This is a genomic window from Betaproteobacteria bacterium, from assembly GCA_009377585.1.
GTDB lineage: Bacteria > Pseudomonadota > Gammaproteobacteria > Burkholderiales > WYBJ01 > WYBJ01.
In genome coordinates, this window is record WHTS01000048.1 from 1 (window position 1) to 42,527 (window position 42,527).

Here is a 42,527-nt window from a genome sequence, read left to right on the forward strand (position 1 = left end):
CATCGCCAGGGACCGCACAGCCGCACCCATCTCGCAAGCCCGGTAAGCGTCGCGGCGGCCGCGGTGAGCGGTTGCATCACCGACCCGCGCAAGCTGCTCGATCGGCATTAGGAGCCATCCCATGGAGAAACTCAGCGTGGTCACCGGCATCGCGGCGCCGATGCCGATGCCGAACATCAATACGGACGCCATCTCGCCCATGGCGGCGGGCCGCTCCACCTCGGCCGACCTCGGCAAGCTGCTCTTCGCCAACTGGCGCTACGGTCTCGACGGCGCGGAGCTGCCCGAGTTCGCTGCGTCGTGCAGGGCCCCGAAGGTTGGACGAGCGGGTTCAGCGTGCCGGCCGAGCGGCGCGCGGCGCTGCTCGAAGGCCTGGACGAGATCGACGTGATCCTGCGCATGGAGCCGGCGATCGACACGTTCCAGCAGGCCGATCGCGTGCGCCGGCCGTGGATCTACCTTTCGCGCTACGGGTCTGACCTTGGGTCCGACAGCGGTTGAAACGGACGCCGGCTGCAATGAACCTTCTGGGAGTAAGACATGACAGATCAACTGACACCGGCGACCAAACTGACCACCAAAGCCAAGACTCCGTTCCCGGGGTCGTCGCCGAATACGACGCAGCCCGCAAGGCGTTGCTCGCCGAAGAGATCGAATTCCGTCGCCACATGACTCGCCTGTGGGCGAGCAGCGCCGCGCTCTGCCGCCGGGGCCTGTGATCAGCAAAGACGATCGGTTCAAGGATGAACAGGCGTTCGAGGTTGGACTGCCGGAACTCTTCGGCGACAAAGACACGCTTGTCACCTACTGCTGGATGTACGGACCGCCACGCGAACGGCCTTGCCCGATGTGCACGAGCTGGCTCGGATCGGTCAACGGCAACGCCGCTGATATTAAGCAGCGCGTGGCGCTAATGATTCTCGGGCGCTCCACCCTGGAGCGCCAGTACGCATTCGCGCAAGAACGAGGCTGGCGCGACTTGAATTTCGTGCAGACGATTGGTGACGACTATGCGAACGATCTCGGTATCCTGATGCCGGATGGACGCGGAGCTGATTGTCGTTCCAGGGCATCAGAGGTCGAAGGGCAGGTAACCGAAGTATTGCCGCCCGACATAGACCGCAAGTTCAACGGCGCCTCCGGCTCGATAGCGGTCTGTTCCGGATCATGTCTAGAGTCGCATGTCGACCAGTCCCGATTCCGGAACCCGTTGACAGGACCCGTCGAGGTCAAAGTCTTGCAAACGAGCCAACTCACCCCACGTCGGGTGCCGCTGAGCGGCCAGGCGCGGTCGCTGCCGCAAATGAGCTGGGTGCGTGATTGCCAAGACTCGACCTCGTCACTTCCCATCACATAGACCGATGGCACCATCCGCGCTAAGGCGGGCTTACCAGCTACCGATATTTTCCATTGACGCCCAAGGCTCCTGCGGCGCAAGACGCTCGCCTTTCTGCAGGAGCTCGATGGAAATATCGTCCGGTGTGTGGACAAAGGCCATGTGGCCGTCGCGCGGGGGGCGGTTGATGGTGACGCCGTTATCCATCAGCGTTTGGCACATTTCGTAAATGTTGTCGACCTCGAACGCGAGGTGGCCGAAATTGCGCCCACTCATATACTCCTCCGGGTCCCAGTTGTAGGTAAGTTCGAGCGTCGGCGCGCGCACCGATTTTGCGACGTCGACGTCGTCCCTTGCCGCCAGGTGCAGATTGGTAAAGCGGCCCTTTTCGCTATCCCTGCGGCGCACTTCGCTCAGACCCAGCATTTCGAAGAATTTGAGCGATTGCCCGAGGTTGGAAACGCGTACCATGGTATGGAGATATCGCATGCCTGTCTTACCCGTAAAATGAGCACCAGACGCCAGAATTATGCTTTGACCAAGAAACAGTTGGAAGGCCGCACAGCCCTTGTGACGGGCGCATCACAGGGTATCGGACGCGCGATAGCACTGGCGTTTGCACGCAATGGTGCAAACATCGTCGTGACGGCGCGCAGCGAGGACAAGCTTCGGGCCCTGGCTGCCGAGGCTGAGGCGATGGGCGTCCGTGCGCTTGCCGCACCAGCAGACCTTGGCGTCGAAAGCGAGATCAACGCCGCCGCCGGTGCCGCAATCGCAAAATTCGGCGGAGTCGACATCGGTCAACAATGCCGGCATCATCCACCCGCGCATCCCGGTCGCCGAATTCGACCCGCAGCTTTTCCGTGATGTGCTGAATGTGAACATGACCGGCGCGTTCCTGATTACGAAGGCGCTGCTGCCGGGAATGATTGAGCGCGGCTACGGCAAGATCATCAACATTTCATCCCTCGGCGGGCGAAAGGGTGCGGCCGGCCGCAGCGCGTACCGCATCACGAAGGCCGGGCTCATCAGCTTCACCGAGTCGCTGGCAGCGGAGGTCAAGCAGTACGGGATTGACGTGAACGCCATCTGCCCGGGCGCGGTGGACACGGAGGGTTACCGAGAGGCGTTCAACGCGACTGGCGTCGCTCGGAACCCGAAGATCGCGACACCGGAGAACATAGCGGACGTTGCGGTTTTCCTGGCCAGCGACCGCAGCACGGCCATCACAGGAACTGCAATCGACGCTTTCGGAGCAACGAACCCGCTGTTCGGCTAGTGCCCGTGGGCCGGCCGCCCCTCAAGCCCACCGTCCGGGTCGTGGCCGTTCAGCAGTCCCAGATAAACCGGCAGAATGTTCTCCTGGTAGGCACGCTCCAGCCGCTCGATCGGGTGGATCAGGTGGGGACAGCAAATTCGAACCACCTTTCCCGCGCGACCACCGCGGAGCGGGCGATGTACCAAGGCCATGTGCGCCGACCGCAGTCCCCGCTGCAAATACTTGATTCGGTCGGAATCCCTTCAGTTTATTCGGTGGGCCCAGGCAGGCGCCACCAGGCCATCGGCTGACGCAAATCGAGCCAATGTGCTGTGACGCCGCTGCGTCATGCTATCGTCGAACCATGAAACACTTTTACGGCTGGCGCGTGGTGTTCGCTGGCGGCACGCTGCAGTTTTTTCAAAGCATGCTGCTGAATCAGGCATTCGGCGCGTATCTCGCCGCGCTGGTGCAGGACACTGGCTGGAGCAAGACGGCATTGTCGGGCGCCGCGGCGCTCAAATCCACCGAATCCGCCCTGATGGGCCCCGTTCTGGGCTGGCTGGTCGACCGCTTCGGCTCGCAGCGCATTGTTCGCGCTGGCGTGATGCTTTTCGGCATCGGCTTTATGCTGCTGAGCCAGACCGATACGCTGGCGACGTTCTATGCCGCGTTCGTCGTGCTTGCACTGGGCGCCAGCATGTGCAGCAACATGGTGGTGAGCGTCGCCATCATCCAGTGGTTCCAGAGACGGCGGGCTCGCGCACTGTCGTCGTCCCAGTTCGGCGCCGCGGTGGGTGGGCTGTTCGTAGTTGCGGTTGCGTGGGTCATCCAGACTTACGGCTGGCGTGCCGCCGCTTTCGGTTCCGGCGTGATCCTCATCGTTTTCGGCTGGCCGCTTGCGAGCATGGTACGCAGCCGCCCCGAAGACGTAGGCCAGCGCATCGACGGCTTGCCGCCGGCGGCCGCACCCGCAAGCCCCAGCTCCACCTCTGTAGACCCAGCGCCGCCGGCGCGGCGCGCAAGGCCCGCCGACGGAAACTACACGGCCCGCCAGGCATTACGTACCCGATCCTTCTGGTTCCTGTCGCTCGGCCACGCCTGCTCGCTCTTCGTGGTGACGGCGATCAACGTGCACGCCATCGTCCACATCAAGGAAGGTCTCGGCTACTCGCTGGCACTGGCGTCGCTTTACATCACCCTTGCGACCGCAGGGCAGTTCGTCGGCGTCGTTTGCGGTTGGGTCATTCCGGAACACGTCGAAAAGCGCAAAGTCACCGCATTCACCATGCTGCTGCACGCGACCGGCATGCTGACGCTAACCTATGCCGCCGGGCCGGTCATCCTGGTGCTGTCTGCGTTGGTGCACGGTGTCGGCTGGGGACTGCGCGGACCGTTCATTTCCGCGATGCGGGCCGATTACTTCGGCCGCAACTCGATCGGCATGATTCTCGGCCTGTCGTCGATGATCATGGTCATCGGCCAGATCGGCGGGCCCCTCATCGCTGGCGCGTTCGCCGACTGGCTGGGCAACTATCGCGCGGGCTTCACGCTGATCGCCGGTCTTGCCGCAGTCGGTTCGCTGTTCTTCTGGATGGCCAAGCGGCCGGTGTGATGCCGCGATCAGCAGGGGATTCGGAGTCGGTTGAGCCGGGGCGAGCGAGCGGTAGCGCCGCCGCGACGGATTCCAGTGCGCTCGACAGGCTGGACGGTACGCGCTGTAGCGCTATTCGATCGGCTTTCCATCCTGGAACACCCCGCCCGCGGGGCCGCCGGGTGGCAACCTCACGCCCCACAGCACGCTGTCCGCGCCCTGCTGCAGCGAGCGCGGCGCGCTGGATCCGCCCATATCGCTGCGGACCCATCCGGGGCTTATCGCGTTCACCAGGATTCCTTGCGGCGCGAGTTGCTTTGCGAACACCTTGGCCAAAGCGTTGAGCGTAGCCTTGCTTTGCCCATAACCCCCGGGGGCCTCCTCGGCCAAGTGCTCCAAGTCGGAGAGGGATAGCTTCGGATTCGACAGGCGCTTGACCAGGCTGCGAGGCTGCGCCGAAGTCTGGCCGAGACCGCTCGTCACCATGACGACGCGGGCATTCGGGTTGAGGAGCGTCTGAAGCGCCCGCGTAAGGCGCAACGGGCCGAGCACGTTGACGTCCCAAACCCGGCGCGCGGGTTCTCTATATACGCCGGCGTTGTTCACGAGCGCATCCAGCCGTTCGTCCCGCGCAAGAAGCCGTTTCGCCAAGGCTTCGATCGATTCGGGATCGGCCATATCGACGATCTCGACCTGTGTGCCTGGGGGCGCCGACTCCGGCTTCCGGACCCCGGCTAGCACGCGCCAGCCCTCGGATGCGAGCGCGCGAGCAACTTCGCGACCGATGCCGCGGCTCGCTCCTGTAATCAGTGCTGTCTGCATTGCGCAAGCCCTCCACCGAGCAAAGTATCAGTCTGTTCTCATAAAGACTGGGCTTCTCAGCCCTCAAATGGTGCGAAGGGATACGGCACGGCTTTTCCATCCCTGATTGGCAGAACGATGACCGCGGAGCCGGGTGTGCTTTCGAGGCCGCGGTCGTTTCGAATGCCGGTCTCGCACTCGACGATACCGAGACCGTCCTTCTCATAGGTGTTGGTCACTCTTCCCCATGCGGTGAGGGTTTCCCATTCGATGTTCATGGCGCGGTACTGAAAAGAGATCTTCGCGACCCATCCTTCGAGGCCGGCCCATTCGTCGAGCATCTGGGCGAGGAGGTGCTGTTTCCAGGAACCATTGATGAGGAGTCCAGGGTTCTTGTCATGGCCGGTGCTGAAGGGATAGTCATAGTGGATCCGATGCCAGTTCTCGGACGCCGCAGACCAGCGCATGATGTGCGCCGGACTCATCGGTCCCTTCTCTACGGGGGTAAGCTCATCCCCGACCTTGACGTGGTCGAAGTAGCGCTGCGTTGCGTATCCCATTTAAGGTGACTCCGTGCGTGGTCGGGGTTAGCGAAAGATGGCGGTCTGCCGTGCTCGCGCGATGAGGTCGCCGTCGTCGTCCTGGAACATTGTCTCGGTGATGACGATGGCCATAGGTCCCGTTTTGCCGATACGTTCCCGGATGTCGTGGTACCGAACCTTCGTGCGGACGCGCTTGCCGGGCCGAAGGCGCTTGTAGAGGTCGATCTCCGAGCCGCCGTTGACCATGCGTTGGAAGCCATGCGGCACGCGCGGGAGGACCTGTCGATAAGCGCCGCCGCCACCGTAGGCATCCCAGTCCCGGTCGGTCTTGAGGCGGTCGAGCGGGTCCGGGGTGCCATACGCGCGTCGAAAGGCAAATGAAGCATAGAGGGGAGGACAGACCACCTCACCGTACTTGGTGCCGCGTGCGTACACCTCGTCGTAGTACACGGGGTTGTCGTCCACAATGGCGTGGACGAAGCGGCGGACTTCGGAGGTCGAGATGGGCTCGGAATAGGCGCTCCATGCCGACTCCACTCCAATCAAGTCCTTGACTTCGTCGGTCAGGAAGGATTCGTACTCGGCTGTCATCAGCTGCGGCCCCTTATTGAACTTGGCGGGCGCCAAGCGTCCGCTGCTCCGAACTGTAGCAGGGTTGCGCAGGCGTTTGCGTTCGGCGAATAGAGAGGCTGCCGTTCGGCGACTAGAATCCTCGAAGGTCAGTAGATCGCTTAGCCTGATCCACGAGAACAAAGAAGCGAAGGCCATGACCCTGGTATACGTCTCGAACAAAGAGAGGCCATTCGAGATTCATGCCGGTTCTGAGGGCCTGGAAGGGCTCATCGTCCGATTCCCTAACCCGGTCACGCAGTCGGCTGTCGCTACGAAAGGTGCACAGCCCGGGGAACGATCATGGAAGTGCATGCTGTGCGCGTTTGCCTACGACGAAGCAATGGGTCTGCCGGAGGAGGGCATTGCGCCCGGAACGCGCTGGGAGGATATACCAGCGGATTGGACTTGCCCGGACTGCCCCGCAGACAAAGGCGGGTTCGAGCTACTTGAATCGTGACAAGCTGGTCACCTGCCCTGGCGTAGCAACCGACCAAGTTCGAGCTCGCACGTTGCCTCGATCGATTGCTGATCAGCAGTTGCTGTTTTCAGCAGAAGAGATTCGGCGACGACAGCGCGGTCCCCACCGGGACGGCAGAGCTTCGCGACCGTGACCATCAGGTGCTACTACGAAATCGCCACCGACAGCGCGCGATTGACCGCCTGTTGGGCCGGCCTTACAGTCGCGGATGGGAAAAATGATGGTTCAATTTCCTATTCCCCTTAAGCCGAACCCCACCGGAGGAGACGAGCATGGCCATGGAAATCGGACACGTCCACATCAAGACGTACGACCCCAAGAAGACGGCGCAGTTCTACATCGACAATTTCGGCGCGACGATGAAGAATGAGGCCGCCAACGGCAACATCCAGCTCAACCTGCACGGGCTGCAGCTCAACGTCACCACCATCAGCGCGGCCCAGAATCGCAAACAGATGATGGGGATCGAGCACATCGCCCTGCAGACCGATGACTACGCCGGCGCGATCGCCAAGCTCAAGCGCAATGGCGCGCACATCATGCTGGAGCAGGTTAGCAACGGCCGCCACGTCGCCTTTATCGAGGCCCCCGACGGCGCTCAGATGGAACTGATCGAGAAGATGTAGCCGCCGGTCTCTGCTGTCATTCCGCCCCTCCGAAAGGGGCGTCGGAGTCAGGTGATTCGGGACGATGAAGGGTTCCGGCGAGAACGACGGGGTCGGACCGACGCATGTTGTATTGACACGAATCTCGGTCGAGAAACGAGCGCTTTTCGCCGATAGTGTCCCAAGGTGTTGCTGCGCAGGTGCGCGAGGCGCAAAATGTTCCGCCTGGGAGCCGGTGGATGCATCGGCGTTCACGCAAGATGGTGGTTTCTCTATCCTCAACGAGGCTTTTCCGAGAGGTGGGCGTATGCAGTTCGTATGCGATGGACCAAACGGCACTTGGTTCAGGATGGAGACCGAGGGCGAGGCGAGCAAGGAATCGCAACTCATGAACCACGCGGTCGAGAAACACTTTCGCCGGGCGGCCGAAGAGGCGGAGAAGACGTTCGTGCCGCCTACCTCGAAATGGGCGTTCGAGCAAAAGATCAGGCTAAAGAGCCACGTGCAAAAGGTGATGCCGATCTTCGTTACCCTGCGTGACCGCGAAGGCGCGGGGCTCGCTACCGCCATGCTGCCGCCGGCCGGCGAGGATGAAACGTCGTTCCGGCCGATCGTGGTGGGGCCGGCGAACGCCGATCCCTATCCGAAGCACGGCGAGGACATCAAGGTATTGGCCCGGCACTATGGCCTCACATTGGATCCCGCGCGCTGCTACCCCTACCGCCGCGGGTAAGAGCCGGGGCATGGCCTGAGGCGACTGGATCGTAACTCCAGCAAAGACGATGGGTACGGTGCGGGTAGCTTTCTGGGCGTCCTTCGCAGCTTGGCTCGAGCTGCCCATAAAGACATCGATCTTTCAGTGCGAGCAGTTCAGCGTGAGCGCCGAATCGCGCTCCGCACGCCTTTGATTTGATACTCCCACAGAACAAGCTCGCCCCCGTGCTGGAAGTATGTCTGCGCATTGTCGCTGCCGACACCATGCGCAAGGCCGATATCGATGCGGGTGTTCCGATCTCCGAGTTGGTGACGAAGCAAGGGTTGCTCTTAGAGAATTGCCCCTCTCAAGTCCAGCAGCGTGTGCAGCTGGATGGCCGTATCGGCCTAGCGAAACGGGTGCACCAACGAACAAGCCCAGGCACAAATCGATTGTGCGGGAATCCAATGCCTGGACCGTGTTGTTCAATTCGACGCCAAGGGCCACCTCGCGCGTAGCGTTTGCGGGAGCGACGAACTTCTCAGACGCTATCGTCGCCGCTGACCTTCACGCCCGCAAGCCGCTCGTACACCTTGACGAGCGACGAACCGTCTTCCTTGCTGAGCCCGGCGGCACGGCCCATCTGATAGACCTGCTGCGACACGTTGGCGAGGAAGAGCGGCACGCCAAGCCGCTTGGCGAAAGCCGTTTCGAGCTCCTGATCCTTGAAGGATATGTCGAGCGTGCCTCCGGGCTTAAAGTTTCTAGCGAGGATCCGCGGCACGCGATTCTGGAACTGTACGCTGTTGCCGAGTGGGTCGCGAGCTGCCAATGCCATGATGAAAAAGCTGACGTCGGATACGGGGTCGTCGCCAAGGTCCGCTGACGGGCGCACACCTGCCCTGCGCTCGATGCTGACTATCTGACCGCACATGGCCGAAGAGCCGAAGGTCGGGCTCCGCACCACGACCGTCTCTTTTGCCGGAACCGGCCGCGTCCAAGTATTCCAGATGCCGGACGTTGCCGGGAGCGCCATCCAGCCGCGCGACGAGGGATGAAGGATGAAGAGCTGAGGAAGAAAGAAGGCACCGAAGTCGAATCACGCTTCACGCCGTTGCGGCCGAGGCCGGAGCCTCCGGTCGCATAGGTGTTCAGGCTGATTGGAACGCCGGGACGGCCGCAGGGTCTGATGGGGGTAAACCGTAACCGTCTTTGCGCTTGATCGCGACGCATCCGTCGCCGGATGACGACGGGAGCGACGCGTCGAACTCCAGACGTGGCGTCCGTGAGCGAGTCGACCCCCCCGGCAGATCTCTACACCCCGGTGACCTATGAGTTGCCGTTTCCCCGCGCGGAGTACGAGGCGCGCCACGAGCGCGTCAAGCGCCACATGGCGCGCGCCGAGGTCGACGCCACGATCGTCACCACGGCGCGGGACTTCTCGTGGCTGACCGGCACGCGGGTCGATTTCTACGCCGCCGAAAGCCCCCAATGGCTGATCGTGTGGGAGGGCGGGCCGATAGGCATCGTGCGGCGGCTGGAGGCGATGACCCATCGCTGCTGCTCGTTCGTCGACGAATGGGTGGAGTATCCGGACGAAGGCCCGATCAATCCCTACGATCCCGTTCTCTATGCCGCGAACATACTGAAGCGGATCGGGCTTGCGCAGAGCCGGATCGGCGTCAACCTGCGCGTCACGCCGGTGGAGGACTACCTGCGGCTGCAAAGCCTGCTTCCCGGCGTCCGGCTGGCGGACTTCCGCGTGGAGCAGATCCGCGTATGCCGCTCCGCGTCGGAGCTCGAATGCATACGCCGGGCGAATAACGTCAATCGCAGGGCCCTCGCGCGCACCATCGAGGCGCTGGAGCCGGGCTGGAGCGAATGGGACGTCGTCATGCACCTCGCCCAGGGCCACGAGGCGCTGCTCGGCGACGAATACTACTACTCGGCGACCGGCGGCACGGTGTGCCAGGTGGGGCCACACATGCTGCACATGCACGCGGTGCGCACGCCGCGCGAGCGCAACGCGCGGCGCATCGCCCGCGGCGACGGCGTCTGGATCGAGCCGGGAATCTTCGTGAAGACCTACGTCGGCTGCATGATCCGCACGATATGGTTCGGGGAGCCGCCGCGCCGGGTGCGCGAGGCGCTCGACGCGACACACGAGGCGCTGGAGCGGCTCCTGCGGGTGATGGCCCCGGGCCGCACGGCGCATGAGGTCGACGCTGCGGCCCGTGATCACCTGGTCGCCGCGGGATTCGAGATGCAGCACCGCTCGGGTTACGCCTCCAACGAGCGCTGGTCCGATGCCGGGATCCTGTCGCTTACGCCGGACAACCCGCTCAAGCTGGAGGCCGGGCAGGTGTTCCACTGCCCTCTGCACGTGTTCCTGCCCGGCATCGGCTACGTGGGAGCGAGCGAGCAGGTCTGCGTGACCGCAACCGGCTGCGAGGTGATCGGCGACAGGTCCGTCTGTTCCCGCCCGCTGTATATCAAGTAGCGGGAACGCGGAGCGCCCCGGGAGACGCGCGGTCGGCGCGAACGGCGTCGAGCGCCCGCCCGACGTCCTCATCCGTGACGTCGAGATGCGTCACCGCGCGCAGCCAGCCCCCGCCCAGGTGCAGCATGAGCACGCCGCGCTGCGCCAGCATTTTCGCCAGAGCATCGCCGTTCGCCCCCTCGATGCGCCAGTAGACCATGTTGGTGGGCGGATCGGGGATTTCCACGCGCAGGCGGCACGCGGGCGCGGCGAGCGCGGCGAGGCCCCGAGCGAGCGCCGCGGCGCGCCGGTGGTCCTCCGCGAGGCGCGACCGCCGGCGCAGGCCTGCGAGCGCGGCCGCGGCGAGCACGCCGGCCTGGCGCATGCCGCCGCCCAGCCGCTTGCGCAGCCGGCGGGCCCGGCCGACCGCTTCCGCGGAGCCGGCGAGGGCCGATCCGACCGGCGCGCCCAGGCCCTTGGAGAAGCACACCGCGACCGTATCGAAGCCGGCGGCGAGGTCGCGCTCCGCCTCGCCCGCGGCGACCGCGGCGTTCCACAGCCGCGCGCCGTCGCAATGCGTGCGCAGCCCGAGCGCGCGCGCCTTCGCGGCGATGCGGGCGATCTCCCGCTGCGCGAGCACGCGCCCCGCGGCGCGATTGTGGGTGTTCTCCACGACGAGAAGCGAGGATGGCGCGGCGTGGATCTCCTCCGGACGCCAGGCTGCCTCGAGCGCCGCGTCGGAGAGCCGCTCCGCCAGCGGCACGAGGTCGAATTGCACGCCGGCGAGCGCCGCCCCCGCGCCCGACTCGTTGACGTACACGTGCGAGCCCTCCTCGCAGATCACGGACTCCCCCGGTCGCGCGTGCAGGAGGATCGCGATCTGGTTCGCCATCGTTCCCGAAGGCGTGAGCATCGCCGCCTCCTTGCCCAGGATCGCCGCCACCTCCTGCTCGAGCGCGTTCACCGTCGGGTCCTCTCCGTAGACGTCGTCCCCGACCGCGGCGGCCTTCATCGCCTCGCGCATCTCCGCGGAGGGCCGCGTCACGGTATCGGATCGCAGGTCCACGACGCGATGCGCGGCGGCAGTGTCGAAGCGGACGTCGCCCATGGCCGTTGCCTCCTCTCGGTACCCATGCTCCAGGATTGGAGCGCGCCGCCGGGTGCAGGTTCTCGCAATCAATCACATGAGCCGCGCCGGGGCGCGTGGCGGCGCACGCGCGGGTAGCCCCAGATGCGTGTGGATGCGGGTGATGACGGCGGGCCCTTCGATGGCGGCGATGATCTTGAGTCGCCCGCCACATTCGGGCACTGCTTGATGTCGATGTCGAAGACGCGTTTTCAGTAAACGTGCCTATCGAGCGTTCCCTATTTCATGTCACGCTCGTCCCTCACCCCCAACCCCTCTCCCGGGGGGAGAGGGGAGCGTCGCGTCCGTATTGGACTGTCGTCCAATACGGAACGATCAATAGCTCATGCGCGAAGGTCGCCGCATGTGCCGGCGTTAGGATGTCGGTACTCTTCGCAACAGGGCAGCTTCAACGAAGGAACGTCACCATGCTCAAGCTCTACGGATTTTCGAAGGTCAACGCTGTCGCGCGCGGCCACACCCGCGACCTGCGCGTGCTGTGGGCGCTCGAAGAGATGCAACTGCCGTTCGAACTGGCCGGCATGGACCACCCCGCACACGACCTGAACACCGAAGCCTATCGCCGGCTCAGCCCCTTCGAGCAGATCCCGTCGATCGACGACGACGGGTTGGTGCTGTCCGAATCCGCCGCCATCCTCGTCTACCTGGCGAAGAAGTCCGGCCGCCTGATCCCCGGCGACCGCGCCGGCGAGGCGCAGGTGGTGCGCTGGTGCTTCGCCGCGATGAACTCGCTCGAGCCGCCGCTGCTCAGCCTGCTGGTGCTCGACTGGACGGCGGATGGCAGCTGCGGCAAGCACCGCGAGTTCCTGGTCGGCTGGGCGAATCGGGTGCTGGCGAACCTGGAGCGCTGGTTCGCTGATCGCGACTTCGTCGCGACAAAGGATTTCACCGTCGCCGACATCCTGATGGCGCACGTGCTCTCTGGCATCAAGGACGAGGGATTGATCGCGCCGTATCCGGGAATCGCGTCGTATCGGGATCGGTGCCTGGCTCGGCCCGCGTGGAGGCGGACCATCGAGGCGTACTGCGCGCGGGTCGAGGCGGGATAGATCGTCGTCGTTGGCCAAGACGCGTCCAAAGCCACCTCCTTGGCTGCGATCAAGTTGCAATCCAGCCGACAACGTATGCGACGGCGTAGGCAATCACAGCGGCAAGAACGAAAATGACAATTCCCCGAGTGAAGCCTTTGGGTATCCCGATCTCCTCCAGGTATCGCTTGATATAGTAGCTCGCGACGAAAAAGGCGATGGTGGAGAGAATCAGGCTAAGCATTCGGAGCTCGAGTCCGCGGGACGATCATTCGGATTGATCTTGCTGCGCCTTACGCGCTCCGGTTTGCCTTCTCCTCCAGCTCCGGCTTCACGTCTGATTTCACTCCGACAGGATGAGCGCATGTTCGTTCTTACGCTACCGACACCGGTCGGTTCATTGACAGTGGGGGCTGCTGCGGGCTAATTTGACGCCGTCACCGCTACAGCCGAAGTCCACGTGATGATGTCCCATCGGGGATAAGCGACATGTAGCTCGTGTTGCCACCGCGCGATGTGTGTGTGGCAACGCCTCGAGCGCTTGCTCTGAGGCGAGCGATACAGTGCGAATGGAGGGAACGATGGCCACACCTGATGAGAGCGAAGCAACGGCACGGACCCAAGGAGGAGATCCCAACGTAACCTGGGAAGACACCGCCAAGCACATCGGTGAGGACTACTCCGGCGGCATCATCATGGTAGCCGACGAGCGCGTCGACAAGGTCATGCTCTCGCGCTACTGCGAACCGGCCGAGATCGGCAACCTGACCTACTGGGATGAAGAAGTCGCCAGGATGGCCGGCTATCGCAGCCAGGTGGTACCGTGGGCCATGGTCAAGGAGGTCCCCACCTATAGCGGCAACTGGCGGCCGGGCCAAACCACACGCTTTCCCCTGGACGCGGACGTCGATTTCCAATCCCAGCTCGCCGCTCGCTCGCCTTCGGCCGGTGACCCGCCGATGCCGCCGACCAACGCCGGCTTCTTCACCGACATGACGATCGAGTTCTTCGAGCCTGTCTGCCTGGGCGACAGGCTCACCACCATGGGTCGCATATTGAGTCACGTCACGCCGAAGGAGACTCGCGTCGGCGTCGGCGCCTTCCTGGGCTATACCACGAGCTACTTCAACCAGAACGGCCAGCTCGTAGCCAAGGCAACCCAAGGCAACTATCGGTTCACCCGCAAGGATGAGAAAGACATCGTCCGGTAGATGCCAGGACGAACACAAGGCGCATTCCTGCATCGTCATTGCACGAGAAGGCTCTACACATGACTACGTTCTACCCGACTGCCGATACCACGGTTCGCTGGCCGATACCGCCCCAGGTCTACTTCGAGCAGGTCAACGAGGGTGACGATATCCCCGCCGTTGACTTCAATTTAACCGTCCAGCGCATGATCATGTTCGTTGGCGCGACCCGGAACTACCCCGGCCTGCACCACAACGACCGCGTCGCCCAGAAGCGAGGCGCCGCCCCCGGCATATTCCTGCAGAACAACTCCTGCCTGATGTTGTGGGAGCGGGTTGTGTCCGACTGGATGGGCATCTACGGGCGCGTGAGGGCCGCTACCTTCCGCATCACCGAATTCCACTTGGCGGGAGACATCATCCACGTGGGCGGGAAGATCAAGCGGAAGTGGCAGGAGAAGGGTCTGAATCTGGTCGAGATCGCCATGGAGTCCAAGACTCCCCGGCGCGTCGGCATGACTGGCACCGTCACTGTTGCGCTGCCGTCGCTCAAGTACCCGACGACGACCCCGATGTGGGACCGCGACGGCAACGCCACCGTCGTCTGCCAATAGGCGGCGCCAGCGAAATCGAAAAATTGGCAAGCGTGGCAATGCGGCAGTCTCGAGCTCTCGTTCGAGACCTGTGGGTGAGCGCCGGATCACTTTTCTGCCGCTTGGTGTTCAGTCGCCCTCGAACACGGGGCGTTGCCTGGCCACGAACGCGTTGTAGGCGCGCTCATAGTCCCTGGTCTGCATGCAGATCGCTTGCGCCTGCGCTTCGGCCTCGATCGCTTCGTCGATGCCCATGCTCCACTCCTGATGAATGCAGCGCTTGGTCATCGCATGCGCGAAGGTCGGCCCGGCTGCGATCGATCGCGCCAGCTCGGTTGCTTCCGCTGCCAGCGCTTCGGGTGCGCACAGCCGGTTATAGAATCCCCAGCGCTCGGCCTCGGCCCCGTCCATGGAGCGGCCGGTGTAGAGCAGCTCGGCGGCGCGTCCCGCGCCGATGATGCGCGGCAGGATATTGCATGCGCCCATGTCGGCGCCCGCAAGGCCAACGCGCACGAACAGGAAGGCAACCTTGCTTTGCAAGGTGCCGCAGCGCAGGTCCGAGGCCATCGCGATAATCGCGCCTGCGCCGGCGCACACGCCGTCCACGGCCGCAATGATCGTCTGCGGGCAGGCGCGCATCGCCTTCACCAGGTCGCCCGTCATGCGGGTGAACTGGAGCAATCCCGGCATGTCGTCCTCGCGCTGCATCGCCACCAGCGGCCCGATGATCTCGTGCACGTCGCCGCCGGAGCAGAAATTGCCGCCCGCGCCCAGGATCACCACCACCTTCACCGTGTCCGAGTAGGCAAGGGCCCGAAAGGTATCCCGCAGCTCGGCGTAGGACTCGAAAGTCAGCGGATTCTTGCGCTCCGGGCGGTTGAGCGTGATGGTCGCCACCTTGCCGTCGAGCTGCCACAGGAAATGGCGCGGCGCGAACGCGGCGAAGTCGACGCCGGCGGGGCGAAAGCGGGTCGCAGTACGCGGGTCTGGCATTGCGGTCTCCAGGTGGATGACGGTGAATCAGGGCATGAAAAAGCCGCCGGTGACGTCGATGACGGCACCGGTTATGAACGAAGCCTCGTCCGAGACGAGAAACGAAACTGCGGCAGCCACGTCCTCGCCGTAGCCCACCCGGCCGGCGGGCGTGCGCGCGACGTACTGCCGATCGACCTCGGACTCGTTCGAGAAGGTTGCCGCCATGGCGGTTTTGATGCGTCCCGGCGAAACGCAGTTGACCGTTATGCCGTCCGCACCGACCTCGCCTGCAAGCACGCGCGAGAAGCCGATCAGGCCCGCCTTCGAGGCCGCGTAGCAAGCGCTGCCGAATCCCGTATACATGCGGCCCGACTGCGACGTCATGTTGACGATGCGCCCCCAGCGGTTGCGCTTCATCAACGCGATCGCCGCGCGCGAGACCAGAAATGCCCCGGTCAGATTGACGGCGAGCGTGCGCTCCCAGTCCGGCTGGGGCGTCTCTTCCACGCGCATGCTGCGGCCCGCGACCCGTGGCGCGATGCCGGCATTGTTCACCGCCACATCGAGGCGGCCGAATCGGCTCTCGATCTGCTCGAACATGTGCGCGACTTCGGAGCCGCTCGCAACGTCGCCGGCCAGGGCATGCGCTCGTTTACCGTCCTCACAAAGCGAACGTACCGCCTCGGCCACAGCCTCGGGACGACGGCCGTTCACCAACACCGTCATGCCGTCCGCGGCCAGGCGCTGCGCAACCGCCAGCCCTATCCCCTGGTTCGCGCCGGTGACCAAAGCCACCCTGGCATCGTCTTTCGTATTCACGCGCTCCTTCGACGCTCGCTTGCCCGGTTATTGAATGGCCGTTAATCTTGCATGGCAAGCGTAGGACAGTGCTTGCTTGGTAGTCAACTGATCGGCCACGAGGGGGCGAGGACGTGGAGACCGTAGGTACCGGATTCCATTTCGAGGACCTGCCCGTGGGCAGGCGATTCAAGACGGTCGGGCGCACGATCACCGATGCGGACATCGTGAATTACGTGAACTGCACGGGGCTCACCGAGGTGCTGTTCACCGATGCCGAGTTTCGCAGCAAGGAGTCGGCGATTGCCGGGCGTTTCGCCCCGGCCATGCTCTCCTACGCGATCTGCGAGGGTCTGTTGGCGCAAGCCACCATGCAGCACACCGCGCTCGCCTTTCTCAACATGGAGCTCGATGTGCTCGCCCCGGTTTTCGCCGGCGACACCATTCACGTGGAAGTCGAAGTGGTGGAGGCACGGATAAGCCGCAGCCGTCCCGACCGCGGCCTGGTGCGAACCCGCAACGAGATCGTGAAGCAGGACGGCACCAAGGTGATCACGTACACGCCGCTTCGCATGGTGAAGCGGCGCATGGAGGCGCAGGCTTGAGCGCGGCGGATGCACCGAAAGCCGCAGGTCCGCTGGTCGGATTGCGCGTCGTCGACCTGACCCAGTTCATCCTGGGACCGGTCGCGACCCAAATCCTGGGCGACTACGGCGCCGACATCGTCAAGGTGGAGCAGCCGGGCGGTGACCTGAACCGCAGCATCGGACCTGCCCGCTATCCGGGCATGAGCGCGATGTTCCTCGGCATGAATCGCAACAAGCGCAGCGTGGTCCTGAACCTCAAGCAGCCCGAGGCGCTGCAGGCGTTGCAGCGCTTGATCGAGGGCGCCGATGTTTTCGTCCATAGCATGCGCCCGCAATCGGCGGACCGGCTCGGCATCGGATATGCCGCCGTGGCGGCCCGGAACCCGCGCGTGGTCTACGCTTGCGCGCCCGGCTATCGTCCCGACGGGCCGAATCGGGATCGGCCTGCTTATGACGACGTGATCCAGGGCGAAAGCGGCATTGCGGGCATCACCGAGCGGGCTTACGGTGAGCCACGGTATTTTCCCACCGTGATCGCCGACAAGTTCTGCGGCCATGTGCTCGCCTCGTCGATCGGTATGGCGCTGGTGCACCGCGCCCGCACCGGCGAAGGCCAGCAGGTGCAGGTGCCGATGCTCGAGACGATGCTGTCGTTCAATCTGATCGAGCACCTTTGGGAGGGCGCATTCGACCAGCCCATGGGCGAGCTGGGCTACGAACGGGCCCTCACGCCGCATCGGCGTCCGTTTGCGACCCGGGACGGTCACATCTGTCTCATGGCGACCAGCGATGTGCAGTGGAAGCAGCTGTTCGCAGCCTGCGAGCGGCCGGAGCTGAGCGAAGACCCGCGCTACGCGACGCTCGCGGAGCGTTCCAAGCGCTTCCCGGAGCTCTATCGGATCGTCGGCGAGGAAATGGCGAAGCGCACCACGGCCGAATGGCAGGCGCGGCTCGATGCGGCCGACGTCCCGAACGGCGCGGTGCGCAAGCTGAGCGATCTGCCGCACGATCCGTATCTGGTCGAAACCGGGTTCTTCCACCGCTACGTTCACCCGCAAGCCGGTCCGATGGTCACAACTTCGGTGCCGGTTCAATTTTCACGCACGCCCGCCCGCATCCAATCCCCGCCGCCGACGCTCGGCGAGCATACCCGTTCGATACTTCTCGAGCTCGGCTACGGCGAGGCCGAGATCGTGCGCATGAGCCGCTGAGCAATGGCCGCAACGCGACCTGCCAGCCATTCGGGCACGCGCGGCAAGTCGAACGCGAAGCTGCGCAAACGCGCGTCTTCGAGCACAGCCTCCCGGCGCCGCAAGCCGAGCCAGCGCGACGAGTCGACGCGCCGGCGCATCATCCACGCCGCAGCCGGGATCTACCGCGAGTGCGGATACGAGCGCGCCGGCATGACCGAAATTGCGCGACGGGTGGGAATGACGGCGCCGGCGCTGTATTGGTACTTCCGCTCCAAGGAAGACATCCTGCTTGCATTCCTCGAGCATACGATCGCGGATCTCATCCAGTTCGTGCGTAGCCTCGTCCGCGCCGAAGCGCCCGGACAGCGGCTTTGGGAATTCATCCACGCTTATGCCTTGTGGCAGTTGCAGCAACAGGAACTTTCGGCCGCCTACGAACGCATTTACGCGCTCGGCCACCTGCGCAACAGCCTGCCGGAGAAGCAGCGCCAGCGCGTGACCTCGCTCGAGCGGGCCTTCTACGAGATGTGCCGCGACCTGATCGCGGACGCACAGGGCCGGCCGAAGGGGGATGCGACCGTGGCGCCGGTCGCATTCGCCACGATCGGGATGGTGGAACATCTGATCACGTGGTTTCGGCTGAGCGGTGCGATGTCGGTGGAACAGATTGCGGCGCTTTATGCGAATCTCGGCGTCGCGATGGCTGCGGCCGTGCCCGCGCCGGCCGGCAAATCGCGCAAGGCTGCTGCGGCGAAATGGGCCGTGGCTTGATCGAAGTCGAATTGAACAGGGGATCGAACAGTCATGGAATTCGACGGCAAGTTGGCATTGGTGACAGGCGGAGCATCGGGGATCGGGCTCGCGACGGTCGAGGCGCTGGTGCAGGCCGGCGGCACGGTTTATGTCGCAGATATCAACGAGCAGGCCGGGCGCAGCGCCGTCGCTGCAATGGCCGGGCCGGGAAAAGCCCATTTCCTGCGCCTCGACGTGACGGACGAGAGCTCGGTTCGTGACGCGGTTCGGCGCGTTCAGGAGGAAAACCGGACGCTCGACATCCTGGTCAATGCGGCGGGCTGGAGCAAGGTGGAGCGCTTCGCCGATACGGCGCCGGAACTGTGGCGGCGCCTGATCGACCTCAATTACGTCGGCACGCTGAACATGACGCACGCGTTCCTGGCGGACTTGACGGCACGGCCCGGCGCCAGAATCGTCAATGTCGCGAGCGATGCCGGTCGCGTCGGCAGCGGCAACGAAGCGGTGTATTCCGGCGCCAAAGGCGCCGTGATCGCGTTCACCAAGGCGCTCGCGCGCGAGACCGCCCGCTTCGGTACGCACGTGAATTGCGTCTGCCCGGGACCGACGGATACGCCGCTACTCGCTTCCATCCCGGAAAAACAGCGCGAGGCGCTGATGCGCGCGATCCCGTTCCGGCGCTTCGCCAAACCGTCTGAAGTCGCAAACGCGGTATTGTTCTTCGCCGGCGGCCGGGCGGACTACATCACGGGCCAGGTGTTGAGCGTGAGCGGCGGGTTGACCATGGCCGATTGAGTCCGAGCCCAATCCGGCATCGCAGCGCATTCGGCCAGCGGCCATGCTCTACGTCGTGGAAATGGATTTCGGCGGAACCAGCCGGCAGGCCGAATGGGATGCCTGGTACCTCGAGCATCTGCACGTGCTTCTGTCGCTGCCCGGATTTCATACCGCGCAGCGGTTCGTCTGTCTGACTCCTTGGCGCGCGCCGTGGCTCGCGATCTACACCGTAGACTCTCCGGCGGTGTTCGAAAGCGTGCCGTACCGTGCGCGCGGCGGACGGGATTCGACCGGCGAATGGAAGCCGCTCATGCGCAATTGGGACCGGAACGTATTCGACGGACTCGAGCGCGCGCCCGCGGTCGGCACCGAGCAGGCATTGCTGCTGACAGACGCCGAGCCTGCTTCGATTGGCGAGCTCGACGTCGATTTCTGCTGGCTCGAGGCCGTCGGGCTCGATCGGACGGTGACACGACGCGGGCTTGCCGTCGTCGACGCGATGCTCGGCCGCCGTCTCGCGCTGACGCCCATGAGCCCGGTTCGCGCATACCGTCCCTTGATGGCACAACTCGATTCCTCCGCGCCCGGCTCGCGGGATAGCGGATTACAGGCGTGAGCGCGATCCTCAGCTTGCACCATCCGGCACGCGCAGCCGCGTTCTATCGCGCGGGCTGGTGGCGTGACACTACGCTGTACGCACTGCTCGAGGAGAACGCGCGCGCAGCCCCGGATCGGCCCGCGCTGCGCGATAGTGCACGCCGCCTCAGTTGGGGAGAATTGCACGCCTGGGTGGAAGCGATCGCGCTCGATCTGCATGCAGCCGGATTGCGCGCCGGGGACCGCGTGTCCGTGTGGCTGCCGAATCGCGTCGAGACCATCGCGGTGACCTTGGCCTGTTCGCGCAACGGTTACGTTTGCAATCCGTCCCTGCATCAGAGCTACACGGCCGCCGAAGTGATCGCATTGCTCGAGCGCACCGGCAGCGCGGCCTTGTTCGCGCAGCAGGGTTTCGGCGCCGATGCGGACAGTACGGACGTATTTTCCCAAGTCTCCGGGCTCGGATCGATTCGTCGCCTCTACCGCCTGCGACCCGTCACGCAATCGGGGAAGGATCTTGCGCAGGCCCTGGAGCTCACGTCCAGCGCGCGCCTTCCCGAACCTTGCAGAGATGCGGACAAGATCGTCCTGCTCGCCTTCACCTCCGGCACGACCGGCGAGCCCAAGGGCGTCATGCACTCGGACAACACGCTGCTCGCCAATGCGCGTGCGATGGCAGCCGATTGGCGCCACGACCGCGAGATCGTGCTCTTGAGCATGAGCCCGCTGACGCATGCCATCGGCACCATCGCGATGGCGCAGGCACTCGTGAGCGGCTTCGAGCTCGTCGTCAACGATCTGCCGGCGGGCTGCGACGCGCTGGAGTGGATCCAGCGCACCAATGCCACCTACGTCATGGGCGTTCCGACGCACGCGATCGACATCCTCGAGGCCGCGCGCATCGGCAACGTCGGCCGGCTGGGCGCGGTGAGGGTGTTCTATATGGGCGGGTCGGCCATTCCGCGCGAGACGGCACGCGCGCTGCTCGCGATGAGTGTCACGCCGCAAAGCGTGTATGGAATGACCGAGAACGGTGCCCACCAGTACACACTTCCGGACGACGATGCCGAAACCATCGCCGAGACCTGCGGACGCGCCTGCGCCGGCTACGAGGTGCGCGTGTTCGACGCCGAAGACGCCGACCGCGAATTGCCGAGCGGACAGGTCGGCGAGATCGGCGGGCGCGGCGCCTGCCTCATGCTCGGCTACTTCGACGACCAGCGCGCGACCGAACAGGCATTCAACCGCGACGGCTGGTTCATGTCCGGCGACCTCGGCATTCTCGATGCGCAGGGGCGGCTTCGCATCGTGGGCCGCAAGAAGGACATCATCATTCGCGGCGGACGCAACATCCATCCGGCCCGCATCGAGGACCTCGCCCGGGCGCATCCGGCCGTGCTGAAGGCGGCGGCGTTCCCGGTCGCCGACGAGCGCCTCGGCGAGCGCGTATGCATCGGTGTGGTGCTGCGCGCCGGACATTCGCTCGTGCCGGAGGAGTTGCTGCTGCATCTGAGAACGCGGGGATTGTCGAAGTACGACTTGCCGGAGTACTACCTCGCGCTCGATGCGCTGCCGCTCACGGCGAGCGGGAAAGTGCTCAAGCGTGCTTTGGTGGAACAGGTGGCCGCAGGACGGCTGCGGCCGCAAGCCGTGCGGCCGGCCAACCCGGCGCGCTACTAGCGGCCAAGGTTTTGCGCGCCGAGGTCGCCTGGCCTGTGCAAGACCAGCGTGCCGACCTCTTCTAGGTAGTGTGGTGAGTCGTAAATTCGTCGTAATGCGTCATTCCCGCGCAAGCGGGAATCCAGAACGGAGACCCCCCTGGACCCCCGCGTTCGCGGGGGGTGACAAGCTTCTGACCCAGGACACAATTTGAAGTCATTCCCGCGCAAGCGGGAATCTAGAACGAGATTCCGCCTGGACCCCCGCGTTCGCGGGGGTGACGAGCTTGTGACCCAGGACTAGTAAGCGCCTTTTGATCCGCCGGCCGCATGCATGCCGTAGCGAAACTGCAGGCAGGCCGGCGCAGCGTCGGGACCGGCGCCGCGAGCAAACGGCTGCGAGGCCATGCTGCTCAAGGCGGTCGACAACGCTTCGTCCGAGGTCGCTTCGATCATCAGCACGTTGTCGAGAAAATGGTCGCCGGCGCGCGGATTGAGCCCGCGCGTCTTCGCCACGATGTCCGGATCGCTTTCGGCGTAGCGCACCGCCACGACACCCGGTAGCGCGATGGTGCGCGGCACGACGGTCTCCCGCATGTACGCACGCAGCTCCCGGGGCGTCCCGCCGGGGATCAGGAGCGCGCAGACGCACCCTTCGGCGCATTCTTCACCCGCGGTGATCGTGCCGACGAGCTTCCGGGTATTGCGGAACTGCGGAATGAAATTCAGGCTGTCCGGGTCGCGTGCGCCGCGCAGCGCCAGATACGGCTCGGAGGTCATGACCGATGCGCTCGGCATATCGTACGCGGCGAGGTACCTGGGACCGCCGCGATAGGCGACGAAACGCCGCCCGCGCTCGACGCCCGGAATGCCGCTGACACGTTCGCGGACATGATCGCGGTCATACCAGGCGTTGAACTCGGCTTCCACCGCGGGCACGACATCGGTCCAGATCAGCAGCAAGCCCCGCTCGGCGAGGTTCATGCTCATGTCTCGCGCAGGGTTGCGGCGATGTGCTCTGCGGCACGCAGCCCGGTCACGCCGCACTTGACCAGGCCACCGACGTAGCCGACGGCCGGGCCGCCTTCCAGGCCGCCCGTGGCTGCGCCGGCCACGTACAAGCCGGGCATCGGTGCGCCATTGGCATCGAGCGCGCGCGCATGCTCGTCCACGGCGATCCCGCCCATCGTATACGTGATCCCCGCGCACAGCGGGGCCGCGTAGAAGGGCGCCGTCGCAATCGGCTGCGGCTTGGCCTTGCGGGCGCTGCGCGAAGGTTCGAGCTTGTCCGTCTGCCCGCTTGCAAGCGCGTCGTTGTAGGCCGCCACCGTGCGGGCCAGCCTGGGGGATTCGATACCGGCCGCCCGTGCCAGCGCTGCAAGGTCGGCTGCCTGATGCAACGTGCCACCGACCTTGGGCAGGTGGGGATTGGCCGGAATCAGCCCGTTCTTTCCCGGGCCTTCCCAGCTGGCATGGTCGAACACCACCCACGCCGACAGCGGATCGGCCAGTTGAGCGATCATGTTGGCGACGAAAACGCCCCCGGCGCCTTCGTCGGCGAAGCGTTCGCCGGCCGGGTCGACGACGATCCCGGCCGTGACCAACGCATCCAGGTAGGGATACGGCCACAGTTGCTCGTTGTGCAGCGCGTCCCGCGACAGCGCGTGGCCGTAGAACCGGTCGGTGCCGACGAGCGCCGCGCCCATGGCCTGAGCCATGCGCAAGCCATCGCCCCGTCCGGTGCCGGCGCCGCGCTGCTTGATGCGGTCGGGATGGCGGGTGATGAATCTTTCGACCAACTCCGGATCGCCCTGAAAGCCGCCGTCTGCAATGACGACGGCACGCGCGCACACGGTGATGCGCTCGCCCTGGCGCACCGCTTCCACGCCGGTGCATACCCCTTGTTCCGACAGCAGGCGCAACGCGCGCGTGCCGCGAGATAAGGCGCCGCCGCGCTTCAGCAGATTCGCTTCCAGGTTGCGCAGCAGGACGTCGCCCGCGCGCCCTTCCCAATCGAGACCGGGACGCACCCGTCCGGGCGGCGCGAGCACCCAGTTGTGATACGCCGAGGCGCTCGCTTTCAGGAAGCGTGCGCCTTCGTCCTGCAGCCAGCGCACCACGCGACGGCCTTCGGCGGCGAACAGGCGTGCCAGCTCCGGGCGAACGAAACCCTGCGTCGCCCGCTCGATGGCCTGTGCAAGCTCGGCCTCCTCCGCCATGATGTCGCACAGCGCGACATGCAGCGTGCCGCCGGTGTAGCGCGAATTGCAGAGATACTTTTCCGCTTCGCCCTGTTCGAGCACCAGCGGCTCGAGGCCGAGCTGGGCTGCGCGATTGGCCGCAACCAGGCCCGCCATGCCCGCGCCGACGATCACCACGTCCGCCTGAATCCGGGAACGCATGCCTCCTCCTCCTCGGCCGGGTTGCTTACGTGAGATCGTTTGCCGCCGACTTCATCGATTCGATGTCAGCCGCGCACCGTGCGGTTCATACACAGTGAGGCCGGGACGTGCGGGCAGGTCCTGGGCCCTGGCGGCAGCGACGACCGCGAGACCGCGCAAAGGCGTGGTCCGGTGCAGCGCCACCGAACGCCCCCACTGCCATGCGATGCCGGAAACATCGGCAAATGCGCGCTCGGCATCGATGCTGAGCAGACACTGGCCTTGCTTCACTTCGGGCGCCACGTCGATGCCGGCGAAGATGTTTCGGATCCATACCTGATACGCGGGCCGGAATCGGACGCTGTTCGCTCCGCCGCCCCCGGCGCTGCGATAGGCATCGGTGTCGAAAACCTCCGGACCGGCGACCGTATACATTGCCATGAACCGCGGCGGCTCGGTGTTCGGGATGCGGAACCGCTGGGCACTCTCGATGCCGGGCACCGACAGCAGCACATGCAGGTTGCCGGCGTACCAAGTGTTCCATTCGTCCTCGAGCTCCGGCATCGAGAACGTGTGCTCCACCATGTAGATCATGGTCGCCGCCTCGCCGGCGCGTGCTGCGCCAAGGCTTGCCTGGTGAATTGAATGGCGGTTAAAGTGTGCCACAGTACGATTCGGCGTCGCAAGCCAGGAGGAGGAGAGGTATGCGTATTCAGCGTCTCGCGTTTGCGCTCGCATGGGCGCTCGCGGTGGCAATGACTGGCGTCCACGCACAGGACCATCCGTCGAAGGCCGTCCGCTTCCTGGTCGGGTTTGCGCCCGGCGGCGGCACCGACACACTGTCTCGGCTCATCGCCCCGCATCTCAATACGCTTTGGGGGCAGCCGGTCGTGGTGGAGAATCGCCCGGGCGCCGACGGCTCGATCGCAACCGAGCTGGCGGCGCGTGCGGCGCCCGACGGCCATACCATCGTGATGGTCACCAACGCGCACACCATCACGCCGTTCCAGCGCAAACTCGGTTACGACCCGGTAAAGGATTTCGCGCCCGTAACCCAGATTGCATCGACGCCCAATCTGCTGCTGGTCCATCCGTCCTTACCGGTACGCAACCTCAAGGAGCTCATCGCGCTGGCAAAGCGGCGCCCGGGCGAGCTGAGCTTCGGCTCCAGCGGCACCGGCACTTCGCCGTATCTGGCGATGGAACTGCTCAAGCAGATGGCAGGCATCGACATGGTCCATGTCCCGTACAAGGGCAGCGGACCCGCGGTTCTCGCTCTCGTCGGCGGCCACATCCAATTGATGTTCGGATCGATAACGTCCACCTTGCCGCACGTGCAGGCGAACAGACTGCGCGCAATCGCGGTCAGCAGTTCGAGCCGTCTTCCCATCGCCCCGGAGGTCCCGACGGTCGCCGAATCCGGATTATCGGGCTTCGAAGCGCGGACCTGGTACGGCGTGCTCGCGCCCGCCCGAACCCCTTCCGAGATCGTGCAGAAGATCGCTGCCGATATCGGCTCGGTGCTGCGTCAGCCCGATGTCGCCGGATTCCTCGCCAAATCCGGGTTCGACGCGGTGGCCAACAGCCCCGCCGAGTTCCTGTCCGTCATTCGCTCCGACATGGAGAAGTGGGGCAAGGTCATCCGTGGTGGCAGCAAGCGATAGCGCATACGCCCCATGTCACGCCGGGCCCGAATGTACGCGCCACTTCGGCGGCTTACTTGCGGTGGAGAAAAGCCGCGATGGCGGCGCGCGTGTCCTCGTCGCGGTGAAGGCGCTCGGTCTCCGCGATTTCGGCGGCATATCCTTCGGCGCTCGGGGCAAGCGCGATACAACGCTTGGCCGCCTGCAACGCGGCCCGGGGCAGGCTCGCAAAATGGTGCGCGAGCCCGAGCGCGCGCTCGGCGACTTCGGCTTGCGGCAACGCTTCGTGCACGATCCCGAGCCGCAGCGCTTCCGTCGCGCTTATCAGCTCTCCCGCCAGGATCATGCGGCTCGCGATCGCTCGACCCGCGATTCTTGTCAGGCGCTGCGTGCCGCCGGCGCCCGGTATGAGGCCGATGCGCGTTTCGGTGAGGCCGATGCGCGCATCATCGGCCGCGATGCGCACATCGCACGCCAGCGCAAGCTCGAGGCCACCGCCGGTCGCGATTCCGTTGATGGCGGCGATCGTGGGCGCGGGAAACCGCTCGAGGCAATCGAATGCTTCCTGCATGACGCGTGCAAGGGACACCAGGCGCTCGATGGAGGCTTCGTCTCTGCCGGCCGCGTGCATCAGTTTGATGTCCGCGCCCGCACTGAAAAAGCGGCCGCTGGCGCGAAACACCAGAGCCGCGCAATCAGGCAGTGCGGCCGCCCGCTCGAGCAAGGCTCGCAGCTCGGCCACGTCGTCGAAGCCCATGGCGTTCGCGGGCGGGCGCGCTATGTTGACCAGGAATACTCGCGGGACATCGGCCGAAACGAGCTCGAACATCGGGGCGACCGCTCCTTGCCGGGAATCGCGTCCATTGAATACATGCCGCCCCCTGGACTGTCAATCGATGCACGAATGGCGCGCTCAACGCGCGTTGACAGGGAATGGCGCTTGCGCTCCAATCGATGCACGCAGCGCTATCGAGTTCGCATGAGTTGCGAAAGGTCTGTTGTGGTGAATTGCAAATTCGTCGCAGTTCGTCATTCCCGCGCAAGCGGGAATCCAGAACGAGACTCCGCCTGGACCCCCGCGTTCGCGGGGGTGACGAATTTCTCCCCAGGTCGGCATTGAACGCGCACGCAGCTGACTGGTCGAGCGAGCTCGATTCGAGCTACCTCGACTGGCCGTTCTTCGACGACAGCCACCGCCGGCTCGCACGCGACCTGGCGCACTGGGCGGACGGGAATCTGGACGCCTCGGCGAGCGCCGAAGGCGACGCGGCGCGAACGGTGAGCGACCTCGTGCGCCGGCTCGGCGCGGGCGGCTGGCTGCGCTACGTCGTGCCGAGCGCGCAGGGCGGTGTTATGCCGCGGCTCGACGTTCGCAGCCTGTGCCTCATCCGCGAGATCCTGGCGCGTCACGCCGGGCTCGCCGACTTTGCGTTCGCGATGCAAGGTCTGGGCAGCGGCGCCATCACCTTGTTCGGAACGCCGGAGCTGCAACAGCGTTACTTGCCGGCTGTCGCGAGCGGCGACCGGATCGCTGCCTTTGCGCTCTCCGAGCCGCTGGCAGGATCGGACGTCGCCGCGCTCGCGACGGCCGCGCGCCGCGACGGGGACCACTTCGTTCTCGACGGCGTCAAGACCTGGATCTCGAACGCGGGAATCGCGGCGCAGTACCTCGTGTTCGCACGCACCGGAGAACAGCCGGGCGCCAAGGGATTGTCGGCGTTCGTCGTCGACGCCAACACGCCGGGCCTGAGCGTGACGGAGCGCATCGAAGTGATCGCACCGCACCCGCTGGGCACATTGCGCTTCGACAATTGCCGCGTGCCGGCCGCCAATCTGCTGGGAAAGGCCGGTGACGGCTTCCGCATCGCGATGGCGACGCTCGATGTATTCCGGGCAACCGTCGGGGCTGCGGCACTCGGCTTTGCGCGCCGTGCGCTGGCGGAGACGCTCGGGCACGTGCGGAATCGAACGCTGTTCGGCAGCCGACTCTCCGACATGCAAGCCACACGCATGCGGGTGAGCGATATGGCGCTGGAGGTCGATTCAGCGGCATTGCTCGTGTACCGTGCCGCGTGGGCGAAGGATCGAGGCGCCGAGCGGGTGACGCGGGAAGCGTCGATGGCAAAGCTGCATGCGACGGAAGCCGCCCAGCGCGTGATCGATTCGGCGGTGCAACTGTTCGGGGGACTCGGCGTGACGTCCGGCAGCGCAGTCGAGCGCCTCTATCGGGAGATCCGGCCGTTGCGCATTTACGAGGGTACGAGCGAGATACAGAAGCTCATCATCGCCAATCAGCTATTAGGCACGGATTGAGACCGCGCCAGGCGGCCTCCCATCAAGGCCATCGTGTCGAGCATGCCGAGCGCAGAGCGAATCGGCGCACACACGCGGGCCACGCTGTCCACGCATTGTGAGATTCAGGAGGTGTAGCCATGCCAACCTTGAAAGTTTCCCCCGATCTGGATCTGTTCTACCGCGACGACGACTTTACCGACCCATGGTCGACGCCGGAGACGATCCTGATGCTGCACGGCAACTCTGAAAGTGGCGCTGTATGGTATGGCTGGATGCCCGTGCTGGCGCGACACTTTCGAATCGTGCGGCCGGACATGCGCGGCTTCGGCCAGTCGACCCCCATGCCCGCCGACTTTCCCTGGTCGGTCGATCGCATCATCGACGATTACATCGCGCTCATGGATCATCTGCGCATCGAGCGCTTTCATCTGATCGGCGCCAAGGTGAGTGGCGGCATTTCGCTTGCGTTCGCGGCGCGGCACCCGGATCGGGTGCAGACGCTGGTCTCTCTTTCGCCGCCTGTGCGTGGGGCGGACGACAAAGACCGTTATCTGTCCTGGCTCGATCACATCAAGCGCCACGGCGTCGAGAGCTGGGCGCGCATGACCATGGGGAAGCGTCTGGGCAGTGCTTTTCCGCCCGAGGGTGTCGAGTGGTGGATCAAATTGATGGGACGAACCGCGCAATCCACCCAGATCGGGTTCATCGGCGCGGTGCCGAGCGTCGACGTCACTCCCGGATTGTCGAGCATTCGCTGTCCGACGCTTGTTGTCACGACCGCGGGTAGCGCGCTGCATCCGCCGGAGCAACTGCGCCAATGGCAGGTCATGATCCCGAGCTCGGAGCTTCTCGTCGTGCCGGGCGATTCCTATCACGTCTCGGCAACGGCCGCTGAATCTTGCGCGCAGGCAGCGCTAGCGTTCATCCGGCAATCGCAGTCACAGCGGCCTTGAACGCGACGGTTTGGATCGGTCGAACGGTGCGCCCGGGTTGGCCGCCCCCTGGCTCCCCGCCTGCGCGTGAGCGACATGAGTTTTTCGAACAGCTAACAGGGCTTCGTACCGGCGATGGTGACGCGATGCCCGTAGCGCCTCTGGGGATAGTAGTCCCACATCGCCAGGTGCATGGTGCAGCGGTTGTCCCAGAAGGCAATCGAATTGGGCTGCCACTTGAAACGGCATTTGAGATCGTCCCGCTCCGAGTGCCGGTAAAGCATCTCGAGCAGGGCATCGCTTTCCAGGCGCGACATGCCGACGATGTGCGAAGTGAAATTCCGATTGACGAAGAGCGCCCTTCGTCCGGTCACCGGATGCGTGCGCACCACCGGGTGCTCGGCGCGGGGAAGGTCTCCGGTCACGTTCTTGCCTTGCCGGACCCGGTACACCCTGTCGCCGTCATGCACTGCCGTCAGGCCGTCGATGAGGCTGCGCACCGGGGCCGACAGGGTGTCGTAGGCCCGGTACATGTTGATGAAGAGGGTGTCTCCACCGTCATTGTCGGGGATCTTGTGCAGGTAGAGGATGGAGCCCATGGGCGGAATCGGGTTGCAGGTGACATCGGAATGCCAGACCTCGCCTGCCACGTACTTCGAATTTTCATCCGCCTTGATCTCGATGATCTCCGGATGCCCTTCCATGCGGGTGGTCGGATGGATGTCCAGGCTGCCGAATCGACGCCCGAACGCCTTGTGCTGCTCGATGGTCAGGTGCTGATCACGAAAGAAGATCACCAGATGACGCATCAGCGCCGAGTGGATTTCGTCGAACTGCTGTCCGGTCAGCGATCGGCTCAGATCGACCCCGAAGATCTCCGCGCCTATGGTCGGCGTGAGTGGCCTGACCTGGATCGTCTGGAATTCGATTCGGTCGTCGGGCATCGCCGTTGTCCTCCGAGGTCAGGGAAAGCCTGTTGAAACCATTCCCGTGCAAACGGGAATCCAGACCAAAGCGGGCTGTGTGCTGTCAGTGGGCCGTCGGCCTGCGCAAACACCGCTACTTGAACTCGAGCTTCGCGTCCGCGATCACCTTGCCCCAGCGCTGCATGCCTTCACGCACGTCCGCAGCGAGCTGCTCGGGCGTGCTCGGCGCGATTTCCAGTCCGGCCGCGGTCAAGCGCTCCCGGATGGGCGGGCTGGCGAGCACGCGGCCGATTTCGCCGTTGAGCCGCGATACGATGTCCCGCGGCAGCTTCGCCGGCCCGAACACGCCGATCCAGTGATAGAACTCGTAGCCGACCAAACCCGATTCGATCAGCGTCGGCACCTCAGGTAAGGTCCACCAGCGCTTGCCCGAGGTCACGGCGATGACGCGCGCGCGACCCGCCTTGGCCTGCGGCAGGATCGACGAGGCGCCCACCATCGCGAGCTGCAGCTGTCCACCCGCCAGGTCGATGATGGCCTGGCCGGCGCCCTTGTAGGGGATGTGGGTGATGTCCATTCCCGTCGCCTGTTTGAGCATCTCGCTGAAGAGGTGCTGCGAAGTACCGAGGCCGGAGGTCGCGTACGACACCGCGCCGGCCTTCGACTTGGCATAGTCGATCAGCTCTTTCATGGTACGCACGGGGATGGCGGCATTCACGGCAATCGCCATCGGCTGGCGCGTCATGTTGGTGATGGGCGCGAAGCTGGTGCGCGGATCGAAGGGCAGTTTCTTGTACGAAAACGGCAGCACGGTGAGCGCATCGGGCGCGGTCGTGATGGTATGGCCGTCCGGATTGGCGCGCGCGACCAGATCGTACGCGATGGTACCGGTAGCGCCCGGCCGGTTGTCGACGACGAACTGCTGACCCAGCGCCGCACCGAGCGGCTCGGCGACGGTACGCGTCACCAGATCGGTTGCCCCGCCCGGAACGTAGGGGACCATCCAGCGCACGGGGCGCTGCGGCTGCCAGCTTTGCGCGGAGACCTGCGTCACAGGACCCGCGGCAAGCACGATCAGCGTGAGCCGGATGCACACCGGCGGAATCGATGCGGTTCTCATGATGCGGCTACTCCTCCCAAGAGCGGATGGCGCGACGCCCTTCGCGAGGCGAACGCGGCGGCGTTCGATGCCAGATGAAACGGAACGATAGCACGAGACCGGTGCGCGACTACAGCGGCGTTCCCCAATTGGGTCCGCCGCTCCCGGGCGACCTCGGGCGACCCATCCTCGGCGCGCAAAATCGCGGCCAGCCGAACCAGCCCAATCCGGGCCTGAGCGCGGAGGAGCAGCGGCGCCTGCAGGAGATCGAGACCGCCCGCGTCAGCAGGCTCTTCAGCGGCACCGAGAACCGGCCAATGGCCTCGACAGGCCCCGGCGCCGCGACGATCGCGCCACCGCCGGCGCCCGACCTAGCCGGCCTCGGCCTCGCGCCGCAACCGACGACCCCATCGGCCGAGGACCGGCAGCTCGCATTTCTCAATGCGGCAACCGATCGGCGCACGGTCGCACCAGATCGCGTCGCCGCGCCGGCGTCGCCCTACATCCTCCAGGCGGGCGCCGTGATCGCGGCGGCGCTCATTACCGGCATCCACTCGGATCTCCCCGGCCAGATCACCGCGCAAGTGACGGAGAACATCTACGACAGCCCGACAGGCCGAATCCTACTAGTGCCGCAGGGCACGCGCGTGATTGGCCAGTACAACAACAGCGTTCAGTTCGGTCAAAGCCGCGTGCTCCTGGTCTGGAACCGGCTGATCTTCCCAAACGGTCGCTCCATTGTGCTCGAGCGCCAGCCGGGCGCCGACGTCGAGGGCTACGCGGGCCTGCAAGACGGCGTCGACTACCATTGGTGGGATCTCGCAAAGGCGGCCGGCCTCTCGACGCTGCTGAGCGTCGGCGCCGAGCTCGCGACCAATGACGACGATCGCTTGATTCAGGCGATCCGCAACGGTGGCCAGGACACGATTAATGATGCCGGCCAGCAGATCATCCGTCGGCAGCTCAATGTCGCACCGACGCTGACCATCCGGCCCGGCTTCCCGGTCCGCGTGATTGTCACGCGGGATCTGGTGCTCGAACCCTACGGAGGCTAGCCGATGGGCAAGCTAAAGCTCGGACCGCTCGAATACGACAAGCCAGTGAAGATTTCGGTGGAGCTACCCGCTGCGCTTCACCGCGATCTCCTCGCATATGCGGAAATCCTTGGTCGCGAAAATGGGCAAGCCGTCGAGCCGGCTAAGCTGGTCGCACCGATGGTCGCGCGTTTCATCGCGACGGATCGGGGGTTTGCGAAGATGCGCCACGCGAGCCGTTCCCGTTCGCAACAGGCGGGCAGCGCTCCTCCAAAAGCCGAATGAAATTCCGGAGCGCCGGATTGTCGTCGCCGTCCTTCCAAAAGGCGTGATAACCAATCCGGGTCGAGCCGTTGCCGTCGCGGGCTTCGCGATAGACCACCCCGGCAAAACTGGCGCCCATACACGCCTCGCACATCAGGCTGACGCCGCGGCCGGCACCGACCAAGCTCTTGATGTTTTCCGGACTGACGTCATGCTTTACGACGTCCGGCCGGTCGCCTGGTGAAGCCAGCTTCGAGATGAGGATTTCTTGAATCTCCGGGCCGGGATCGCGCTCGCTCAACAGGAACCGCTCGCGCTTCAAGTCGGTCCAATAGATGATTTCGTTCGCTGCCAACGGATGATCCTCGGGTAGCGCAACGATGATCCGTTCGCTCCACAGAACCATTGATCGGCCACAATCCGGAGCAGGTTCACCCGTTACAATCGCGACGTCGATCATACCGCTTTGGATGCCGCTGCAGAGTCGTGAACGCGACCCTTCGATCGCACTGATCTCCACCTGCGGAAAGCGTCGTGCATATTCGACAAGCGTGGCGCGCAGATTGCCAGCTGAAAGGGACGTGTAGAAGCCGATTGTCAAGTATCCGGCTTCGCCGCGCCCGACGGACTTGGCGCCATCAACTACGGTCTGCAGTTCGTCTAGAATCCGCCGAACACCACCAACGAAGTCGCTGCCGGCCGATGTCGGCCGCACGCCACCATTTGTACGCTCAAACAACGTGACGCCGAGTTGCTCTTCAAGATAACGTATTCGGCGGCTCAGACTAGATTGCTTCAGCACGAGCGAATCGGCCGCCTTGCGAAAACTCCCACAGCGTTCCGCCGCCTCCGCGTAGCGCAGATGCTTGAGTTCAATTGGCACCATCCAACTCGCATACATGGTCCGTCCGCTCAGCCGGACCGGGTTCGCGCAAACCGAGACCAAGCAGGCGTCGCTGCATCTACGGCTGCGCCAGCACACGCTGCTTTCGTCGCCCGTACCGGGTCCTGCCCTGCGGCTTGTAAACGGACAGCACCATGGGCACGAGTAATACGAGCAAGCCGCCACCGGCGTGAATCACGAGTGACAGTCTCTCCTGGCGGAGATCGGCACTGGAGAATGTGGTCTCTGCGGCTAGGCGGGCAGCATAGCCAATTAGCGCCGAGTGCAGCCGCGAATTAGGCCGACAGGCAGAAACGGCGGACGTGGCCATTGAACACATCGGGTTGCTCCATGTTGCTCAAGTGTCCAGCGTCCGGGATGATCACAAGCTCCGCGCCGGGCATCGCTGCATGAAACTGCTCGGCCACGTGCAGCGGACTGCGACGATCATTCTCGCCCCACAGCACCAATGTAGCCACATCGATGCTCGGCAGCAGATCCCTGGTGTCGACCTCAGCGGACGACAACGACATAAGACGGAAGCCGGCAGGGTGGAACTCAGACACGATGGCGGAGAACTCTGCCCGAAGGTGTTGCGGGGCGGCGTCGGTGAAGATGCCTGGCACAAACTTGGCGACCAAGGCCTCAGGTGGCCCGCTTGCGTCCTGCAGGCAACTCTCCAGCCTTTCCTTCCAGACCGACTCGGGGAGCGAGCCTCTCCAGCCGGCATATGTGTCAGCCAGAACGAGAGAACGGAAACGTTTGGCATATAGACGATAGAACTCCTGTGCCAGGATACCGCCCCACGACAGGCCGAGGATGTGCGCCCGCTCAATCCCAATGGCGTCCAGAAACCCTGCTAGGCAGTGGACATAGCTCGCCGTTGTGAATGTGTCAGGTGGGTCTGAAGACGATCCCGCGCCGGGCGCATCCCACGCGACGACCCTGAACTGGTCCGACAGATGCGATAGCTGAGGCCTCCAACACCGGGAATCACACAGAAAGCCATGGAGGAGTACCAGCGCTGGGCCCTTTCCCGCCTGCCGGTAGGCGATGGTTTGCCCATCGACCTTTACAGAATGCAATTTACGGTGTTCAGCCACCCTTCTTCCTCGACACGGCCTCACCGGCGACAGTGGGAAAGTATTTATCGATGTATCCATTGGAAATCTCTCCGCCACAAGGTCACAGCGGTACAGCGGTCAGGGTTCGGCCAGAAGCAGTCGATAGTTGCTTCGATAGACACGATGACCGAAGGATCGCAGAAGCCCGTTGCGCAGCATCGGATGCAATTGGCGGATGCGGTCGCGGCGATGCGTCATTGCCTGCACCCAACCGACCCGAGGTCGGCGGCGCGCCTCATACGCTGACAGCGCCGTTTCAATACTGGGCTGTTCGGACAAGAACTCAGCCAGCACAATCGCGTCCTCGACCGCCATCGCCGCGCCTTGCGCCATGTTTGGACTCATCGCGTGCGCCGCGTCGCCGATCAGCAGCGCACGGCCATGCGACCAACTGTCGAGAACGACCTCTTCGATCGCCGCGGCATGTATCTCGACGCTACCTTCCAAGGCGTCGCGGACCGCTACGGCCGGACCGGCGAAATCGGCGAGCACTTCTTGCAGACGATCCTCGGACGTTGCCGGCGATTCCGTTCCCATCAAATCGACGTAGCAATAGGCGCGCCCGCCGCCGATTGGCATTGTCAGGCATGCCGACTTTCGGCTCATGAGCACCGACCAGGTCGTCACTTGCGGCGGACACGGGATTACAAAACGCCAACCCCATTGTCTGAGCGGGCGCAACACCGCATCGCCGAAGACCAGGCGCCGAACCGACGACCCGATCCCGTCGGCGCCGACCACAAGATCGTATGTCTCCCGGGCACCGTCGCTGAGGTGAGCCTCCGTCGAGTTAGCGGCCTGATCGAGAGAGACAAGCGTGACGCCCATCCGGATCGGCGGCGCGTCCTTCCCGTTTCTCAATGTATGGTGCAAATCCGCCCGGTGAGCGGCAATGCACGGTCCGGTCTCGTTCCACACCGAGCCGAGATTGATCTCGCTCAGCAATTTTCCGCGATGATCGCAGAACCTCTGGGTTTCGATTTGAGCGCCCTGTTTTGCTACGTCAATGTCGAGTTCCAGAGAGCGCAGGGCGCGCAAGGCATTGCCGGGTAAATACATGCCGGTTCCGACATCGCCCCAGTCGGTCTTGCGTTCAATGATGTCGGGAAAACAGCCACATCGCCTTAGCGCTCGGCCCAGCGCGAGTCCGGCAACGCCCGCACCGACAATGAGTATCCGCAATTTTTCCAGGTTCAAGGGGGTTCCTTTTACGGTACTGTCGCCCGAACTTCGTCGCCGACATGACGTTGTATCCGTTCTGCTTCGCGCATTGCGGTGCGCAAACCAGTGTGACGGCGTGTCATGACGCGCGCCTCCACTGCAATTCAGTCTTTGCGGGTGGTGACAATGTGCGCGGGAGCGTCGAATGCGACGGCACCATCGGCAAGCGTGTAGGGCTGCAATGCCGTTTCTGCTTCCCGCAGCAGCAACCGGTACTGCGTGTCGTCGATTAGGTCGGCGAGCGTCCAGCCTTTCACATCCGTCCGCACCCAGGACTCGATTGAGAGAAACCGCGCCGCGCCAACATGCGTAGATATGTCGACGCCAATGATGCCGGCCTGTGCGAACAACGAACGCAATACTTCGACATCGCCGAGTATGAAGGGAGCGCGGAGCTCGTTCGCGATCCGGTCGCCAAATAGCCGCTGGAGCAACGCGACCATCGCGGCATAGCCCGGCGTATGTTCAAGCGTGTCCCACACAGCCACTGTCAGCATGCCCCCTGGCCGCAACGCGCGCCACATCTCCTTCAGTGCCGCATCGCGGTCTTCAAAAAACATCAGGCCGAATTGGCTCACGACCGCGTCAAAGGATTCATCTGCAAACGGCAGGGCCTCGGCCCGCCCTAAACGCCAGTCGATGCCCGGCGCCTTGCGGCGAGCGACAGCAAGCATGCCGTCATTGCGGTCGAGGCCGGCGACAGTACCACCGGGTTCGATCCGTCTTGCAGCTTCACAGGCGAGCGCGCCGGTGCCACAGGCCACATCAAGAATCTTCTGGCCAGGCGCCATTTGCGCAGCATCCGATACGCGCCCCGCCCACTCCGAAAACAGCGCAGGGAGAAAGAAATCCTCATAGATATCCGCCGCGCTGCGCGTCACCTGACCTGAAAGCGCCTTATCCATGGAACAGTTTCCCTCGCGATCTATCACTTGCGTCTGCTGGCCTAGTGAGCCTTCGGCAGACGGCTATCCAACCCGTAGGCATGACGATTTCGTCTCGACACCCGGCGCGGCAAAGTGACAGACGCGGTGCCTCACTTCGTCCCGATCCCGATATTGATCGGGTTGGTGAGAGAAGCGGGGCCGCTGCCACCCGCTCGCTCGCGGATCAGCTTTTCCAGCGAGTTCTGAACGACCTGTCGCTCGTCGCTAGACAGGCTCAATTCCCCGAGCACCATTTCGACGATCGGGTTGCTCCATATCAGCCAACTCCACAGTTCCATCCCGGTCCGAAATTCCGTGGTCTCGGTGATGGTCTCGACCTTGATGTCTGACAGTCCGGCGGTTGCGAGTTCCTTGCGCAGCCTCTCGGGATCCTGCAACTGGAACGGCAGCGGAAGAGGATCCATCGGCGGCCCAATGAAATCGGGACGAACGGATTGAATGGCGTTGACGAAGAAGCCAAAGAATTCGATTTCGTGCGGATCGCCGTATACACTCATCAGCACCCGGCCGCCGGGCTTGACGACCCGCGCCATCTCGCTGATGCCCTTCGGCATATCAGGAAACAGCATGACGCCGAACTGCGATCCGGCCATGTCGAAGCTGTTGTTGTCGAGTTGAAGCGCGTGACCGTCCATAACACCGGTTTCGATGCTGAGGCCCTCCTTGCGCGCGCGCTTTTCGAGCAAGTCGAGCATAACGGGAGACTGGTCTGTCGCCAACACCTGGGCACCGAGGCGCGAGGCCGGGATGCTGAGGGCGCCGCTGCCGGACGCCACGTCCACGAACCGCATGCCTGAACGGAGCCCGGCACGGCGGAGACCTTCGTTCCCCAGCCACATCTGGGTCGGCGTGTTGGTCCTGTCATAACCCGGCGCGATCGTGTCCCACGCGGCCCGTGTGTCGTCGGATGCATTCACGGGCTGTTCCTTTACCGTTGCCATGAGTTTCTCCTTTGCGTCAGCGATGGAGGGCTACCTAAAGCGGCGCGCAACGCTTTCAGGAAAGCTTCGGGCTGTTCGATTGGAGGGTCGTCTGCAGCGCTTTCGATCACCTGCAGCGGCCACCCGTAGCGGGCGCTCGCGGCCTCGGCGACCGGCAACTGCGTCGCGAGGTCATGCCGCCCCCAGATCAGGGCCGTGGGAACGGTGATGCGCTCAAGCTCCGCCGGCGGGATCGCGGGCATTCCGAACTGCGTCATGAGGCTGTTCTGCGCCGCGTGCAGATACTTCGCGCCGGCACGATCGAGATTGTAGGCCTTGAGCCATCCCCAGCTCTCGCCCATCCGCTCGCGCAGGCCATCCAGATCAAAGGCGCATCGCCGCCAGAGACGATCGTGCGTATCCTCGGTCGGCTGCGCGATGAATTCGGTCAAGGCGAGATCGAATTCCGGTGTCGGTTGGAACGGCGCCAGGCCGAACGCATCGACGAGCACCACGCGGCTGAGGCGATCACCATGCTCGACGGCGAAACGGGCGGCGATGCTGCCGCCGAGAATTTGTCCCACAAGCACGGGTGGCGTCGGACAAGTACGCTCGATCAGCTCGCCGAGCCATGCATACACGCGATCGGCGTCGAGCAGGCCGTCAGCCACCTCCGAAGTTCCATGGCCCGGCAGATCGGGAGCGACCACGCGATGGGTCTTTGCCAAATCGGGAATCACCCGCATCCACTTGGCCGCGTATTCTCCCGGCCCATGCAGCAGGACGATTGGCGCGCCGCTGCCGCCCTCCAGCACGGCGGTCGAAATGCCGGCGAGTTCCAGCCGTCGTTCGGTGACGGGCATCCCCGCCAGCAGCCGTTCGCGATGGTTCGCGATGCTCGGTGCCGCTATGCGGCTGGCTGCCTCGCCCCGCCGCCGGGTTCTGTTCGGTCATCGGCGCTTGGACAACGGACATGACATCCTCCTTGTTCCTAGCTACGGAGCCACTCCGCAAATCGAAATTAGGATGGATGGCCAAGGCGCCGCTTCGGCGAAATCACCCAATTTGAGCCGGACGGCGGCATGGGTAGTTTCGCCCAATGGACGTTCGATCGATTCAGATTAGCCTGTGCTCGTATGCGTAGGCCGTCGCGGCCGCCCGCGAAGGAAGGGCGAGCTTGGTGAAGATGTTGCTGACGTGCCTGTCGACGGTGCGTCCGCTCACGAACAACTCGGCAGCGATAACCCTATTGGTTTTTCCGGTCGCGATCAGCCGAAGCACCTGCACCTCGCGAGGGGTCAACCGATGAGGCCGGCCGGACGGCGCATCTTTTGTGAAACGTTCAAGGCGGGCGAGATCCGGCGCGGCCTGCAACTGTTCGAACACCGCTCGGGCCGCGTCAAACTCCAGACCTGCTCCCTCTTCGTCCGCAAGGGCGCGACAGGCCAGTCCCAGCAACAGGCGGGTTCGTGCGGCCATATACGGAGCCTCGACCTCTTGCCACACCTGCAAGGCTTGGCGGAGCGAGCAAAGCGCTGCCTGAGCATCGCCTTCGGCCAGTTCGACGGCTCCTCGCGCATGCGCGGAGATCGCCCCCAGAAGGCCGGTGTCGAAGCGTTCGACTATCGCCTGCAATTGGTGGCAGGCAGTGCGGGCGTCCGCGATTTCACCTGCCTCCAGCATGATCTCGACATAGGCGGGATATAGTCTTGCCAGTTGCAGCGGGTCGGTGGTTGCGCTCACGACGCGCCGGATCGCCCCGACCGCAATTTCGATGCGTCCCTGCGCCATCCGCAACAGCGCCAGCCCAGGTTGCGGTTCCCGGCCCCAACGGCTCGCGCTTCGATATGCCTTCTCGGCCGCTGCAAAGTCGCCCTGAAGGCGGTGTATTTCCGCCAGTTGATAGAAGGCCGAGGCGGGGCGTTGAGGATCGATGCCCTTTTCGAAGCGTTCGCAGCCGCGTCGCGCCTCCATGATCGCGCCCGGCCAGGCACCGTGTAACTGCATGATTTCCGCGCGATGAACCAGGCACTTGCCTGTGAAGCTTACCATCTCTGGCTGCTCCTCACACCACCGCGCAAGAGCGGCGGTCCATTCGCGGGCGCGGCCGGCCGCGAACACCTTCTGACAGCCGTCGATCACGCTGCAGTAGACCAGGCCCGTGACCAATGGCGACAACTCTCCTGACGTGACCGCGAGCATGGCCTCGTCCAGCAACGCCAGTCCGGTCGTCACATACCCCTGTTGGATGGAGGCCCTGCCTTGCAGATGCCGGGCGATGGCGATCAGGTCCGTCTCGCCGAAGCGGCTGCCGATCGCTGCGGCGTCGGCCGCAATGGCCGAGGCCGCCTCGCAATCCCCGGCGTCGAGATGCTGCTCCACGACCGGCAGGAGAAGATAACCTTCCTCGACGCAATCATGCTCTTCGCACTCGATGAGCCGTTTGGCGCGGGCGAGCCATCCGGTCGCGCGGCCCGTCTCTCCTCTGAAGAGAAGGCGCAAACCAAGCCAAAAGGCGCAGCGAATCCCAAAAGGCGCAGCGAATCGCTCGCACGTTTTCGCCCGCGTCCAGATGGGCTTTGTAGGCCCGTTCCAGCGCACTCAAATAAGCATCGTCTCGAGCAATCAGACATGCCGACATCGCCAGCAGCTCGAGATCATCACCGGCCAGCGGAACCATGCTATCGGCAAGCGAAAGCGCCTGGTAGGCATCGGCCCAGGCACGCCTTTTGTAGGACTCGCGGCCTCGTTCGAGTTCTTGGGCCATGTGCGCAATAGACGACTTCGTTTGGTGCATATCAAAATCGCCAATCTGCTTTGCTCTGTTTACGCTCGCCGAGTTTAGCAGATCGGCGACGGCGACCAACGGCTGTTCGCCACGACGAGGCGAACGACAACAAACGACCCTCTGAGCTGCCCTTCTTGTACCGAAAGTCGCCTTCGGGTCACGACCTACCTTTGCCTTTCTCCGCACAGCCGACCGACAAGTGCGCGCTTGCCTACAGAGCGACCTGCAATCAGTCATAGTAGCTTTGGCGAGCGACGGATGCTCGCGGCGGCGCCCGCAAACCGAAGGCTGAACTATCATAGCGCTCCAGCGGATACGTAGTTCTCAGTTTCGTCTACGCTGGGGCGGCACCGCAGCGGCGAAGGGTTGGCGCCGCGAGGGGGATTGAAGGTCGTTGGGATGTGGCTCAGCAGATCATCTCAGGGGGACCGTCAGAAAACGGCCACTTCTGACGGTGAAGGTGGTAGTGTCTAGCGATGACTGCTCTTCGGCCAATCCGGTCAGGTAGGCAGCGTCGAGCGTACGGCAGGTGTTCGTCGGTGAGCAGACCTTGCCGACGGTCCGGCTTCCAAAGTCGGCTTCTACATCACGCCATCGGCAACTCACGACCCGGAAGAGACATTCAAGAGGGCCTTGGAAGGCGGAAAACATGTCGGCGAGAAATCGCTATGACGCCGGGCTATACCAAGTTACGTGTCCGTCTGGTCGCGTGATCGAAGGTCCGCCAACTGGTCGCTATTGGGTAATCGATGAAAACAAGTTCAAAGCGCTAAATGCAGACAAGCGTATTGGGTGTTCCATCTTCGAGATGGGGCTCGCCCGTGTTCGCAACTATGCCGACGAACTACGCGGCCAAGGTGAACTAGCCAAGCTCGATACCGGCTTTCGCGTTCTCAAGATCGACACGTCCAACATGAACGACGTGTACTACGCACCCGATGCCGTGAAGCAAGATCAACTCGCATTTCAAACCGAAAATATCAAGGCAGATCGCACCTCGGAAGACCTGCTGTTCCAGGTCCTGCTGGATTGGGGCGTGGACCTGGCCCTGCCCATCGAGCAACGGAAGATTGCCGGCAAGTCGGTGTTCTTCGTAGACGGCAACGCGCTGGCCGCGTGCTTCGACACCGACCTTACCGAAGAACTCGTGAAGGAACTGGCCAAGCGCAAGCCGCTGCGGGCCGTGTTCCGCGACAGCAGTTACGAGAGCGACAGTACCAAAATCAACGTGGCGCAGATCTTCAAGCTCCTCAGCCCCGAAACCGAAGTGAAGTGTCTTTAGCCCCATGCACACGCTAAGGCTCTTCGCCTCCGGGAAGTTGCAGATTCCGACCGCTACCGCGTGGTATCTGTCGGACCTGGGCGAGTTTCGCGGCAAGCAAGAGCTTTACACCCGGCAGTCGCCGCAACGGCTGAAGGTGTTGCGCGAGCATGCCTTGATCGAGAGCGCCGTGTCGTCCAACCGCATTGAAGGCGTGGCGGTGGAAGCGTCGCGCATTCGCGCGGTGTTGGTGGCGCCCAAACCGCTATTCCGCGATCGCGACGAAGAGGAAGTACGCGGCTACCGCGATGCCCTGGCATGGATTCATGCTCAGGCGGATACCATCGCGGTGACGGACGCGACCATCAAACACCTGCACGCCATGGCCCGCGGGCAAATATGGGATGCGGGCAAGTACAAGGCGAAGGACGGCGACATCATCGAGCGCTATGCCGACGGCCGCGAGCGCGTGCGTTTCAAGCCTGTGCCGGCGGCGGACACTGGGCGCTACATGTCGACGCTGATATCCGATTGGGAGTCGGGCATCGAGCAGCGCTGGGCGCCGCTGGCGATACTGCTGGCGGCGTTCAATCTGGACTTTCTTTGCATCCACCCTTTCCGCGACGGCAATGGGCGCGTGTCCCGGTTGCTGTGGCTGCTGCAAAGCTACCACCTGTGCTACGAGGTGGGCCGCTATATCAGTCTGGAACGGCTGGTGGAGCAGAACAAAGACCGTTACTACGAGACCTTGGAGCTAAGTTCGCAGGGCTGGCACGACGGCAGGCACGATCCCTGGCCTTTCATCAACTACGTGTTGTCGATTCTCAAATCCGCGTACCGGGAGTTCGAGGAACGGGTCGGGCAAACGGTCGCGCCGCGCGGCTCGAAGCGGGAGCTGGTGCTGGCGAGCATCGGGCGACTGACGGCGATACCCGGCAAGGGCTTCGCGATCAGCGCGCTGGAACAGGCCTGCCCCGGCGTGAGCCGGGATATGGTTCGACGCGTTCTGCGCGAGCAGCAGGCGGCGGGCGTACTGATTTGCCAGGGGCGGGGGCCTGCGGCGGTGTGGAAGCAGAAGGGGTAATTACCCCGATATAGAGGTAATAGTAGGGGT

The 42,527-nt window shown here is 64.1% G+C and carries 42 protein-coding genes and 4 pseudogenes; 25 read left to right on the forward strand and 21 right to left on the reverse strand.

The genetic code is table 11. The features are described from left to right. Positions 1 to 121: 121 nt before the first annotated feature. Together GEV05_15885 and GEV05_15890 are read left to right on the forward strand one after the other, a co-directional pair. A complete protein-coding gene (locus GEV05_15885; protein ID MPZ44848.1) occupies positions 122 to 391 on the forward strand; it encodes a hypothetical protein in 270 nt (89 codons plus the stop codon). 149 nt (positions 392 to 540) lie between these two features. Then, a pseudogene (locus GEV05_15890) lies at positions 541 to 1,045 on the forward strand (DUF899 domain-containing protein). Positions 1,046 to 1,387: 342 nt separating this feature from the next. Here GEV05_15890 and GEV05_15895 read toward each other — a convergent pair. Next, positions 1,388 to 1,825, reverse strand: a complete 438-nt coding sequence (locus GEV05_15895) for a lactoylglutathione lyase (protein ID MPZ44849.1) — start codon at positions 1,823 to 1,825, stop codon at positions 1,388 to 1,390. Between GEV05_15895 and GEV05_15900 the strand changes: the two genes are divergently transcribed. The 3 genes from GEV05_15900 to GEV05_15910 all read left to right on the forward strand — a co-directional run bounded on the left by GEV05_15900 (position 1,811) and on the right by GEV05_15910 (position 4,209). Then, entirely contained in the window at positions 1,811 to 2,203 is a 393-nt protein-coding gene (locus GEV05_15900) for an SDR family NAD(P)-dependent oxidoreductase (protein MPZ44850.1), read from the forward strand. The genes GEV05_15895 and GEV05_15900 overlap by 15 nt on opposite strands. Continuing rightward, positions 2,016 to 2,615: an SDR family oxidoreductase gene (locus GEV05_15905; GenBank protein ID MPZ44851.1), complete on the forward strand. Its 600-nt coding sequence runs from the start codon at positions 2,016 to 2,018 to the stop codon at positions 2,613 to 2,615. The genes GEV05_15900 and GEV05_15905 overlap by 188 nt, the downstream gene beginning before the upstream one ends. Before the next feature lie 304 nt (positions 2,616 to 2,919). Beyond that, complete coding sequence (locus tag GEV05_15910; protein ID MPZ44852.1) at positions 2,920 to 4,209, forward strand: MFS transporter; 1,290 nt, start codon at positions 2,920 to 2,922, stop codon at positions 4,207 to 4,209. 111 nt (positions 4,210 to 4,320) lie between these two features. Here the strand turns inward: GEV05_15910 and GEV05_15915 are convergent, their stop codons facing one another. From GEV05_15915 to GEV05_15925, 3 genes are read right to left on the reverse strand one after another with little or no spacing between them, the layout of a single operon-like run. Next, entirely contained in the window at positions 4,321 to 5,010 is a 690-nt protein-coding gene (locus GEV05_15915; protein ID MPZ44853.1) for an SDR family NAD(P)-dependent oxidoreductase, read from the reverse strand. Positions 5,011 to 5,066: 56 nt separating this feature from the next. Then, the gene (locus tag GEV05_15920; GenBank protein MPZ44854.1) at positions 5,067 to 5,549 is read right to left on the reverse strand and encodes an acyl dehydratase; all 483 of its coding nucleotides are present in this window, start codon (positions 5,547 to 5,549) and stop codon (positions 5,067 to 5,069) included. A 27-nt stretch (positions 5,550 to 5,576) separates the two neighbouring features. Beyond that, positions 5,577 to 6,299 carry a hypothetical protein gene (locus GEV05_15925; protein MPZ44855.1) on the reverse strand — a complete coding sequence of 241 codons (723 nt, stop codon included), beginning with the start codon at positions 6,297 to 6,299 and terminating at the stop codon, positions 5,577 to 5,579. Between the two features lie 154 nt (positions 6,300 to 6,453). Between GEV05_15925 and GEV05_15930 the strand changes: the two genes are divergently transcribed. The 3 genes from GEV05_15930 (at position 6,454) to GEV05_15940 (ending at position 7,959) form a co-directional block, all read left to right on the forward strand. Next, complete coding sequence (locus tag GEV05_15930) at positions 6,454 to 6,600, forward strand: rubredoxin (protein MPZ44856.1); 147 nt, start codon at positions 6,454 to 6,456, stop codon at positions 6,598 to 6,600. Between the two features lie 293 nt (positions 6,601 to 6,893). Next, positions 6,894 to 7,247: a hypothetical protein gene (locus GEV05_15935; GenBank protein MPZ44857.1), complete on the forward strand. Its 354-nt coding sequence runs from the start codon at positions 6,894 to 6,896 to the stop codon at positions 7,245 to 7,247. Between the two features lie 286 nt (positions 7,248 to 7,533). Further along, entirely contained in the window at positions 7,534 to 7,959 is a 426-nt protein-coding gene (locus tag GEV05_15940) for a hypothetical protein (GenBank protein ID MPZ44858.1), read from the forward strand. Positions 7,960 to 8,461: 502 nt separating this feature from the next. Here the strand turns inward: GEV05_15940 and GEV05_15945 are convergent. Continuing rightward, positions 8,462 to 8,956: an NAD-binding protein gene (locus tag GEV05_15945; GenBank protein MPZ44859.1), complete on the reverse strand. Its 495-nt coding sequence runs from the start codon at positions 8,954 to 8,956 to the stop codon at positions 8,462 to 8,464. A 207-nt stretch (positions 8,957 to 9,163) separates the two neighbouring features. Here GEV05_15945 and GEV05_15950 point away from each other — a divergent pair, with 207 nt between their 5' ends. Then, entirely contained in the window at positions 9,164 to 10,420 is a 1,257-nt protein-coding gene (locus GEV05_15950; protein ID MPZ44860.1) for a M24 family metallopeptidase, read from the forward strand. Here the strand turns inward: GEV05_15950 and GEV05_15955 are convergent. Continuing rightward, positions 10,413 to 11,507: a low specificity L-threonine aldolase gene (locus GEV05_15955; GenBank protein ID MPZ44861.1), complete on the reverse strand. Its 1,095-nt coding sequence runs from the start codon at positions 11,505 to 11,507 to the stop codon at positions 10,413 to 10,415. The genes GEV05_15950 and GEV05_15955 overlap by 8 nt on opposite strands. 446 nt (positions 11,508 to 11,953) lie before the next feature. Between GEV05_15955 and GEV05_15960 the strand changes: the two genes are divergently transcribed. The 3 genes from GEV05_15960 to GEV05_15970 all read left to right on the forward strand — a co-directional run bounded on the left by GEV05_15960 (position 11,954) and on the right by GEV05_15970 (position 14,378). Further along, positions 11,954 to 12,595, forward strand: coding sequence for a glutathione S-transferase family protein (locus tag GEV05_15960; protein ID MPZ44862.1), 642 nt, complete (start codon positions 11,954 to 11,956; stop codon positions 12,593 to 12,595). 548 nt (positions 12,596 to 13,143) lie between these two features. Further along, a complete protein-coding gene (locus GEV05_15965; protein MPZ44863.1) occupies positions 13,144 to 13,785 on the forward strand; it encodes a hypothetical protein in 642 nt (213 codons plus the stop codon). 59 nt (positions 13,786 to 13,844) lie between these two features. After that, complete coding sequence (locus GEV05_15970; GenBank protein ID MPZ44864.1) at positions 13,845 to 14,378, forward strand: hypothetical protein; 534 nt, start codon at positions 13,845 to 13,847, stop codon at positions 14,376 to 14,378. A 108-nt stretch (positions 14,379 to 14,486) separates the two neighbouring features. Here the strand turns inward: GEV05_15970 and GEV05_15975 are convergent, their stop codons facing one another. Together GEV05_15975 and GEV05_15980 are read right to left on the reverse strand one after the other, a co-directional pair. Then, the gene (locus GEV05_15975; GenBank protein MPZ44865.1) at positions 14,487 to 15,350 is read right to left on the reverse strand and encodes an enoyl-CoA hydratase family protein; all 864 of its coding nucleotides are present in this window, start codon (positions 15,348 to 15,350) and stop codon (positions 14,487 to 14,489) included. A 27-nt stretch (positions 15,351 to 15,377) separates the two neighbouring features. After that, the gene (locus GEV05_15980) at positions 15,378 to 16,151 is read right to left on the reverse strand and encodes an SDR family oxidoreductase (protein MPZ44866.1); all 774 of its coding nucleotides are present in this window, start codon (positions 16,149 to 16,151) and stop codon (positions 15,378 to 15,380) included. 113 nt (positions 16,152 to 16,264) lie between these two features. Between GEV05_15980 and GEV05_15985 the strand changes: the two genes are divergently transcribed. Genes GEV05_15985 through GEV05_16010 form a run of 6 tightly spaced genes read left to right on the forward strand, consistent with a single transcriptional unit; the run spans position 16,265 to position 21,717 of the window. Next, positions 16,265 to 16,735: an acyl dehydratase gene (locus GEV05_15985; GenBank protein ID MPZ44867.1), complete on the forward strand. Its 471-nt coding sequence runs from the start codon at positions 16,265 to 16,267 to the stop codon at positions 16,733 to 16,735. Next, positions 16,732 to 17,928, forward strand: a complete 1,197-nt coding sequence (locus GEV05_15990) for a CoA transferase (protein MPZ44868.1) — start codon at positions 16,732 to 16,734, stop codon at positions 17,926 to 17,928. Before GEV05_15985 ends, GEV05_15990 begins: the two co-directional genes overlap by 4 nt. A gap of 3 nt (positions 17,929 to 17,931) precedes the next feature. Further along, entirely contained in the window at positions 17,932 to 18,681 is a 750-nt protein-coding gene (locus tag GEV05_15995; GenBank protein ID MPZ44869.1) for a TetR family transcriptional regulator, read from the forward strand. 33 nt (positions 18,682 to 18,714) lie between these two features. Further along, on the forward strand, positions 18,715 to 19,458 hold the full coding sequence (locus GEV05_16000; protein ID MPZ44870.1) for an SDR family oxidoreductase: 744 nt from the start codon (positions 18,715 to 18,717) through the stop codon (positions 19,456 to 19,458). A gap of 43 nt (positions 19,459 to 19,501) precedes the next feature. Next, a complete protein-coding gene (locus GEV05_16005) occupies positions 19,502 to 20,056 on the forward strand; it encodes a hypothetical protein (protein ID MPZ44871.1) in 555 nt (184 codons plus the stop codon). Further along, positions 20,053 to 21,717 (forward strand): AMP-binding protein, encoded by a 1,665-nt coding sequence (locus tag GEV05_16010; GenBank protein MPZ44872.1) that lies wholly within the window; start codon positions 20,053 to 20,055, stop codon positions 21,715 to 21,717. The genes GEV05_16005 and GEV05_16010 overlap by 4 nt, the downstream gene beginning before the upstream one ends. Before the next feature lie 278 nt (positions 21,718 to 21,995). On the opposite strand, the gene GEV05_16015 is transcribed toward GEV05_16010, so the two are convergent. From GEV05_16015 to GEV05_16025, 3 genes are read right to left on the reverse strand one after another with little or no spacing between them, the layout of a single operon-like run. Continuing rightward, positions 21,996 to 22,679: a hypothetical protein gene (locus tag GEV05_16015; protein ID MPZ44873.1), complete on the reverse strand. Its 684-nt coding sequence runs from the start codon at positions 22,677 to 22,679 to the stop codon at positions 21,996 to 21,998. A 2-nt stretch (positions 22,680 to 22,681) separates the two neighbouring features. Further along, positions 22,682 to 24,097: an FAD-binding protein gene (locus GEV05_16020; GenBank protein MPZ44874.1), complete on the reverse strand. Its 1,416-nt coding sequence runs from the start codon at positions 24,095 to 24,097 to the stop codon at positions 22,682 to 22,684. 51 nt (positions 24,098 to 24,148) lie between these two features. Further along, a complete protein-coding gene (locus GEV05_16025; protein ID MPZ44875.1) occupies positions 24,149 to 24,670 on the reverse strand; it encodes a hypothetical protein in 522 nt (173 codons plus the stop codon). A gap of 110 nt (positions 24,671 to 24,780) precedes the next feature. Between GEV05_16025 and GEV05_16030 the strand changes: the two genes are divergently transcribed. Beyond that, entirely contained in the window at positions 24,781 to 25,740 is a 960-nt protein-coding gene (locus tag GEV05_16030; protein MPZ44876.1) for a tripartite tricarboxylate transporter substrate binding protein, read from the forward strand. A 52-nt stretch (positions 25,741 to 25,792) separates the two neighbouring features. Here GEV05_16030 and GEV05_16035 read toward each other — a convergent pair whose 3' ends face one another. Continuing rightward, positions 25,793 to 26,548: an enoyl-CoA hydratase/isomerase family protein gene (locus tag GEV05_16035; GenBank protein ID MPZ44877.1), complete on the reverse strand. Its 756-nt coding sequence runs from the start codon at positions 26,546 to 26,548 to the stop codon at positions 25,793 to 25,795. Positions 26,549 to 26,673: 125 nt separating this feature from the next. Here GEV05_16035 and GEV05_16040 point away from each other — a divergent pair, with 125 nt between their 5' ends. Together GEV05_16040 and GEV05_16045 are read left to right on the forward strand one after the other, a co-directional pair. Continuing rightward, entirely contained in the window at positions 26,674 to 28,032 is a 1,359-nt protein-coding gene (locus GEV05_16040; protein ID MPZ44878.1) for an acyl-CoA dehydrogenase, read from the forward strand. Positions 28,033 to 28,151: 119 nt separating this feature from the next. Continuing rightward, complete coding sequence (locus GEV05_16045) at positions 28,152 to 28,967, forward strand: alpha/beta fold hydrolase (protein ID MPZ44879.1); 816 nt, start codon at positions 28,152 to 28,154, stop codon at positions 28,965 to 28,967. Positions 28,968 to 29,059: 92 nt separating this feature from the next. Here the strand turns inward: GEV05_16045 and GEV05_16050 are convergent, their stop codons facing one another. Both GEV05_16050 and GEV05_16055 read right to left on the reverse strand, forming a co-directional pair. Further along, a complete protein-coding gene (locus GEV05_16050; protein MPZ44880.1) occupies positions 29,060 to 29,875 on the reverse strand; it encodes a taurine dioxygenase in 816 nt (271 codons plus the stop codon). A gap of 130 nt (positions 29,876 to 30,005) precedes the next feature. Further along, the gene (locus GEV05_16055) at positions 30,006 to 30,992 is read right to left on the reverse strand and encodes a tripartite tricarboxylate transporter substrate binding protein (GenBank protein MPZ44881.1); all 987 of its coding nucleotides are present in this window, start codon (positions 30,990 to 30,992) and stop codon (positions 30,006 to 30,008) included. Between the two features lie 104 nt (positions 30,993 to 31,096). Here GEV05_16055 and GEV05_16060 point away from each other — a divergent pair. Together GEV05_16060 and GEV05_16065 are read left to right on the forward strand one after the other, a co-directional pair. Further along, positions 31,097 to 32,026, forward strand: a pseudogene (locus GEV05_16060) (conjugal transfer protein TraI). A gap of 3 nt (positions 32,027 to 32,029) precedes the next feature. Further along, the gene (locus GEV05_16065; GenBank protein MPZ44882.1) at positions 32,030 to 32,290 is read left to right on the forward strand and encodes a DUF2274 domain-containing protein; all 261 of its coding nucleotides are present in this window, start codon (positions 32,030 to 32,032) and stop codon (positions 32,288 to 32,290) included. Here the strand turns inward: GEV05_16065 and GEV05_16070 are convergent. From GEV05_16070 to GEV05_16100, 7 genes and pseudogenes are all read right to left on the reverse strand, one after another. Continuing rightward, positions 32,199 to 33,155, reverse strand: coding sequence for a LysR family transcriptional regulator (locus GEV05_16070; GenBank protein MPZ44883.1), 957 nt, complete (start codon positions 33,153 to 33,155; stop codon positions 32,199 to 32,201). The genes GEV05_16065 and GEV05_16070 overlap by 92 nt on opposite strands. A gap of 293 nt (positions 33,156 to 33,448) precedes the next feature. Further along, on the reverse strand, positions 33,449 to 34,237 hold the full coding sequence (locus GEV05_16075; GenBank protein MPZ44884.1) for an alpha/beta fold hydrolase: 789 nt from the start codon (positions 34,235 to 34,237) through the stop codon (positions 33,449 to 33,451). A 117-nt stretch (positions 34,238 to 34,354) separates the two neighbouring features. Beyond that, positions 34,355 to 35,746, reverse strand: a complete 1,392-nt coding sequence (locus tag GEV05_16080; GenBank protein ID MPZ44885.1) for an FAD-binding monooxygenase — start codon at positions 35,744 to 35,746, stop codon at positions 34,355 to 34,357. Further along, a complete protein-coding gene (locus GEV05_16085; protein MPZ44886.1) occupies positions 35,602 to 36,402 on the reverse strand; it encodes a methyltransferase domain-containing protein in 801 nt (266 codons plus the stop codon). Before GEV05_16085 ends, GEV05_16080 begins: the two co-directional genes overlap by 145 nt. A gap of 131 nt (positions 36,403 to 36,533) precedes the next feature. Then, a complete protein-coding gene (locus GEV05_16090; GenBank protein MPZ44887.1) occupies positions 36,534 to 37,385 on the reverse strand; it encodes a methyltransferase domain-containing protein in 852 nt (283 codons plus the stop codon). After that, a complete protein-coding gene (locus GEV05_16095) occupies positions 37,373 to 38,227 on the reverse strand; it encodes an alpha/beta fold hydrolase (protein ID MPZ44888.1) in 855 nt (284 codons plus the stop codon). Before GEV05_16095 ends, GEV05_16090 begins: the two co-directional genes overlap by 13 nt. A gap of 253 nt (positions 38,228 to 38,480) precedes the next feature. Continuing rightward, positions 38,481 to 40,131, reverse strand: a pseudogene (locus GEV05_16100) (helix-turn-helix transcriptional regulator). Between the two features lie 646 nt (positions 40,132 to 40,777). Here GEV05_16100 and GEV05_16105 point away from each other — a divergent pair. Both GEV05_16105 and GEV05_16110 read left to right on the forward strand, forming a co-directional pair. Next, positions 40,778 to 41,434 (forward strand): annotated as a pseudogene (locus tag GEV05_16105) (hypothetical protein). 4 nt (positions 41,435 to 41,438) lie between these two features. Further along, complete coding sequence (locus tag GEV05_16110) at positions 41,439 to 42,497, forward strand: Fic family protein (protein MPZ44889.1); 1,059 nt, start codon at positions 41,439 to 41,441, stop codon at positions 42,495 to 42,497. Positions 42,498 to 42,527: the final 30 nt, after the last annotated feature.

Excerpts from the sequence above, each read along its gene's own strand:
- GEV05_15885 (MPZ44848.1), top strand. The coding sequence starts at position 122 with ATGGAGAAACTCAGCGTGGTCACCGGCATCGCGGCGCCGATGCCGATG.
- GEV05_15900 (MPZ44850.1), top strand. The coding sequence starts at position 1,811 with ATGGAGATATCGCATGCCTGTCTTACCCGTAAAATGAGCACCAGACGC.
- GEV05_15895 (MPZ44849.1), bottom strand. The coding sequence starts at position 1,825 with ATGCGATATCTCCATACCATGGTACGCGTTTCCAACCTCGGGCAATCG.
- GEV05_15910 (MPZ44852.1), top strand. The coding sequence starts at position 2,920 with ATGTGCTGTGACGCCGCTGCGTCATGCTATCGTCGAACCATGAAACAC.
- GEV05_15915 (MPZ44853.1), bottom strand. The coding sequence starts at position 5,010 with ATGCAGACAGCACTGATTACAGGAGCGAGCCGCGGCATCGGTCGCGAA.
- GEV05_15920 (MPZ44854.1), bottom strand. The coding sequence starts at position 5,549 with ATGGGATACGCAACGCAGCGCTACTTCGACCACGTCAAGGTCGGGGAT.
- GEV05_15925 (MPZ44855.1), bottom strand. The coding sequence starts at position 6,299 with ATGGCCTTCGCTTCTTTGTTCTCGTGGATCAGGCTAAGCGATCTACTG.
- GEV05_15930 (MPZ44856.1), top strand. The coding sequence starts at position 6,454 with ATGCTGTGCGCGTTTGCCTACGACGAAGCAATGGGTCTGCCGGAGGAG.
- GEV05_15935 (MPZ44857.1), top strand. The coding sequence starts at position 6,894 with ATGGCCATGGAAATCGGACACGTCCACATCAAGACGTACGACCCCAAG.
- GEV05_15940 (MPZ44858.1), top strand. The coding sequence starts at position 7,534 with ATGCAGTTCGTATGCGATGGACCAAACGGCACTTGGTTCAGGATGGAG.
- GEV05_15945 (MPZ44859.1), bottom strand. The coding sequence starts at position 8,956 with ATGGCGCTCCCGGCAACGTCCGGCATCTGGAATACTTGGACGCGGCCG.
- GEV05_15950 (MPZ44860.1), top strand. The coding sequence starts at position 9,164 with ATGACGACGGGAGCGACGCGTCGAACTCCAGACGTGGCGTCCGTGAGC.
- GEV05_15955 (MPZ44861.1), bottom strand. The coding sequence starts at position 11,507 with ATGGGCGACGTCCGCTTCGACACTGCCGCCGCGCATCGCGTCGTGGAC.
- GEV05_15960 (MPZ44862.1), top strand. The coding sequence starts at position 11,954 with ATGCTCAAGCTCTACGGATTTTCGAAGGTCAACGCTGTCGCGCGCGGC.
- GEV05_15965 (MPZ44863.1), top strand. The coding sequence starts at position 13,144 with ATGGAGGGAACGATGGCCACACCTGATGAGAGCGAAGCAACGGCACGG.
- GEV05_15970 (MPZ44864.1), top strand. The coding sequence starts at position 13,845 with ATGACTACGTTCTACCCGACTGCCGATACCACGGTTCGCTGGCCGATA.
- GEV05_15975 (MPZ44865.1), bottom strand. The coding sequence starts at position 15,350 with ATGCCAGACCCGCGTACTGCGACCCGCTTTCGCCCCGCCGGCGTCGAC.
- GEV05_15995 (MPZ44869.1), top strand. The coding sequence starts at position 17,932 with ATGGCCGCAACGCGACCTGCCAGCCATTCGGGCACGCGCGGCAAGTCG.
- GEV05_16000 (MPZ44870.1), top strand. The coding sequence starts at position 18,715 with ATGGAATTCGACGGCAAGTTGGCATTGGTGACAGGCGGAGCATCGGGG.
- GEV05_16005 (MPZ44871.1), top strand. The coding sequence starts at position 19,502 with ATGCTCTACGTCGTGGAAATGGATTTCGGCGGAACCAGCCGGCAGGCC.
- GEV05_16015 (MPZ44873.1), bottom strand. The coding sequence starts at position 22,679 with ATGAACCTCGCCGAGCGGGGCTTGCTGCTGATCTGGACCGATGTCGTG.
- GEV05_16020 (MPZ44874.1), bottom strand. The coding sequence starts at position 24,097 with ATGCGTTCCCGGATTCAGGCGGACGTGGTGATCGTCGGCGCGGGCATG.
- GEV05_16025 (MPZ44875.1), bottom strand. The coding sequence starts at position 24,670 with ATGATCTACATGGTGGAGCACACGTTCTCGATGCCGGAGCTCGAGGAC.
- GEV05_16030 (MPZ44876.1), top strand. The coding sequence starts at position 24,781 with ATGCGTATTCAGCGTCTCGCGTTTGCGCTCGCATGGGCGCTCGCGGTG.
- GEV05_16035 (MPZ44877.1), bottom strand. The coding sequence starts at position 26,548 with ATGTTCGAGCTCGTTTCGGCCGATGTCCCGCGAGTATTCCTGGTCAAC.
- GEV05_16040 (MPZ44878.1), top strand. The coding sequence starts at position 26,674 with ATGCACGCAGCGCTATCGAGTTCGCATGAGTTGCGAAAGGTCTGTTGT.
- GEV05_16045 (MPZ44879.1), top strand. The coding sequence starts at position 28,152 with ATGCCAACCTTGAAAGTTTCCCCCGATCTGGATCTGTTCTACCGCGAC.
- GEV05_16055 (MPZ44881.1), bottom strand. The coding sequence starts at position 30,992 with ATGAGAACCGCATCGATTCCGCCGGTGTGCATCCGGCTCACGCTGATC.
- GEV05_16065 (MPZ44882.1), top strand. The coding sequence starts at position 32,030 with ATGGGCAAGCTAAAGCTCGGACCGCTCGAATACGACAAGCCAGTGAAG.
- GEV05_16070 (MPZ44883.1), bottom strand. The coding sequence starts at position 33,155 with ATGGTGCCAATTGAACTCAAGCATCTGCGCTACGCGGAGGCGGCGGAA.
- GEV05_16085 (MPZ44886.1), bottom strand. The coding sequence starts at position 36,402 with ATGGATAAGGCGCTTTCAGGTCAGGTGACGCGCAGCGCGGCGGATATC.
- GEV05_16090 (MPZ44887.1), bottom strand. The coding sequence starts at position 37,385 with ATGGCAACGGTAAAGGAACAGCCCGTGAATGCATCCGACGACACACGG.
- GEV05_16095 (MPZ44888.1), bottom strand. The coding sequence starts at position 38,227 with ATGCCCGTCACCGAACGACGGCTGGAACTCGCCGGCATTTCGACCGCC.
- GEV05_16110 (MPZ44889.1), top strand. The coding sequence starts at position 41,439 with ATGCACACGCTAAGGCTCTTCGCCTCCGGGAAGTTGCAGATTCCGACC.